Source organism: Streptomyces sp. PH10-H1, from assembly GCF_030063355.1.
Taxonomy (GTDB): Bacteria; Actinomycetota; Actinomycetes; order Streptomycetales; family Streptomycetaceae; genus Actinacidiphila.
Map to the genome: position 1 here is coordinate 63,699 of NZ_JASISZ010000012.1, position 56,685 is coordinate 120,383.

At 70.4% G+C, this 56,685-nt stretch carries 52 protein-coding genes and 2 pseudogenes (2 of these 54 running past the window's edge); 35 read left to right on the top strand and 19 right to left on the bottom strand.

Annotated features, from left to right (window positions below; all coding sequences use genetic code 11):
- A protein-coding gene (locus QMK24_RS10605; protein WP_283465177.1) for a type VII secretion EssC family protein crosses the window boundary here: on the bottom strand, positions 1-1,275 show its beginning. 3,135 nt of this gene lie to the left of the window's left edge; the window shows 1,275 of its 4,410 coding nt (coding positions 1-1,275); it begins with the start codon at positions 1,273-1,275; its stop codon lies beyond the left edge, outside the window.
- 247 nt (positions 1,276-1,522) lie between these two features.
- On the opposite strand from QMK24_RS10605, the gene QMK24_RS10610 reads away from it, so the two are divergent.
- The 4 genes from QMK24_RS10610 to QMK24_RS10625 all read left to right on the top strand — a co-directional run bounded on the left by QMK24_RS10610 (position 1,523) and on the right by QMK24_RS10625 (position 4,739).
- Complete coding sequence (locus tag QMK24_RS10610) at positions 1,523-1,798, top strand: hypothetical protein (RefSeq protein ID WP_283465178.1); 276 nt, start codon at positions 1,523-1,525, stop codon at positions 1,796-1,798.
- Positions 1,798-2,472: a hypothetical protein gene (locus QMK24_RS10615; protein WP_502962490.1), complete on the top strand. Its 675-nt coding sequence runs from the start codon at positions 1,798-1,800 to the stop codon at positions 2,470-2,472. The genes QMK24_RS10610 and QMK24_RS10615 overlap by 1 nt, the downstream gene beginning before the upstream one ends.
- Positions 2,473-2,558: 86 nt before the next feature.
- Positions 2,559-2,855: a WXG100 family type VII secretion target gene (locus tag QMK24_RS10620; RefSeq protein ID WP_283465179.1), complete on the top strand. Its 297-nt coding sequence runs from the start codon at positions 2,559-2,561 to the stop codon at positions 2,853-2,855.
- A 198-nt stretch (positions 2,856-3,053) separates the two neighbouring features.
- The gene (locus QMK24_RS10625; protein ID WP_283465182.1) at positions 3,054-4,739 is read left to right on the top strand and encodes a serine/threonine-protein kinase; all 1,686 of its coding nucleotides are present in this window, start codon (positions 3,054-3,056) and stop codon (positions 4,737-4,739) included.
- A 34-nt stretch (positions 4,740-4,773) separates the two neighbouring features.
- Here QMK24_RS10625 and QMK24_RS10630 read toward each other — a convergent pair whose 3' ends face one another.
- The 5 genes from QMK24_RS10630 to QMK24_RS10650 all read right to left on the bottom strand — a co-directional run bounded on the left by QMK24_RS10630 (position 4,774) and on the right by QMK24_RS10650 (position 13,093).
- A complete protein-coding gene (locus QMK24_RS10630; protein ID WP_283465184.1) occupies positions 4,774-6,300 on the bottom strand; it encodes a serine/threonine-protein kinase in 1,527 nt (508 codons plus the stop codon).
- A gap of 95 nt (positions 6,301-6,395) precedes the next feature.
- Positions 6,396-8,675: a transglutaminaseTgpA domain-containing protein gene (locus QMK24_RS10635; protein ID WP_283465185.1), complete on the bottom strand. Its 2,280-nt coding sequence runs from the start codon at positions 8,673-8,675 to the stop codon at positions 6,396-6,398.
- On the bottom strand, positions 8,672-9,874 hold the full coding sequence (locus QMK24_RS10640) for a DUF58 domain-containing protein (protein ID WP_283465187.1): 1,203 nt from the start codon (positions 9,872-9,874) through the stop codon (positions 8,672-8,674). The genes QMK24_RS10635 and QMK24_RS10640 overlap by 4 nt, the downstream gene beginning before the upstream one ends.
- Complete coding sequence (locus tag QMK24_RS10645) at positions 9,874-10,866, bottom strand: AAA family ATPase (protein ID WP_283465188.1); 993 nt, start codon at positions 10,864-10,866, stop codon at positions 9,874-9,876. The genes QMK24_RS10640 and QMK24_RS10645 overlap by 1 nt, the downstream gene beginning before the upstream one ends.
- Before the next feature lie 40 nt (positions 10,867-10,906).
- Positions 10,907-13,093: a fibronectin type III domain-containing protein gene (locus QMK24_RS10650; protein ID WP_283465190.1), complete on the bottom strand. Its 2,187-nt coding sequence runs from the start codon at positions 13,091-13,093 to the stop codon at positions 10,907-10,909.
- Positions 13,094-13,410: 317 nt separating this feature from the next.
- Between QMK24_RS10650 and mqnC the strand changes: the two genes are divergently transcribed.
- Together mqnC and QMK24_RS10660 are read left to right on the top strand one after the other, a co-directional pair.
- The gene (gene mqnC, locus QMK24_RS10655) at positions 13,411-14,598 is read left to right on the top strand and encodes a cyclic dehypoxanthinyl futalosine synthase (protein WP_283465192.1); all 1,188 of its coding nucleotides are present in this window, start codon (positions 13,411-13,413) and stop codon (positions 14,596-14,598) included.
- A complete protein-coding gene (locus tag QMK24_RS10660; RefSeq protein ID WP_283465193.1) occupies positions 14,599-15,018 on the top strand; it encodes an imidazolonepropionase-like domain-containing protein in 420 nt (139 codons plus the stop codon).
- Positions 15,019-15,107: 89 nt separating this feature from the next.
- On the opposite strand, the pseudogene QMK24_RS10665 reads toward QMK24_RS10660, so the two are convergent.
- Positions 15,108-15,323 (bottom strand): annotated as a pseudogene (locus tag QMK24_RS10665) (helix-turn-helix domain-containing protein); the annotation flags it as partial.
- A 55-nt stretch (positions 15,324-15,378) separates the two neighbouring features.
- Positions 15,379-16,407 carry a hypothetical protein gene (locus QMK24_RS10670; RefSeq protein ID WP_283465194.1) on the bottom strand — a complete coding sequence of 343 codons (1,029 nt, stop codon included), beginning with the start codon at positions 16,405-16,407 and terminating at the stop codon, positions 15,379-15,381.
- A gap of 186 nt (positions 16,408-16,593) precedes the next feature.
- On the opposite strand from QMK24_RS10670, the gene QMK24_RS10675 reads away from it, so the two are divergent.
- From QMK24_RS10675 to QMK24_RS10705, 7 genes are all read left to right on the top strand, one after another.
- A complete protein-coding gene (locus tag QMK24_RS10675; RefSeq protein ID WP_283465196.1) occupies positions 16,594-16,821 on the top strand; it encodes a hypothetical protein in 228 nt (75 codons plus the stop codon).
- Positions 16,814-17,803 (top strand): peptidoglycan-binding domain-containing protein, encoded by a 990-nt coding sequence (locus QMK24_RS10680; RefSeq protein WP_283465197.1) that lies wholly within the window; start codon positions 16,814-16,816, stop codon positions 17,801-17,803. Before QMK24_RS10675 ends, QMK24_RS10680 begins: the two co-directional genes overlap by 8 nt.
- Complete coding sequence (locus QMK24_RS10685) at positions 17,793-18,485, top strand: ABC transporter ATP-binding protein (RefSeq protein WP_283465199.1); 693 nt, start codon at positions 17,793-17,795, stop codon at positions 18,483-18,485. The genes QMK24_RS10680 and QMK24_RS10685 overlap by 11 nt, the downstream gene beginning before the upstream one ends.
- A gap of 134 nt (positions 18,486-18,619) precedes the next feature.
- The gene (locus tag QMK24_RS10690; protein ID WP_283465266.1) at positions 18,620-19,549 is read left to right on the top strand and encodes an ABC transporter permease; all 930 of its coding nucleotides are present in this window, start codon (positions 18,620-18,622) and stop codon (positions 19,547-19,549) included.
- 41 nt (positions 19,550-19,590) lie between these two features.
- On the top strand, positions 19,591-20,289 hold the full coding sequence (locus QMK24_RS10695) for a demethylmenaquinone methyltransferase (protein WP_283465201.1): 699 nt from the start codon (positions 19,591-19,593) through the stop codon (positions 20,287-20,289).
- A gap of 80 nt (positions 20,290-20,369) precedes the next feature.
- Positions 20,370-22,490: a zinc ribbon domain-containing protein gene (locus tag QMK24_RS10700; protein ID WP_283465203.1), complete on the top strand. Its 2,121-nt coding sequence runs from the start codon at positions 20,370-20,372 to the stop codon at positions 22,488-22,490.
- A gap of 90 nt (positions 22,491-22,580) precedes the next feature.
- Positions 22,581-23,867, top strand: a complete 1,287-nt coding sequence (locus QMK24_RS10705; protein ID WP_283465205.1) for a geranylgeranyl reductase family protein — start codon at positions 22,581-22,583, stop codon at positions 23,865-23,867.
- Between the two features lie 173 nt (positions 23,868-24,040).
- Here QMK24_RS10705 and QMK24_RS10710 read toward each other — a convergent pair whose 3' ends face one another.
- On the bottom strand, positions 24,041-24,862 hold the full coding sequence (locus QMK24_RS10710; protein ID WP_283465206.1) for a helix-turn-helix domain-containing protein: 822 nt from the start codon (positions 24,860-24,862) through the stop codon (positions 24,041-24,043).
- Positions 24,863-24,959: 97 nt separating this feature from the next.
- On the opposite strand from QMK24_RS10710, the gene QMK24_RS10715 reads away from it, so the two are divergent.
- On the top strand, positions 24,960-25,322 hold the full coding sequence (locus QMK24_RS10715; RefSeq protein WP_283465207.1) for a cupin domain-containing protein: 363 nt from the start codon (positions 24,960-24,962) through the stop codon (positions 25,320-25,322).
- A gap of 143 nt (positions 25,323-25,465) precedes the next feature.
- On the opposite strand, the gene QMK24_RS10720 is transcribed toward QMK24_RS10715, so the two are convergent.
- Both QMK24_RS10720 and QMK24_RS10725 read right to left on the bottom strand, forming a co-directional pair.
- Positions 25,466-25,969, bottom strand: coding sequence for a peptidylprolyl isomerase (locus QMK24_RS10720; protein ID WP_283465208.1), 504 nt, complete (start codon positions 25,967-25,969; stop codon positions 25,466-25,468).
- 49 nt (positions 25,970-26,018) lie between these two features.
- On the bottom strand, positions 26,019-26,420 hold the full coding sequence (locus QMK24_RS10725) for an ATP-binding protein (RefSeq protein WP_283465210.1): 402 nt from the start codon (positions 26,418-26,420) through the stop codon (positions 26,019-26,021).
- 99 nt (positions 26,421-26,519) lie between these two features.
- On the opposite strand from QMK24_RS10725, the pseudogene QMK24_RS10730 reads away from it, so the two are divergent.
- A pseudogene (locus QMK24_RS10730) lies at positions 26,520-26,942 on the top strand (DUF5753 domain-containing protein); the annotation flags it as partial.
- Between the two features lie 194 nt (positions 26,943-27,136).
- Here QMK24_RS10730 and QMK24_RS10735 read toward each other — a convergent pair.
- Positions 27,137-28,012 carry a C40 family peptidase gene (locus QMK24_RS10735; RefSeq protein ID WP_283465211.1) on the bottom strand — a complete coding sequence of 292 codons (876 nt, stop codon included), beginning with the start codon at positions 28,010-28,012 and terminating at the stop codon, positions 27,137-27,139.
- Positions 28,013-28,590: 578 nt separating this feature from the next.
- Here QMK24_RS10735 and QMK24_RS10740 point away from each other — a divergent pair.
- The 14 genes from QMK24_RS10740 to nuoN are packed head-to-tail and all read left to right on the top strand — an operon-like array spanning position 28,591 to position 44,587.
- A complete protein-coding gene (locus tag QMK24_RS10740; protein WP_164296559.1) occupies positions 28,591-28,950 on the top strand; it encodes an NADH-quinone oxidoreductase subunit A in 360 nt (119 codons plus the stop codon).
- An 18-nt stretch (positions 28,951-28,968) separates the two neighbouring features.
- A complete protein-coding gene (locus QMK24_RS10745; RefSeq protein ID WP_283465212.1) occupies positions 28,969-29,523 on the top strand; it encodes a NuoB/complex I 20 kDa subunit family protein in 555 nt (184 codons plus the stop codon).
- A complete protein-coding gene (locus QMK24_RS10750) occupies positions 29,520-30,254 on the top strand; it encodes an NADH-quinone oxidoreductase subunit C (protein WP_283465213.1) in 735 nt (244 codons plus the stop codon). Before QMK24_RS10745 ends, QMK24_RS10750 begins: the two co-directional genes overlap by 4 nt.
- The gene (locus QMK24_RS10755; protein ID WP_283465214.1) at positions 30,254-31,588 is read left to right on the top strand and encodes an NADH-quinone oxidoreductase subunit D; all 1,335 of its coding nucleotides are present in this window, start codon (positions 30,254-30,256) and stop codon (positions 31,586-31,588) included. Before QMK24_RS10750 ends, QMK24_RS10755 begins: the two co-directional genes overlap by 1 nt.
- 17 nt (positions 31,589-31,605) lie before the next feature.
- Complete coding sequence (gene nuoE, locus QMK24_RS10760) at positions 31,606-32,463, top strand: NADH-quinone oxidoreductase subunit NuoE (RefSeq protein WP_283465267.1); 858 nt, start codon at positions 31,606-31,608, stop codon at positions 32,461-32,463.
- Complete coding sequence (gene nuoF, locus QMK24_RS10765; RefSeq protein WP_283465215.1) at positions 32,463-33,803, top strand: NADH-quinone oxidoreductase subunit NuoF; 1,341 nt, start codon at positions 32,463-32,465, stop codon at positions 33,801-33,803. The genes nuoE and nuoF overlap by 1 nt, the downstream gene beginning before the upstream one ends.
- Positions 33,800-36,235 carry an NADH-quinone oxidoreductase subunit G gene (locus QMK24_RS10770; RefSeq protein WP_283465216.1) on the top strand — a complete coding sequence of 812 codons (2,436 nt, stop codon included), beginning with the start codon at positions 33,800-33,802 and terminating at the stop codon, positions 36,233-36,235. The genes nuoF and QMK24_RS10770 overlap by 4 nt, the downstream gene beginning before the upstream one ends.
- A 41-nt stretch (positions 36,236-36,276) precedes the next feature.
- Complete coding sequence (nuoH, locus tag QMK24_RS10775) at positions 36,277-37,605, top strand: NADH-quinone oxidoreductase subunit NuoH (protein ID WP_283465268.1); 1,329 nt, start codon at positions 36,277-36,279, stop codon at positions 37,603-37,605.
- Positions 37,598-38,230, top strand: a complete 633-nt coding sequence (gene nuoI / locus QMK24_RS10780) for an NADH-quinone oxidoreductase subunit NuoI (RefSeq protein ID WP_283465217.1) — start codon at positions 37,598-37,600, stop codon at positions 38,228-38,230. Before nuoH ends, nuoI begins: the two co-directional genes overlap by 8 nt.
- On the top strand, positions 38,230-39,084 hold the full coding sequence (locus tag QMK24_RS10785; protein WP_283465218.1) for an NADH-quinone oxidoreductase subunit J: 855 nt from the start codon (positions 38,230-38,232) through the stop codon (positions 39,082-39,084). Before nuoI ends, QMK24_RS10785 begins: the two co-directional genes overlap by 1 nt.
- Complete coding sequence (nuoK, locus tag QMK24_RS10790) at positions 39,081-39,380, top strand: NADH-quinone oxidoreductase subunit NuoK (RefSeq protein WP_283465220.1); 300 nt, start codon at positions 39,081-39,083, stop codon at positions 39,378-39,380. The genes QMK24_RS10785 and nuoK overlap by 4 nt, the downstream gene beginning before the upstream one ends.
- A gap of 12 nt (positions 39,381-39,392) precedes the next feature.
- Positions 39,393-41,288, top strand: a complete 1,896-nt coding sequence (gene nuoL / locus QMK24_RS10795) for an NADH-quinone oxidoreductase subunit L (RefSeq protein ID WP_283465221.1) — start codon at positions 39,393-39,395, stop codon at positions 41,286-41,288.
- Positions 41,289-41,294: 6 nt separating this feature from the next.
- Positions 41,295-42,944 (top strand): NADH-quinone oxidoreductase subunit M, encoded by a 1,650-nt coding sequence (locus QMK24_RS10800; RefSeq protein WP_283465222.1) that lies wholly within the window; start codon positions 41,295-41,297, stop codon positions 42,942-42,944.
- Positions 42,941-44,587, top strand: coding sequence for an NADH-quinone oxidoreductase subunit NuoN (gene nuoN, locus QMK24_RS10805; protein WP_283465224.1), 1,647 nt, complete (start codon positions 42,941-42,943; stop codon positions 44,585-44,587). Before QMK24_RS10800 ends, nuoN begins: the two co-directional genes overlap by 4 nt.
- Positions 44,588-44,672: 85 nt before the next feature.
- Here the strand turns inward: nuoN and QMK24_RS10810 are convergent, their stop codons facing one another.
- On the bottom strand, positions 44,673-46,673 hold the full coding sequence (locus QMK24_RS10810) for a CocE/NonD family hydrolase (protein ID WP_283465226.1): 2,001 nt from the start codon (positions 46,671-46,673) through the stop codon (positions 44,673-44,675).
- A gap of 205 nt (positions 46,674-46,878) precedes the next feature.
- Between QMK24_RS10810 and QMK24_RS10815 the strand changes: the two genes are divergently transcribed.
- On the top strand, positions 46,879-47,898 hold the full coding sequence (locus QMK24_RS10815) for a polyprenyl synthetase family protein (protein ID WP_283465227.1): 1,020 nt from the start codon (positions 46,879-46,881) through the stop codon (positions 47,896-47,898).
- Between the two features lie 55 nt (positions 47,899-47,953).
- On the opposite strand, the gene QMK24_RS10820 is transcribed toward QMK24_RS10815, so the two are convergent.
- From QMK24_RS10820 to QMK24_RS41450, 3 genes are all read right to left on the bottom strand, one after another.
- Positions 47,954-48,709: a zf-HC2 domain-containing protein gene (locus QMK24_RS10820; protein ID WP_283465229.1), complete on the bottom strand. Its 756-nt coding sequence runs from the start codon at positions 48,707-48,709 to the stop codon at positions 47,954-47,956.
- A complete protein-coding gene (locus tag QMK24_RS10825) occupies positions 48,706-49,197 on the bottom strand; it encodes a sigma-70 family RNA polymerase sigma factor (protein ID WP_502962494.1) in 492 nt (163 codons plus the stop codon). The genes QMK24_RS10820 and QMK24_RS10825 overlap by 4 nt, the downstream gene beginning before the upstream one ends.
- Before the next feature lie 98 nt (positions 49,198-49,295).
- Positions 49,296-49,886, bottom strand: a complete 591-nt coding sequence (locus QMK24_RS41450; protein ID WP_349307831.1) for a hypothetical protein — start codon at positions 49,884-49,886, stop codon at positions 49,296-49,298.
- Between the two features lie 311 nt (positions 49,887-50,197).
- Here QMK24_RS41450 and QMK24_RS10835 point away from each other — a divergent pair, with 311 nt between their 5' ends.
- The 5 genes from QMK24_RS10835 (at position 50,198) to QMK24_RS10855 (ending at position 54,765) form a co-directional block, all read left to right on the top strand.
- Entirely contained in the window at positions 50,198-50,863 is a 666-nt protein-coding gene (locus QMK24_RS10835) for a CHRD domain-containing protein (protein WP_283465232.1), read from the top strand.
- Between the two features lie 78 nt (positions 50,864-50,941).
- Positions 50,942-51,259 (top strand): DUF3455 domain-containing protein, encoded by a 318-nt coding sequence (locus tag QMK24_RS10840; protein WP_283465235.1) that lies wholly within the window; start codon positions 50,942-50,944, stop codon positions 51,257-51,259.
- A gap of 222 nt (positions 51,260-51,481) precedes the next feature.
- Positions 51,482-52,792 (top strand): LolA family protein, encoded by a 1,311-nt coding sequence (locus QMK24_RS10845; protein ID WP_283465236.1) that lies wholly within the window; start codon positions 51,482-51,484, stop codon positions 52,790-52,792.
- Between the two features lie 61 nt (positions 52,793-52,853).
- On the top strand, positions 52,854-53,873 hold the full coding sequence (locus QMK24_RS10850; RefSeq protein WP_283465237.1) for an ABC transporter ATP-binding protein: 1,020 nt from the start codon (positions 52,854-52,856) through the stop codon (positions 53,871-53,873).
- On the top strand, positions 53,860-54,765 hold the full coding sequence (locus tag QMK24_RS10855) for an ABC transporter permease (protein ID WP_283465239.1): 906 nt from the start codon (positions 53,860-53,862) through the stop codon (positions 54,763-54,765). The genes QMK24_RS10850 and QMK24_RS10855 overlap by 14 nt, the downstream gene beginning before the upstream one ends.
- On the opposite strand, the gene QMK24_RS10860 is transcribed toward QMK24_RS10855, so the two are convergent.
- The 3 genes from QMK24_RS10860 to rarD all read right to left on the bottom strand — a co-directional run.
- Positions 54,755-55,321: a flavodoxin family protein gene (locus tag QMK24_RS10860; protein ID WP_283465240.1), complete on the bottom strand. Its 567-nt coding sequence runs from the start codon at positions 55,319-55,321 to the stop codon at positions 54,755-54,757. The genes QMK24_RS10855 and QMK24_RS10860 overlap by 11 nt on opposite strands.
- Before the next feature lie 451 nt (positions 55,322-55,772).
- Positions 55,773-56,534, bottom strand: coding sequence for a class I SAM-dependent methyltransferase (locus QMK24_RS10865; RefSeq protein WP_283465242.1), 762 nt, complete (start codon positions 56,532-56,534; stop codon positions 55,773-55,775).
- Positions 56,535-56,682: 148 nt separating this feature from the next.
- Positions 56,683-56,685 carry the end of an EamA family transporter RarD gene (gene rarD, locus QMK24_RS10870; RefSeq protein WP_283465243.1) on the bottom strand. It continues 945 nt past the right edge of the window, so the window shows 3 of its 948 coding nt (coding positions 946-948); its start codon lies beyond the right edge, outside the window — the gene reads right to left on this strand; it ends in the stop codon at positions 56,683-56,685.

Genomic DNA, 56,685 nt, shown 5'->3' on the forward strand with positions numbered 1-56,685 from the left:
GGTGAGGACGCAGATCTGCAGATCGGCGGGGGAGTGCAGGGCGGCGGCCTGCGCCACCAGCCAGCGGCCGATGGCGCGCGGCAGTTCACCGCGCCCCGCGACACCCAGCACGCCGTGCTGCTGCATGGGGACGGCCACCGGAACGTCGGACAGCTTCCGGGCCTCGTTGCGCTTGTGCTCCTCCTGGGCGGGGTCGGAGACCTCGACCTCGGTGGGGAGGGTCCCGGTGCCGACGCGCAGCATCCCGTAATCGGGGTCGGAACGCCGCCGCTCCCACAGCCGCTGGCTGGGCCCGGTCGCGGCGACCAGCACCTCGGCCGGATCCGGTGCCTGGGTGCGGCGGGCGGCGGTGTCGGCGGCCATGGCCTTGCGGGCCTGCCGCTCGATGGATTCCCTGTGCGTCTCGTAGTCGGCGTTGGTCTGGCGGAACGACTTCTTGCCGTTCTTCTTGTCGTTCATGTAGTTGCCGACCATGGCGACCGGGCTGAGGACCGCCATGAAGAGGAAGCGCGGCTGGTGCATCATCATCGCCATCACGACCGCGCCGAACAGCGGCACGACCGCCATCAGCCAGGGCATGGGCCGGTTCTCGGACTGCTTGGGCTTGCTCGGCAGCTGGAACTTGGTCGGCCGGGGCGGCGGGGTGATGCGCGGCGGCCGGTTGTAGTCGAGACCGGTGCCGTCCTCCGACGGCTTGAGGGCGGTGTCGGGGAAGCTCGGCAGGCTCAGTTCCAGCAGGGTCTGTCCTGCGGCGACGACACTGCGCGGCCGCCAGGGGCTCGCGTCGGTGAGCGGATTCCCGTCGATGGTGGCGGAGCTGCCGAAGGACGGGTGAACGGTCACCGTCCCGTCGACCGCGACATCCACCTCGACCGCGGAGTGCGGCAGCGCCGGGTCGTTCAGCCGGATCCAGGCTTCCGGTCCGCTGCCGACGACGGCGACGCCGGGGCCGAGCCGGTGCACGCCGCCCGCATCGGGACCGCCCACGATCCGGACTTCCACGGTGCCCTGGGCGTCGGGCGCCGGGCAGGCGTCGGGCGCGGCGACGCTGACCACCGCGCCGTCGCGCACGGGCGAGGCGTCCAGACTCAGTTCGGGGTCGATCTGGAATCCGTTGATGTGCAGGCTGGGCGGACCCTGGCCGTCGTCCGGCCGTCCGAGCATCCGGCCGATCTCCGCCGCGAGCGCCCCGACGGGCGCTGCGGGGTCGGCATCGACCAGCATGTCCGCACGGTCGTCTCGGACCGGGTCGATCACGCTGAGCTGGAGTTCCACTGCCGTCCCCCTGCACCACTGAGCATCACTGGTATTTGCTGTTGACCATCATGCAACAGACATCCGACATCGCACCGGCGGCACTGGCCGGAACCGGGTCCGGGGCATCCGGTGTCCCTGACCATGAGCGGGTCAAGAGTGAGACAATTGCCGGGGACTTGACGCAGAGACCGGGCGCGCGAGCGGCTGGAGGACCGACGGGGGAAGAATGGGCAATCCTGACCGGTTGAAGGTGGATCTTGGCGGTTTGGAGGATTTCGCCTCCAACCTCGATGGCGTACGCACCACGATGAACGGCACCCGGAAGCTCTTCGAGTCGTACGAGGCGAAACTCGGCTCCGGGAAGGTCGCCGACGCGCTGAACAGCTTCGAGCACAACTGGAAGGACGGCCGGAAGGAGATCGACGGGCACCTGGAGGGGCTGGCCAAGATGGCCAACACCGCGGTGCGCGAGATCCGGAAGGCTGACAAACAACTCGCCGACGACCTGGCGAAGGCGGCGAAGGGCGAGGGCGGCAAGTAGTGAGTACGACAGTGCGGGTGATGCCGGTCGAGCGGGAGGGTTTCTCGATCACCGTGCCGATGACGTGGTGGGAGTTCGACCTGCACCCGGCCAGCCGTGACGAGAGCATCCGCCGGCTGATGGCCCAGCGCGTCCAGGAGAACCCGGCGATCGGCGAGCACCGCGATGTCCTGGCCAAGTTCCTGCGCAGGGCGGCCCGTGAGGCGTACGACAGCGGGGCGGTGTACGTCGGCTGCATGGCGCAGAACTTCGGCGGGATACCGCTGACCGCGTCCGTCACCGTGTCGCTGGTCGGGGCGCGGACGGCCGACGGCCAGCTGCTGGCCACGGATCCCGCGTCGATCGTGGCGGGGCTGCGGGAGAAGCCGGCCCGGCGCGAGGGCGACCCGTGGCGGAAGGTGACCGCGGTGGAGATCCCGGAGACCGGGACCGCCGCTCGGACGTACGGCGTTGAGGACATCGAGATACCCGGCGACACCAGAACGGTGCGCAGCGTGCTGATGCAGACCTTCATCCCGCTGCCGGGTGGCGGGGACCGGGTCGCGCTGGTCGCCGGCAGCAGTCCCATCGTCGATCTCGCGGACTCGTTCTTCGATGTATTCGACGCTGTGACCTCGACGTTCCGCTTCAGGGAACCGGGGGCTGCACCCGCATCGTCCTCCCCCGTAAGCTGAGGCGTCTGCAGACCGTCACATGAATCTGCAACCCACAGGCCACGGGGGTCGGCCCTGCGGCACGGCCAATGGAGAGGTATTCCTGAATGTCTAATGTGAACGTTACATACCAGGACATGCGTGACGCGGCCACCAAGCTCAAGACCGGCCAGCACGAGATCACCGAGAAGCTCAACGCCCTGCACAAGTTCGTTCAGGGTCTGGTGAACGGCGGCTATGTGACGGACCGCTCCTCGAAGCAGTTCGACCAGTCGTACACCGAGTTCAACACGGGTGCCACCAAGACGATCGAGGGTCTTGAGGGCATGGGCAAGTTCCTTGAGAGCGCCGCCCACGCGTTCCAGTCCGCGGACGAAGAGCTCGCCAAGGGTCTCGGTCACTGATCCGGAGCCGCGATACCGCGTGGTACGTGCCGCACGCACCGTACGCGCACTGGCAGTAACGGATGCGCCGCAGCGGACCACCGCTGCGGCGCATCGTGCGCTACCTCAAGGGTTGTTACGGGTGCGCGGTCGGCGCGCACGTGCGGTCGTGCGTCGCGGGCGGGGCCCGGGGGCACACTCCGCTCAGAGGAGGCGCAGATGCAGCCGTTGACTACGACAGATCCGTCGTCGATCGGCCCGTACCGTCTGCTCGGACGGCTCGGGGCCGGCGGGATGGGCCGGGTCTTCCTCGGCCGCAGCCCCGGCGGGCGCACGGTCGCGGTCAAAGTGGTGCGCTCAGAATTGGCCGAGGACACCGAGTTCCGCACCCGGTTCCGCCGCGAGGTCGACGCGGCCCGGCTGGTGGGCGCCGCCTGGAGCGCGCCCGTGCTCGATGCGGACACCGAATCGCCGGTCCCCTGGATCGCCACCGGATACATCGCGGGACCCACACTCGCCGACGCCGTCAGCGAGTTCGGGCCGCTGCCGGCGAGCAGCGTACGGACGCTGGGCGCCGGGCTCGCCGAGGCGCTCGACGCCGTGCACCGCCTCGGCCTCCTGCACCGTGACATCAAACCGTCCAACGTCATGCTGTCGCTCGACGGGCCGGTACTGATCGACTTCGGTGTCGCCCGCGCCATGGACGCCTCCGGCGCGTCCGTCACCGGCAGTGGCGTGGTCGTCGGCTCGCCCGGCTACATGTCGCCCGAGCAGGTGCTCGCCCGCCCGCTCGGCGCAGCCTCCGACGTCTTCGCGCTCGGCGCGGTGCTCGCCTTCGCGGCGACCGGACACGGCCCGTTCAGCGGCGACAGCGCCGCCTCGCTGCTCTACAAGGTCGCGCACGAGGAGCCGGAACTCGACGGCCTGCCGGAGGAGTTGCGCGATGTGGTCGAGTCCTGCCTCGCCAAGGCCCCGGCCGTCCGCCCCACTCCCGCCCGGCTCGCGGCCCGGCTCGCGCCCGACGGCGCCGCCGCGCTCGTCCGCCAGGGCTGGCTCTCGACGCCGCTGATGGCGCAGCTCGGCCGCCGGGTGGTCGAGCTGCTGGACCTGGAGGCGGGACCGTTGCCGGCGTTGCCGACGGGTTCCGCGTCCTATTCCGCGCCGGGCTCCGGTTCCGCGACCGGTTCCGCCTCCGGATACGTGGCGACGGCCGCGGGAGCGCTCTCCGGGAAGGCCCGTGGCCTGTTCGGTCCACCGCCCGCGCCGCTGGCGTCAGCCGGGGCGGAACGATCCGCCGGGCCGCACGACGCCGTACCGGAGTCGGGGCCCGGGTCCGCGCCGGGGTCCGCGCCGGAATCCGTGCCGGAGCCTCCCGTACGGCGCGGGCGCCGCCGGCTGCTGGCCGGCGTGGTCGTGCTGATCGCCGCCGTCGCCGCGACGCTCGTGGTGGTGCTGCAGCCGCACGACAAGCCGGACGGCACGACGGCCGGCAAAGCGACCGTGAGCCCGACCGGGAGTGCGACGGTGAGCCCGACCGGCCGGCCGACCGGCGCCGTTCCGGCGGCCTTCATCGGCACCTGGCAGGGCAACACCGTCTCCACGAACGGCGTCCCCAACGGCCTCCTGACGGTCATCATCAAGGCGGGCCGGGTCGGCGAGAACGTCGGCGAGAGCAATGTGAATCTGCTGGGCGTGCTCAACTGCGGCGGCACATGGAAGCTGGTGACCGCGACCACCGATGTGCTGGTCTTCGACTCGACGGCCGGTGACCCGGGCGCGACCAGCGGCTGCTCCAAGGGCGCCACGGCGGAACGGCTGACCCTCAAGGACGCCGCGACGGTGACGTACACCACCAACGACTCCGCGGCCGGCCGTCCCAGCGGCGACCTGAAGAAGATCAAGTAACGCGGCTACTGGAAGGTGCACGCCGGCCGACGGGTCAACCGGTGGTCTTGCACAGCTCCTTGGACGGCGCGAACTGGATCTTCCCGTTCACCGAGATCACCGAGTTGACGGTGTAGCACGTGTCGGCCGTCACTGAGCCGGCCGTGAACACCACTGCGGGCTCATTGCCGTTCGGGGTCTTCTGCAGCGGCTCGCCGCCGCCCGGGACCACGGCCCGTACGACATAACCGGCGACCGAAGACGCCTTGGTCGGCATCTTCCACGTGATCTGCACATTCCCGTTGGACTTCACCGCCTGCACGTCCTGCGGCATCAGCCCGGCCAGTTCGGACGCCGGCACCTGCTCGGGGGCGGCGCTCGACGTCGGCCCCGGGCCCGTGGACGCGGTCGGTGACGGCTTCGGCTTGGGCTTCGAGCCGTTGCCGCGCATGACGAGCGTGACCGTGGTCGCCGCCGCCGCGAACACCACCAGCGCGGTGGCCGCCGCGATGAGCCGCTTGCGCGACTGCCGCTTGGCCTCGTCCTGCGCCCGCTCGCCCGCCTGCTCGACGGCCGCCTGCTCCTCCGGCGTCAGATCGTCCGCCGGGTCCCAGCCCGGCAGCGGCGACTCCATCGCCGGTTCCGGCTCCAGCGAGGGCACCTTCGTCGCGGACGACGGGGACAGCAGCGCCCGCAGGGTGCGGTGCACCTCCGTCAGCGGAGGGCGCCCCTCCGGGTTCGCCGACATCATCCTGCGGACGAGGGTGAGGAGCGGATCCGGTATGTCGTGGCGGTGCGCCGGGTACGGCAGTTCACCGCGCAGCACCTCCGCGTACAGCGCCGACCAGGAGGTACGGCCGGCGTCCGCGTACGCGGGCTCGCCGTTCAGCAGCGCGTACAGCGTCGCGCCGAGGCTGTACACATCCGCCGCCGGGCCCGGCTTCTCCCAGCCGAACAGCTCGCGCGGCACGTACATCGGGTCGAAGACCGCGCCCAGTCGCGGCGCGGAGCGCTGCAGCACCCGCGCGAGGCCGTGGTCGGCGAGCAGCGCGTCGCCGTTCTCGTCGAAGAGGATGTTCGCCGGGCGGACGTCCAGGTGGAGGACCCCGCGGCGGTGCGCCGAGTGCAGCGCCAGCGCCAGGCGGGTGCCGATGACGATCGTCTCGTCGACCGGGAACGGGCCCGAGTTGGCCAGCTTCGCGTGCGCGTTCCCGCCGCGGCAGAACTGCTCCACCAGATACGGGCGGTGGTCGGCGGTGAAGCCGGCGTCCTCCACGGTCACCGAACACGGATGCCGGGCGGCCGCGCCGGCCGACAGCAGTTCGGAGTGCGCGGCCAGCCGCGTGCTCTCGTCGTCGACCGTGGGCGAGAGCAGCTTGACCGCCACTTCCGCGCCGGTCGCCTCCTCGGCGCACAGCAATACGGTGCTGTGGCGGCCGGTGCCGGCCTGCCGGAGCAGTTTGTAGCCCGGCGGGAGGAGATGCCCCTCCGGCGACGTCTGCTGGGGTACGGCGACAGAGCCCTCTTTGCTTTCCTGGCTCCCTGTCGCGCTTTGCCCGCGCCTTCCCGGCGTCCGGTCCACCGATGCCCTCCCGTGCCTCACGCGTCTCACGACAACCTACCGCCTCCGACCCCCCGTCGGGGTCGGCGCCCACGTCCTGCGGCCTGCGGGTGGGGTCAACCGCGCCGGAGGCGCAGCGCGCGGCGGATGCGGTCGCGCCGCGGGATGGTGCTCAGCACGACCCCTTCGATGGCGTCGCAGTGCGCCCAGGCGGCGTCGGCCGACGCGGGGTCGGGGGTGCGGCCGGCGTAGCCGACCTCGTTCACGAGCCGGGCGAGATCGGGAAGGTGCTCCCCGGCGGCGCCGCCGACGCGGGAGGCGCCGAAGGCGGCGACCTCTTCCGCGGTGTGCGCACCGGTGGCGGGCAGTCCGATCTCGGTCAGCCGGTCGACGATCTGCTGCCAGGCGCCCAGCACCCGCTGCCGTACGTCGGCGGCGCCGCGCCGCCGCGCGCGCCGCCGCCAGGGGAGCCAGGCGGCGTAGAGCAGATAGCCGAGGAGGAGGAAGAACACGCCGGCCGGGGCGTAGATCCACCATCGCGGCCCGGCGGCCGGGGCGGCGACGGTCCGCGGTGTGGCGGCCGCCTTCGGCGGGGCGGTCGGGCGCGGCTGGTCGGTGATCTGCTGGTCGACCGACTTGCGGTCCTTGGGCTGGCCGGCCGGGGCGACGGAGCTGCCGTCCTTCGACGTGGTGCCCGGCGTGGGATAGAAGGGGACCCAGCCGATGCCCTTGAACTCGACCTCGGGCCAGGCGAGCACGTCCTTGCCCGCCACCTGCCAGGTGTCGTCGCCGGTCTTCGTGCCGGGGCGGAAGCCGACCACGACCCGGGAGGGCAGCCCGAGAGTGCGGGCGAGTACGGCGAAGGAGGCGGCGAACTGCTCGGAGGTGCCGCGCTTGCCCTCGGTGAGGAAGAACTCCAGGCCGCGGTAGGTGTGCCCGGGGATGGCCCGGGGGTCGAACTCGTAGGAGCCGCGCAGCCAGTCGGCGAGCTTCACGGCCTGCTGGAAGGGGAAGGTACTGCCTTCCGTGGCCTTCGCGGCGATCTTCGTGAAGGAGGCGACGGACGGGATCGGCTGGTCGGCGGCGTCGGTGCGCGGCAGTTCGACGAGCGCCGGGTCATTGGCGGCGGGCGCGTACTGGAGCCGCTGGACGTCGTAGACCGGGAGCTGGGACTCGGCGGTGTAGCTGAAGCCGCTCGGCGCCGTCCGGTCGGTGGCGAGGACGCCGCTGGCCGGGTCCACCGAGAGAACGGTGTGGTCCGGGAGCGTCACGGCCGAGGGCCGGTCGGCGGCGGGCAGCCAGATGCCGGGCAGCGCCTGGACGGTGAAGCGCTGGGTGAGCGTCTGCCGCTTGCCCGGGTCGACGCCCGGTTCCGCGGGGACACGGCCACCGGTGCGGCTCAACTTGGCGGTGCTGGACCAGGTGGTGCCGTTGTACGTGTCCAGTACGGCCAGCCGGTAGTTGGTCTCGGCCGTGGAGTGGACGGTGAAGACCTTCGCGTCACCACTGCGCATCAGGGCCGCGACCTGGTCGAGCGGACTGATGGATTCCGGGTGGACGGTGGGCGGGGTGATCGCGTCACGGGGGTCGTACGAGGCGCCGATCCCGGGCAGGTTGGGCCCGGTCAGCGCGGCGACGAGGGTGAGGCCGAGGACGATCGGCAGTCCGAGCGCCAGGCCGCGCGGCGAGAGACGTACCCGCGAGCGGATCAGCGCCAGCAGCGCGGTGAGCGCGGCCAGCGCGGCGGCGGCGGCGTAGTTGGAGCCGGGGCCGTCCACCCCGAGTACCAGCGGGAAGCCGAAGGCGAGCACCGCGGGCAGTGCGGGGAGCAGCGGGGTGCGGGTGCGCAGGGCGAGTTCGGCGCTGGCGAAGGCGGCGAGCCACAGCACGGCGTGCGGCAGGACGAGCAGCCGGGCCTCGCCGGGGACGGGAAGGATCGTGGTCAGGATGGCGTGCGGGGCGTCGAGGAGTGCGGGCCAGATGGCGCGCGGACCGCCCGCCCGGAACATCGTCAGCCAGACCGTGCCCACCCAGGCGGCGGTGGTCAGGACGAGCGACGGCCAGAGCGGTGAGATACGGCCCTTGCGGGACAGCACACCCGACAGCGCGGCGGACAGCGCCACCGGCGCGAGGACGGAGACCGTGAGGACCGGCAGCAGGTCCCGGGTGGTGAACACCCGGTGGAAGCCGAACCCGGAGGCGGCGAGCAGCGCGGCCACGGGCAGCAGCGACCACAGCCGGCGGGCGCGGCCGAGGCCGTCGCCGCCGGACGCGGCCGGGGTCTTCGGGCGTTCCGCGCTCGGGCCGGTGGGCGCGGGCGCGGCCCAGTCCCAGTTCGGGCCGCCGCCCTGCGGTGGCAGCGGCGCGGTGCGCGCGGGGCGCGTGGTGGCACTCAACGGACGGCCTCCCAGCGCCAGCCGGCCAGCAGGGCGTCCAGGGACGCGATGTGCAGTTGAGGTACGTCGACGGTGGCGCTCGAAACACCCTGCGCGTCGGGCGCGGTCCTGTCCTCGCCGGCCCGGATCATCGTCACCCGGTCGAAGCGCCGCCGGACCCGGCCGAGCGCCGTCAGGCCGTCGGTGTCGCCGGTGCCGGTGATGACGACGAGCGATCCGCCGCCCCGGTGGTGCTCCAGGCCGTCGAAGGCCGGGGCCGCCGACTTCCGGTCGGAGCGGCCGATGAGGGCGAGCCGGTCGAGCAGCGCGTCGGCGTCGTTGCCCGAGCCGTCGGTGTGCAGGACCGGGCCCGCCTCGCTGACCACGTGCACCGGGAAGTTGGAGCGGGCGGCGGCGTACGCGATGGATGCCGCCGCGTCGACGGCCAGCTCGAAGTCGTCCTCCGAGGCGTACGCTCCGGGCCGGGTGTCTAGGACCAGCGTGGTGTGGGGCAGCGATACGTCGACCATCTGCCGGACCATGAGGGTGCCGGTACGGGCGGTGGAGCGCCAGTGCACCCGGCGCAGGTCGTCGCCCAGTACGTATTCGCGCAGCGCGTGGAAGGTCAGCGATCCGTCGTCGGCGGTGTCGGAGGTCGGGCCCTCGACATGGTGTGCCTTGCCGGACGGCAGCACCGGCAGCAGGCAGATGCGGGGGCGTACGACGAGGGTGTCGGCGGTTCCGTAGGAACGGATCCGGCGCGCGAGTCCGAGCGGGTCGGTACGTTCCAGCCGCAGCGGTCCGACCGTGATCCGGCCCCGCCGGGAGGTCGGCAGCGCGTAGTGCAATTCCTGTGCGTCACCCGCGCGCAGCACCGGCACGTCCATGGTGAGCGGCTCGTCGCCGCACATGTCCGTGGCGCGCAGGCCGCGCCGGGTGCGGGTGCCGGTGTTGGTGAGCGTGACGATGCCGTCGGCGGAGTCGCCCCGGCCGACCTTGCGCGGCGCGATCCGGCGTTCCGCGGCCAGTTGCGGCCTGGGCAGCGTCCAGACGACGGCCGCGACGACCGCGGCCAGGCACGTCAGCCCGAGCGCGGCTGCCTCTCCGTACCCGTACCCGTACCCGGCGGCCAGCAGGGCGGCGCCGGCCAGCAGCGTGCCCCAGCCGGTGGCGGACAGCGGGCCGGCGCTCGTCCGGCGGACGACAGCGGCCTCGCGCATCAGACGCGCGCCCCGCCGGCCGCCTGCGGAACCGGCACCGTCGCCAGGACCTCGGCGATGACGTCCGCGCCCGTCCGGCCGCTCAACTCGGCCTCCGGGGTGAGGATCAGCCGGTGCGCGAGCACGTGCACCGCGAGCGCCTTGACGTCCTCGGGCAGCGCGTAGCCGCGCGACAGCGAGGCGGCCCGCACCCGGATGGCGCGCAGCAGTGCCACGGATCCGCGCGGGGACGCGCCCAGCCGGACGTCGGGCAGCGAACGGGTCGCAGCGACGATCCGCACGATGTAGTCGTAGAGCTGCTCGGCGACCTGCACCTGCGTCGCCACCTGGATGAACTCGGCGATGTGGTGCGAGGAGGCGATCGTGGAGAGCGCGTCGGGCGTCGCGTTGGCGGCGGAGCCCGTGAGGACCGCGACCTCGGAGGCGTGGTCCGGGTAGCCGACCGTGACGCGCATCAGGAAGCGGTCGAGCTGTGCTTCCGGCAGCGCGTAGGTGCCGCCCATGTCCACCGAGTTCTGCGTGGCGAGCACCATGAAGGGGCGCGGCACCGGATGGGTCTTGCCGTCGGCGGTGACCCGGCGCTCCTCCATGACCTCCAGCATCGCCGACTGCGTCTTCGGCGAGGCACGGTTGATCTCGTCGCCGAGCACGATGTTCGCGAAGACCGGTCCCGGCAGGAAGTCGAAGGTGCCGGTGTTCTGCCGGTAGATCGTCACGCCGGTGATGTCGGACGGCAGCAGGTCGGGGGTGAACTGCACCCGCGCGAAGTTCGCCTCGATGGAAGCGGCCAGGCAGCGTGCCAGCGTCGTCTTACCGGTGCCGGGAACGTCCTCGATCAGCAGGTGCCCTTCGGCGAACAGGCAGGTCAGCGCCAGCTCGACGGTGCTGCGCTTGCCCTTGACGACGCGCTCGATGTTGTCCCCGAGGGCGTGGAAACACTGGGCGAAGAGCGCGACGGCGTCGTTCTGCTGGTACTGGGGAGGAACGCTCATGACTCGCTCGCACTTCGGTCGTTGGTGGTGGGGAGGGGGGTCACGAGCAATCCCAGACGTTGGAGTTGTTGCGCGAGTCCAGGTAGACGTCGGCTACGTAGCCGTTGCCGTAACTGGAGGAGATCTTGCCCCAGATGTTGCTGGTGACGCCGCTGACGTCGTGGCTCACCGATTCGCCCGCGATCTTGCAGTGGACGGTGACCGCGCTCTGGTAGTACGCCGGGAACAGGCCGGCCCTCCCGCCGGTGGAGGTGCTGGGATCCGTACGGATGGCGAGCTGGGACGCGCTGTTGTTGTTGTGGGTGATGTTCATCGTCTGGTTCGGCGGCGTCAGGTCGATCGTGCCGCTCGTCGAGGCGCCCGAGCCCGCCGCGTTCTTGGTGCTCACCGAGACGTTGTACTGCTGGCTGTTCTGCAGTCCGGTGACCGAGTGGCTGGTGCTCTGGGTGCTCGAACTGCCGCCCGGCCACGTCACCGTGTAGGTGACGCCGGACGAGCCCGAGGGCGCCGTCCAGCTGACTGTCGCGCCGTGCCCGCCGGTGTGGTTGCTGACGTCGAGGCTCTGCGGGGCGCCCGGGGCGACGCACGGGCGGACGGGCGCCGAGGCCTGGGACTCCTTGCTCGCCGCACCGGCCGCGTACTCCGCGACGACCGTGTAGCTGTACTGCGTGCCGCAGGAACCGCCGTTGACCTGGAAGGTGAACGGGCCGTTCGGGCCTGCCTCGGAGGGGGTCGCGGTCTGGCCGCCGGCCAGTCCCTTGAGGACGTACCGCTTGGGGGTGAGCCCGGAGGCCGGCTGGAAGGTCAGCGTGATGGTGCCGGCGCCGGACTGGGCCTGCGGGGTGCCGGGGGTCTGCGGTTCCGGGCAGCCCGCTTGCCAGTTGATGGCGCAGTTCTTGCCCGGGGAGGGCGGCGGCGCCTTCGTCGGAGTGGGGGTCGGCGTCGGAGTGGGTGTGTGGGTGGGTCCGTGGCTGTTGCCAGGATCTTGGCGGGCCGGCGGCCGCGACTGGCCGGTCGGGTGCGCCGAGGGCACGTTGTCCTCGACGGGCTTGTCGTTCTTCTTCCGGGCCGTCGGCACGTTGTCCGTGTACTTGCCGATGGTGTGGACGTCGCCGCCCGCGTTGATGACGGCGGCGGAGCGGTTGTTCTGGTCGTTGACCCACAGCAGGCCGTTGCGGACGAAGAGTTCGAGGTCGCCGGCCTTCTTCGTCACGCTCACCGAGTCCTGGAACGCCGAGGACTCGGTGTCGTAGACGAGCAGGCTGCCGGTGGTCCCGTCCGGGATGTACACCTTCTTGCCCAGCACCTGCGGTGCGCCCAGCGCGTGCCCCTGGATCGGCACCTTCGCGTTGATCGACTGGCCGCTCTTGACGTCGACGAGCGCGAGCGCGCCGCTGTCGGACGCGAGGACCGGCACCATGGGGCTGTCGGTCGCGGCGGGCACCAGGATCTTCACCGGGGCGGAGTCGTTGATCCCGCCCTGCAGGTTGAAGGTCTGCTGGGTGCCCGCGACGGAGAGCACCTTGGTGACGGCATCGGTGCGGTCGGTCACGACCGGCTGACCCTGCGCCAGGGTGAGGACGAGATCGTGGTCCGGGGCGGCGACCTTCACCTCGGCGCTCTTCGCCCCGTTCACGAACGGTACGACGGTGCCCTTGCCGGGCAGCGGCACCCACAGGGTGCCCTGGGCGTCGACGGCGGCGGCGCCCAGCCCCGGGCCGAGTTCGACCTTGTCGCCTGTGGGGGTCGTCAGCGCCGGGTCGATCCGCTGGACCGTGCCCTTCGCCGCGTCGACGATGTACGCGTACGTGCCGCCGGAGACGAGCTGCAGGCCACTGGTCCCGTAGCTCGTCGACTGCTCGGCGGTGAGCTGCGAGGGGTCGACCCTGACGACCTTGCCGGTCTTCTTGTCGAGGACGAGAACGGTCTTGCCGTCCTGCGCGATCGTCACCGCGTGGCCGTTCATGCCCGGCAGCTTGACCTTGCCGTCCACATCGCCCGTCAGGCCGTTGGCGTGGGTGGCCTCGCCCGTGCCGCTGCTGCCCAGCCAGGCACCGATGTCGGAGAGCTGCGGGATCGAGCCGGAGGCGCCGACGCCGACCGCGACCGAGGTGGCGATGAGGGCGCCGACCGCGCCGATCGCCAGATAGCCGGTGCTGCGGTTCCGCGTGGGGCGCATCGTCGCCCAGACCGCTGAGGCGGCGGTGCCCGCGCGCTGCTTCAGCACAGCCCCGCGAGCCGGTGCCGGCGCCGCGGCAGATGTCTCTTCGCTGAGCCTGCGCGGGCGCAGCCCCCTCGTCGATCCGGCCCCCGACATATCCAACCCCGTCCCGCAATACAAGCTGTCGTTCGAGCATTTCTCGTGAGACTGCAGATTATCGCTCGCGCAAGTGATGTGTCAGGGGCGCCGGGCACGCCGTGACAAGCATGTGACGCGACACACGGCGGCTGTTCATGTGCTGCCCAGGCCCGGCCGTGGCTTGTCGGGAGCCTGGCGTACGCTGAGCGGGTCCGTCTTGTACCCCTTCGGAAGGGACAGCCCCGGTGAGCGATTACGCAGCCGTCCTCGATCGCGCCGCCGCCGGCGGCCGTATCACCCCGGAGGAGGCGCTGGACCTGTATCGCTCTGCCCCGCTGCACGCCCTCGGGTCGGCCGCCGACACCGCGCGCCGCCGCCGGTACGCGGGTACCGAGCACATCGCGACGTACATCATCGAGCGGAACATCAACTACACGAACTCGTGCGTCACCGCGTGCAAGTTCTGTGCCTTCTACGCCGCGCCGCAGAGCGACAAGGTCTGGACCCGGGACATCGCGGACATCCTGCGCCGCTGCGCGGAGACCGTCGAGCTGGGCGGCACCCAGATCATGTTCCAGGGCGGCCACCACCCGGACTACGGCGTCGAGTACTACGAGGAGCACTTCGCCGCGATCAAGAAGGCGTACCCGCAGCTGGTCATCCACTCGCTGGGCGCCTCCGAGGTCGAGCACATGTCCCGGATCTCCGGGGTCTCGGCGGAGGAAGCGATCCGGCGGATCCACGCCGCGGGTCTCGACTCCTTCGCGGGCGCGGGCGCCGAGCTGCTGCCGGCCCGGCCGCGTACCGCCATCGCGCCGCTCAAGGAGTCGGGCGAGCGGTGGCTGGAGATCATGGAGATCGCGCACAACCTGGGCGTCGAATCCACCTCCACGATGCTGATGGGCACCGGCGAGACGAACGCCGAGCGCATCGAGCACCTGCGCATGATCCGTGATGTGCAGGACCGTACGGGCGGCTTCCGCGCCTTCATCCCGTACACCTACCAGCCGGAGAACAACAAGCTGAAGGGCCAGACGCAGGCCACCGTCTTCGAGTACCTGCGGCTGATCGCCGTCTCCCGGCTCTTCCTGGACAACGTCGCCCACATCCAGGGCTCCTGGCTCACCGTGGGCAAGGAGGCCGGCCAGCTCTCCCTGCACTACGGGGCGGACGACCTCGGGTCGATCATGCTGGAGGAGAACGTGGTCTCCATGGCCGGTGCCAAGCACCGTTCCAACCGTATGGAGATCATCCACCTGATCCGCTCGGCGGGCCGGGTGCCCGCGCAGCGCGCGACCACCTACGAGCACCTGCTCGTCCACGACGACCCGGCGAACGACCCGGTCAACGACCACGTCGTCTCGCACCTGTCGTCCACGGCGATCGAGGGCGGCACGGCGCACCCCGAGCTGAAGCTGCTCGCCTCCAGCTGAATGCTCACGATCCACGCCTCCGACAGCGGTGAGCGCGCCGTCGCCGTTTCCGGGGACCGGATCGTGGCGGTCGGCACGCTCGGTGAACTGCGCGCGGCACATCCGCTCGCGCGGGTGCGCGCTTGGCGCGGGACCGTGGGCCCCGGGCTGGTGCACGCGGCTCCGGTGCCGGACGCGCCGAGTCCGCGCGAGCGGATTCACGCTCTCTTGCGGTTCGGGGCGACGGCCGTGGTGGACGGGTATCTGACCGATCCCGGGCTGCGGGCCGCCGCGGCCCGGGGTGGTCTGGCCCGGGTGCCGGCCGGATCGGTGCCGCCCGCGCTCGTGCCGGGCGGCCGGGCGGATCTCGCGGTCTTCGACGCCGACGGCGTCTGTGTGGCCACCGTGCTCGGCGGACGGCTCGTGCACCGGCGCGCGTAACCGCCGCGGGCGTGGTGGACCAGCGCGATGAGGCTGAGCTGGAGCCGGGAGATACCGCCGAGCTTGAAGCGCAGGCTCGCCACGTGGAGCTTCACCGTGCGTTCCGTGATGCCGAGTTCGCCGGCGAGCTCGCGGTTGGAGGCGCCGTCCCTGAGGCTCAGCAGGACCTCACGCTCACGGCTCGTCAGATCACTGATGAGGCGCAGCCCGCCGCTGATGGGACCGAGCGGACCGAGCGGGCTTCCGTGCGGATCGTCCCGAAGTCCGGCACCGCAGACATGGCAGACCGGACAGAGCTGATGCACGGTTTCCCCCCGGAAGCCAGGACGTGAGCAAAACGGAAGGCTATAGCAGCCGGACTCAGCCGGACAGCGAATCGGCCAGCCGCATCCTGGCCTGCTGCTGATCCTTGAAGTTCTTCAGCGTCTCGGCGTTCTGCTCGATCAGCGCCTTCTGGTATGCGGATTCGACGGCGAACCAGATGCCGACGAGGTTCACCTTCTTCTTGCAGGCGACATCGGCGGTGGCGGTGGTGACCGCCCGCGGGCCCGTCAGGTCGGTGAGGCCCAGGGCCGCCGGCACCCCGAGCGGTGAGGACACCCGGTAGCCGTGTCCTGCCATGCAGCCGGCCCAGTCCCGGACGGCGCGCACCACACGGGAGTCCTGCCGCGACCGCTGATGGGCCTCGGCATTGAGGTTCTGCGGGAAGGCGATGTCCACGGCGGCGGCGTTCGGCGCGTAGAGCTTGAGGCCCGCCTCGCCCGAGCAGCCCGCGACGGGGACTTTGAGGCCGTTGACGACGCCGGTGTTCGTGTCGGATGTCCTGGCGCTCTCCGCTTCCTCCAGATTGGCGGGGAGGGATTTCGGATCCAGGCCGGGCGGGCCGTCGAGGACGAGCGATTCATTGGTCCCGCGGGCGGGGCGCGGAGCGCGGGCCGGGGACTCCTCCGGCGGGTCGCCGTAGCCGTACCGGGCGGCCAGCGCGGGGCTGGACAGGCCGTAGCGGCGGCCGTTCTCGCCGTAGACCCCCGCGGAGACACGGGAGTCGGGGGCGGTGTAACGGAATCCGTAGCGCCGCATGCACTGGTCGATGAGGACGTCCTGTGCGCTCTGCAACCGCTGCCGCTGCTCGGCGGTGACGAGGTAGTCGTCCATCGGGAACGTCAGCCCGTTGCTGTCGAGGAGCACGGGCGTCGCGACGGCCGGCTCCGCCCGGTCGTCGGACGCGCCGGAGCCGCCACCGGAAGCGGAGCCGGAACCGGAACCGGAGCCGGAACCGGAACCGGAGCCGGAACCGGAACCGGAATCGGAGCCGGCGCCACAGCCGGTGAGGAGGAGCACGAGGAGGGCGAGGCAGGCACCGGGGACGGCGGTGTGACGGCTGGGCATCGGCGGACTCCGTGGGACGGCTGGGGTGCGGGGTGTCGCGGGCTCCGCCGCTCCGCTCCGCTCCGTGGCGCGGCCGGAGCGGAGCGGCGGCGGGGGTGACCCCACGGATCAGCCGGGGTTCGCGGACGAGATCTTGTTCTTGAAGTTGGTGCTGGCGTTGCTCCAGGTGTACGCCGGGATCCAGCCATGAACTCCCTCGCGGTAGGCCCCGCGGACTTCCTGGAGGAGATGCGGGAGGAGACGAGGTGCATGCGCGAGCACGGGATCACGGACTATCCGGATCCCAGCCCGGCGACCGGCGAGTTCCAGTACCCCGACGATCTGGGGAAGCGGCTGAAGCAGGACCCGTCGACCGCCGCCATCTGGCACACCTGCCAGGCGAAGTCCGGCGGTGACGGGATCCAGGGTGGCTGACGCTCCGGTCCTGGCCAGGCGTCGCGTATGGGTGATCGCCGTCGCGTTGGGGGCGTTGGTGCTCTCGGGCGTGGGCGTCGGGGCGTCGCTGGTCATCAGGTCACCCGCCCAGGCCGCCGCGGAACGTACGGCACCGCCGCCCGACCTCCTGACCGCGCCGGTGGAGCGGCGGGTCCTCAAGGACTCGGTCATCCTGCGCGGCACGGTGCGGGCCGGGCAGTCGGTGGACGTCTCCCCCTCCGTCGCCGCGGGGGAGGGCTCCGGCACGCCGGTCGTGACGAAACTGCTGGTGGTGCCCCGGGGAACCGTCGCCGACGGCAAGGTGCTGCTGGAGGTGTCCGGGCGGCCGGTGTTCGCGCTGAAGGGCACGCTGCCGGTGTACCGGGACCTGAAGCCGGGCGCGACCGGCGACGACGTCGCCCAGCTGCAGCGGGCGCTCGGCGAACTGGGCCATGGATCCGGAGGCGACCCGTGCGGGACGTTCGGGTCCGGGACGAAGGAGGCGCTGCGGGGCTTCTACGCCGCGATCGGCTACGACCCGCTTCCGGCCCACGCGGACGGCGGGGCGGCGCTGAAGTCGGCGCAGGACGCCGTGACCTCGGCGGAACGCGCCCTCGAGGACGCGCAGGACGCTCAGGCCGCGGTGAGTACGACGGGCGCGACAGGTGCGACGGGCGCCCCGAACGCGTCCGCCACCGGGAAGCCCGGCATCAGCAGAGCGAGCAGGCGCGCCGTGGAGCGGGCCCGGGAGGATCTCGCCGCCGCGCGGACGGCCCTCACCGCGGCCCTCGCCACCGACGGCCCGATGCTGCCCGCAGGTGAAGTGGTCTATCTGGAGGGCTTTCCGGCCCGGGTGGACTCCATCCCCGCGCATGTGGGATCGAAGGTGTCCGGTGCGGCGGTCATGACCGTGTCGGCCGGTGCGCTGGTGGTGCGGGGCTCGCTGCAGGAGTACCAGAAGGGTCCCAGCAGTGACCGCTGACGTTCCCGCGGTCATCGAACTGCGGCAGGCGGGTCTCACCTACCCCGGCCCGCCGCCGGTCGCCGCCCTCGCCGGCTGCGAACTGACGGTCCGGCCGGGCGAGTTCGTCACGGTCGTCGGCCCCTCGGGATCCGGTAAGTCCACCTTCCTGAACATCGTGGGACTGCTGGACGTGCCCACCTCCGGCAGCTACCTGCTGGACGGCATCGACACGGGCTCGCTCAAGGACGCCGACCGCACCGCCCTGCGCGGCCGGCGCATCGGATTCGTCTTCCAGTCGTTCCACCTCCTCCCGTACCGCAGCGCGGAGGACAACGTCCGCGTCGCCCTGCTGTACGGCCGCGTGCCGCGTGCCGAGCGCCGCGAGCGGGCCCGCGAGGCCCTGGTCAGAGTGGGACTCGGGCACCGGATGGACTCGGTGCCCACCCGGCTGTCCGGCGGCGAGCGGCAGCGGGTGGCGATCCCCCGCGCCCTGGTCGCGGGGCCGTCGCTGCTGCTGTGCGACGAGCCGACCGGCAACCTCGACACCGCCACCGCCGGCCCGATCCTGGGCCTGCTCGACGAACTGCACGCGGACGGCATGACGGTCGTCGTCATCACCCACGATCCGCTGGTCGCCGAACGCGGCGCGCGCACCGTCTCGATCCGCGACGGCGTCCTGACCGAGCGGGCGCCGGTATGAGGCTGCGTATAAGGCCGCATATCAGGACCAGAGCCACGATCCGGGTAGAGAGGCAGAAGCAGAGGCAGAAGCAGCGCCTCGTCGAGCCCTCCGTCCTCCCGCTGCGCGACCTCCTCTCCGAGTCGCTCGCCGGGATGCTCCAGCGCCCCGCCCGCTCCGTGCTCACCGCGCTCGGCACCGTCCTCGGCGTCGGTACGTTCGTGGCGATCCTCGGGCTGACCGCCACAACGTCCTCGCGGATCGACTCCCGCTTCGACCTGCTCACCGCGACCGAAGTGACGGTCGAGGACATCAGCGTCCAGCAGAACGCCTTCGCGGGTCCCGCCTTCCCCGCCGACGCCGACGGGCGGATCGAACGGCTCGGCGGTGTCGAGAACGCCGGGGTGTACTGGACGGTGCACCCGGCCGGCGACGCCACCGTCCGCTCCTCCCCGGTGGGCGGCGCCTCCGGCGGCGAGGAGACCGGCATCGTCGCCGCGTCCCCCGGCGCCATCCTGGCCGCGGACCCGCACCTCGCGCAGGGCAGGCTGTACGACGGCTGGATGCTGATCTCCACCCGGATCGGCGCCGCCGGGCAGATCGCCCATGAGGCCCCGACCGCACTGCGCCCGGACCACCCCGAATATCTCAAGGCCGTCCCCCCGCCCGACCCCCGCACACTGCGCGGCTCGGTCACCGGGGACCTCAACCAGCTGTTCCTGCTCCTCGCGGCGATCTGCCTGGTCATCGGTGCGGTCGGGATCGCCAACACCACCCTGGTCGCCGTCCTGGAACGCACCGGGGAGATCGGTCTGCGCCGCGCCCTGGGCGCCAGGGGGCGGCACATCACCGCCCAGTTCCTGGCCGAGTCCGGGGCCCTGGGGGCGCTGGGCGGGCTGGTGGGCACCAGCCTCGGCAGCATCACCGTGGTGATCGTGGCCGTGATCAGGGACTGGACGCCGGTCCTCCACCCGGCCACGGTCGCCGCCGCCCCGGCGATCGGCCTGCTCACGGGGCTGCTCGCCGGCCTCTACCCGGCCCTGCGCGCCGCGCACATCCAGCCCGCCGAGGCACTCCGCCGCTGACCCCGGGCCGCGGCGGCGGGCGCGGGGTGGAGAATGGGCCCGTGACCCGAGCCTCCCTGGAAAAGCAGCCGCACGAAGTCGCCGCGATGTTCGACGACGTAGCCGCCAAGTACGACCTGACGAACGACGTGCTGTCACTCGGCCAGGCCCGGCTGTGGCGCAAGGCCGTCGCGCAGGCCCTCGACGTCCGGCCCGGCGAGCGGGTGCTCGACCTCGGTGCCGGTACCGGCACCTCCTCGCTGCCCTTCGTGGCGGCGGGCGCCCAGGTCGTGCCGTGCGACTTCTCGGTCGGGATGCTGCGCGAGGGCAAGAAGCGCCACCCGGCCCTGCCGCTCACGGCGGGCGACGCGACGAAGCTGCCGTTCGCCGATGGCGTCTTCGACGCGGTCACCATCTCCTTCGCGCTGCGCAATGTGCACGACACGGACGCCGCGCTGCGCGAGATGCTCCGCGTCACCAAGCCGGGCGGCCGCGTCGTGATCTGCGAATTCAGCAGCCCGACGTTCAAGCCGTTCCGCACCGTCTACACCGAGTACCTGATGCGGGCCCTGCCGCCGGTCGCGACCGCGGTGAGCAGCAACCCGGACGCGTACGTCTATCTCGCCGAGTCCATCCGCGCCTGGCCCGATCAGGCGGCGCTCGCCGGCCGGCTCCAGGGCGCAGGCTGGTCCAAGGTCGCCTGGCGGAACCTCACCGGCGGTGTCGTCGCGCTGCACAGAGGCGCCAAGATCGGCGAATAGCGGGGCAGTTGCGCGAACCATGCCATAAATTCCGGTGTCTGATGTGAGGACAGCCGTCCCCCCGACACGCGGAGTGACCCATGCCGTTCTGCCCCGCCTGTGGTAACGCGTCGTCGGACGAGGCGCGTTTCTGCATGAAATGCGGCCGCGAACTGGGGCAGCCTCCGATACCCGGCCAGGGCCAGCCACCGCCGGTCCCGGGGCAGCCACCCGCCCCGGGACAGCCGCCGCTCCCACCGGGCACGCCGCCCGCGTATCCGCCGCCCGCGTACCCACCGCCGCCGTACGCCCCCACCGCGTACGCCCCGACCGCTTACGTCGCGGTCCCGCAGCAGCCCTCGCCCGCGGGGCTGTTCATCCGCCGGACCGTCTCCGGCGACTGGACAGGGCCGCTGAAGGCGGGACTGTGGCCGACCGCCCTGCTGCTCGCCATCGCCGGACTTCTGGCGAGTGTGTCCACCACCTCGTTCGACGGGCTCGACGTCGGCTACGGGGACCGGCTGCGCTTCTTCCTCGCCATGATCCTCCAGGGGATCGGCGGCACCGTCGGCTACACCTTGGGCTCAGACAGCGGCCGTTCGACGTACGGCGACGGATCCGGCTACCCCGATCCGTACAGCCCCTCCCTGACGACATCGTCCCAAGCCGGCAGCACGCTCTCCGTCGTGCCGCTGGTGATCACCGTCCTGTGGGGGCTCGCCCTGGTGCTGGCGCTCCGCCATCTGCGCCGCACCCAGACCGGCGCCGAGGCGGCCGTGCGGGTCGCGGTGGTGTGCACGGCGGGCGCCGTCATCCTGGCGCTGATCGGGCAGCCGAGCGTCACGCAGTCGAACGGACGGAAGACCGACATCACGTCGGGTCCGCTCACGGTGCTCCTGTGGACCTTCGTGCTCAGCCTGGTGACAGCCCTCTTCGTGCTGTGCCGCGACCGGCTGGACGGCCCGCTCTCCACCAGTCCGGGACTGGCCTCCGCCGTCCGTGCGCTGCGGGCGGCGCTGCTGGCTCTCGGTATCGGCGTGGCCGTGTGTGCGGTCATCCTCCTGGTCGTCCTGGCCGACCACTCCGGGGAGATGAACAGCTCGGCCTGGTTCGCCTCGGTGCTCCTGCTGGGCAACGCGGGGGTCTCGGCCCTGGGGGTGGCCTGGGGGGTGCCGGTCGAGGCGAACCGGGTGGGATCGAGCTACACCGTCGAGTCGTTCGGGCTCTCCGACCTGTCGCAGTTCGGCGACGGGTGGGCGGTGCCCGGCGCCCTCGCCGCAGGCGTGGTGTGCGCGCTGGTGCTCGGCGTCGTGGCCGTCCGCCGCTTCGCCGAGCGGCGCGACCAGTGGCTCACGGCTGGCTTCTACGTCGCGCTCTTCGTCCTGCTGATCGCGATCGGCGGCGTGACGGCGGAGTTCTCGGGGTACTCGGGTGGCTCCAGGTATTCCAGCCCCATTGCCACGGGCACCGGAGTCTCCTCCAGCGTGCCGGAGGCGCTTCTCTTCGGGCTGCTGTGGGCTTTCGGCGGCGTCCTCGCTGTGACGTTCATCCGCATTGTGCGCGCGGGCGGCCAGGGCGGCGCGCCCGGCTACCCGCCGGGTTACGCGGCTCCGTACGTACCGCCGTACGGGGGTCCGTACGGACCGGCTTCCGGCCTGCCGGTCCAGCCCGTTCAGCCGGGTCAGCCCGTTCAGCCCCTTGAACAGGGCCGGCCAGGTCAACCTGCCGCTTTCTCCAGTGAGCCGATCGTGGGGGACACGACCGCGCAGGCCGTCCTGCCCGCCCCGCCGGCCTACGGCCCGACCGAGCCGGATCTCCTGCTGCACCTGCAGGCCGGGCCCGAGGATCCCGTCCCCGGCGGCCGCCGCAAGCGTCTGCTTCTCATCGGGCTGATCATGCTGGGCGCGTTCGCCATCGGGGGCGCGGCCACCGCCGCCGTCATCGTGGTCAAGCGCCACGACGACAAACCGGCGGAGCCCACCCCGTCCTCGTCGGCGTCCGTCACCCCCGGTGACGACACCGCGCCGTCCGGTGAGGCGAGCCCGTCGGACGCTCCGACCGATGACGTGACGCCGACCGGTGATGCGACCCCGACGGGCAATCCGGAACCGTCCGTCACCCCCGTGTCAGCGAGTACGGAGGTGAGCAAGGACGCGAGCCCGCGCCCGGCGAGCGGTCTTCCGACGCGCGGATACACCCACCGCGTCGTACTCCCGAGGTAGGGCGCAACCAGAGCCGCCGCTCGGAGCCGGGCGGCGGCCTCATAGACTCGGTCGCAGCCAAGACCCCTCGCCGAAACCGGAGAGCCCACCGTGACCGACACCGCCCTGTCCGAGAACAGCGCCGATGTGATCGTCGTCGGGGCCGGGCCAGCCGGTTCGACGACCGCGTACTACCTGGCCAAGGCAGGACTCGACGTCCTTCTCCTCGAGAAGACCGCCTTCCCGCGCGAGAAGGTCTGCGGCGACGGGCTCACCCCGCGCGCCACCAAGCAGCTCGTCGGGATGGGCATCGACATCTCCGAAGAGGCCGGCTGGCTCCGCAACAAGGGCCTGCGCATCATCGGCGGCGGTGTCCGCCTCCAGCTCGACTGGCCGGACCTCGCCACGTACCCGGACTACGGACTCGTCCGCAGGCGCGAGGACTTCGACGAGCTGCTCGCCCGCCAGGCCCAGAAGGCCGGCGCCCGGCTCCACGAGCGCTGCAACGTCGGCGCCCCGATCCGTGACGAGCGCACCGGCCACATCATCGGCGTCGAGGCCAAACTCGGCGAGGAGAAGACCCCGGTCACCTTCCACGCGCCCCTCGTGGTCGCGGCCGACGGCAACTCCACCCGGCTGTCGCTCGCCATGGGCCTGCACCGGCGCGAGGACCGCCCGATGGGCGTCGCCGTCCGTACGTACTTCACCTCGCCCCGCCATGACGACGACTACCTGGAGTCCTGGCTCGAACTCTGGGACAAGCGCGGCGCCGAGGACCGTCTTCTCCCCGGCTACGGCTGGATCTTCGGCATGGGCGACGGCACGAGCAACGTCGGCCTCGGCATCCTCAACTCGTCGAGCGCCTTCAAGGAGCTGGACTGGCGCGAGGTCCTCAAGGCGTGGTGCGCCTCCATGCCGGCCGACTGGGGCTACACCGAAGAGAACCAGATCGGCCCCATCCGCGGTGCCGCCCTCCCGATGGCCTTCAACCGCCAGCCGCACTACACCAAGGGACTGCTGCTCGTCGGCGACGCCGGCGGCCTCGTCAACCCGTTCAACGGCGAGGGCATCGCCTACGCGATGGAGTCCGGCCAGACCGCGGCCGACGTCATCGTCCAGGCCCACGCCCGCCAGACCCCCGCCCAGCGCGAACTGGCCCTCCTCAACTATCCGCGCATCCTCAAGGACACCTACGGCGGCTATTACACGCTGGGCCGCGCCTTCGTGAAGCTCATCGGCAACCCCAGGGTCATGAAGATCGCCACCCAGCGCGGCCTCACCCACCCCGTTCTGATGCGCTTCACACTCAAGATGCTCGCCAACCTCACCGACCCCACGGGCGGCGACGCGATGGACCGCATCATCAACGGCCTGAGCAAGGTCGCCCCCAACTCCTAGGGCGTGTTTCGAAAGTCCCGCCTGGCTCACGACGCCTGGCACGCACGCTCGCTGCGTTGTCGGGCTCGTCCAAGTACGTCCAGTACGAGGACGACCCTCCGCCTTGCGAGCGCACCCACCAGACGCCGTGGGCCCCGCCCTCCGGGCGGACGGCGCTACTTTCGAAACATGCCCTAGCCCCGTGGCGCGGTGGCGTACCTCGCGGGCGTGGTGCCGACATGCCGCCGGAAGTGCCGGTTCAGGTGCGCCTGGTCGTAGAACCCCACCTCCGTGGCGACGTCGGCCGGGCGCCCGCCCGCGAGCAGCAGCCGCCGCGCCCGGTCGATCCGCAGCCCGGTCAGATAGACGTGCGGCGGCAGCCCGTACGTCCGCTTGAAGCAGCGGATCAGATGGGTGGGGTGCGCCCGCAGCACCGTGCCCGCCTCCTGCAGCGTCATTCCGTCGGCGACCCGGGCATCCAGCAGCTCGCGCAGCGCCACGGCCAGCCGGCCGGCCTCCCGGCCCGGTTGGCGGGAGCGGGTCCCGGCCAGATGGAATTGCAGCCGTTCCCGTACGAACGCCAGCCGGGCTTCGCCCTCGAACGCGTCTCCCGCGTGGCCGAGAGCGTCGTGCAGTTGATGAACGCGGTGCCGCAGCAGCGCATCGGCGAGGATCGGGCTGTCGACGGCGGTTCCGGCCAACCGCTCGGGAAGCACGGACGTGTCCAGGTACAGCACCCGCTTGCGAAACCCGGCGGGCGTGGCCGTCCTGCCGTCATGGGTGACCCCGGGAGGCAGCAGAGCGACGATGCCCTTGCCGGTGGCCCCGTGGCGATGGCGGTCGAGGCCGAAGTCGACCGAACCGTCATCGACGATCATCAGCGTCCAGCTGTCATGGGTGTGGGCCGGGTAGGCGTGGTCGGTGAAGTGCGCGTGGAAGACCTCGGCGATGCCCGGAACCTTCGGCTGCCAGGCGGTAATCCGCGAATTCGCGGAGTTCGTACGATCTCCGGCCATGTGAAGAACGTACAAGACCGCCGGCCGCGGGCTGCGGCACCCTCAGGGGGACCAGCCACCCCACTCCCCGGAAGGCCTCCTCCTCATGACCTCTCCCATGCCCGCTCCCGTGAACATCGCTGCCGCGCTCGCCCAGTTCAGCGACCAGTGGGCACAGCGCAAGATCGCCGACGTCAACGACTACGAGGTCAAGATCGCCAAGTTGCAGGGCGAGTTCGTCTGGCACACCCACGAGGACACCGACGAACTCTTCCTCGTCATCAGCGGCCGGCTCACCATCCAGCTGAGGGATGGTGACGTCGTCCTCGAACCTGGCGAACTGTTCGTGGTCCCCCGCGGCGTGGAGCACTGCCCGCTGGCCGCCGAGGAGACGGCCATCCTGCTGATGGAACCGGCGGGAGTCCCCAACACCGGTGACGCGGGCGGCGCCCGGACGACGGCCGTCCGCGCCCTGAACTAGGCCGCGCCCGTGCCCGGCCCGCCGACGAGCCGGTCATCGACGCCATCCGGCACTCGCTGACCGACTCGCCGGCTGCGGGTTTCGCCGCTACCCGGTGCTACCCGGTGCTACCCAGTGCTACCCGGTGCTACCCGGTGGCTCCGTTAGCTGCCGACGACGCCACTGTCAGAGATGGTGATCTTGGCCGTGGGCTTCCCGCCGCGGGTGCCGTACCCCTCGATCTTCGTGACCAGGTCCAGGCTCGCCTGGTCGGCGACCTCGCCGAACACGACGTGCTTGCCGTCCAGGTGGGGCGTCGCCACGGTGGTGACGAAGAACTGGGAGCCGTTGGTGTTCGGCCCGGCGTTCGCCATCGACAGCAGGCCCGGCTTGGTGTGCTTGCGGGTGAAGTTCTCGTCGGGGAACTTCGCTCCGTAGATGCTCTTGCCGCCCGTGCCGTCGCCCCTGGTGAAGTCGCCACCCTGGAGCATGAACCCGGGAATGATCCGGTGGAAGGAGGACTCCTTGTACCCGAAGCCCAGCTCGCCGGTAGCCAGCGCGCGGAAGTTCTCCGCCGTCTTGGGGGTCACCTCGTCGTCGAGGTTGAAGGTGAGGCGCCCAGCGGGCGCGCCGTCGATGGCGATGTCGAAGAACACGTTGATCGTCATGGCTCCATCCTGACACTCCCAGCTGAGCCTCAAGCGCAGCCCCGGCCGGTCAGAGCTCGAACCACACGGCCTTCCCGGGCCCGGCGTCATGCGGCCGCACCCCCCAGTCCGTGGCACAGTCCCCGATGAGCGCCAGCCCCCGCCCCGACTCGTCGCCCCCCTCGGCGCCCCGTCCGGCGGGCAGCCCGGGCGCCGCGTCGTGCACCAGCACCCGCAGGGTCTCGCTCGCGTCGACGCCGGTCCACTCGGCCGACAGCGTGACCGGTATCGAACAGCCACTGCTGTGACACGCGTTGACCGCGTTGGTCACCGCCTCGGACGTCAACAGCAGCGCCGTATCAGTGAGATCGTCCCGCCGCGCACTCATCAACAGCGCACGCACGGCTTCACGGGCGGACCGCACCCAGACGGGGTGGGGCGGGAAGACTAAGGAGAAGTCGGGTCCTGGCATGACGTGATGCCTCCGGGTGTCCGGTTGCCTTCAATGTATTGACGCAGAGTCAATTCACCCTGGAGAAGCGGTACTTCCGTTTCGCAAGGGCCCGATGCCACTCCTGCCGAGCTGGAGCGGGGTGTCGAGTTCAGGCAGCGACGACAGAGCATCCTCGTGGGCGATGCGCCTCCGATCTACCACGCGGTGATCCACGAGGCCGCTCTGCACATGCAGTTTGTCGGCGCGGAGGTCATGCGTCGGCAGATCGAGCATCTCGTTGAGATGGCCCGACACCCACATGTCCGGATTCAGATCCTGCCTTTCGCGGCACCGGCGTATCCAGCCAGGTTCGGCACACCCTTCGTCTACTTCGAGTCGCCCGTCCCCGCACTGGGCACCGTCTACGTTGAACACCCGGTCTCGTCGCCGTTTCTGTCGGACCAGGAGCACCTGACCCGGTTCGCCGAGGCCCTCGACCGGCTGAGTACCGTGGCGCTACCCCCGCCGGCTGAGTACCGTGGCGCTGCCCCCAGCGCCTGAACGCCGGCCACGTACCGCCCGCACTTCACAGCGCCTGAACGCCGGCCACGTACCGCCCGCGCTGCGAAACGCCTGAACGCCAGCTACGAACCCACCCACCACCCCGAAGAACCGTCGTCCCGAGCGGGGGGACGGCGGCCCTTCGTGGGGTGGTGCTGGGACCGTTGCCGGAACGGTTTGTGCAGACGGACGGATCAGGCCACGCGCGTGGCGAAGTCCGGGGTGGACCAGCTCATGTCGTGGATGCCGATGCCCGTGCTGGGGTTCGCCGCGTCCAGGTACTGGTTGCCGCCTATGTAGACGCCGACGTGGTACGCGCCGCCCTGGCCGCCCCAGAAGACGAGGTCGCCGACCTGGAGGGAGCTGATGGACACCGGGGTGCCGGTGTTCGACTGCTCCTGGGAGGTGCGGGGGAGGTCCACGCCGATCGTCTTGAAGGCCGCCTGGGTCAGGCCCGAGCAGTCGTACGAGGACGGGCCGGAGCCGCCCATGACGTACGGCTTGCCGATCTGGGCCTTCAGGAAGCTGATGACGCTCGCGATGCTGCCGCTCGCCGTGGTGGGCGAGGAGGAGGACGCGGAGGACGTCGAGGAGGACGAGGAGCTCACGGAGAGCTTCGCCCGGTCCGAGGAGCGGGAGGCGGCCTGGGAGGCGGCCGCTCGCTCGTCTGCGGCCTTGGCGGCGGCGGCCTTCGCGTCGGCCGCCTTCTTCTGCTCGGCCTTCCTGGTCTCGGCGGCGGCCTTCTTGGCCACAGCGGTCGCGCGGTCCTCGGCGGCGTCGAGCTTCAGCTGAACGACCGTCTGGTCGAGAGCTGCGGCGGCCTGCGCGGCGGAGGCGCTAGTGCTGAGGGCGGGCGTCTGCTCGGCGGTCGTCGCGGTTTCGACCGGAGCGGGGGAGCCGGTCACGTGATCGGCCATGGCCGGAGCGGCAGCGCCACTGAGGGCGAGGGCACTGATGACGCCGCCGACGATTCCGGCACGGCGGGCCCAGTTCGGGTTACCAGGCGCGGCGTGCCGTCGGCGGCCTGTATGCGATTCGGACTTGGTCGTCCGGTTCAGGTTTGGGGACATGGGGTCCTGGCTATCAGGATGCTCTGGTTCCGTTCAACAAAGGTGGGATGCGACACAGTTGTCGTGGACACGGCCTAATGTCCTTATTTGGATCTTGCTGACGAGGACCTTATGTCTGGATCGTTCCGCGGCCGCCGTCGCCCGCTCGTGCGCCGGTTCACGTGCGTCAGCGGGACCTTCGTCCCGTTCACCCCTAGGGGGATGACCGGCGCTATCACGCCATTCGGGCCAGGGCGAATTTGCCTCTGCCGCGGGGCGCTTGATAATGCGCGCGCAGCTGTGACCAGGGGTAACGCGAGTGAATGTCACGTCAAGTGATTGTTTGTGCCGCATGCGGTGCAAGATCACCGCTCATCAGCCTTCATGATCATTCACCGGGTGGTGGAGATCACAAAGCTGTTGACCCACCCCGTGTCGCAGATCACAGACTCGCAGGCATAAGATGCAGGCGGCTTGGGCTTGTGAACTGCCTCACATAGACGTGATCTTCGTGAGCCGGACACGGTCCGAGCGCACGGTCCCTCCCCCCGCGGGGGGACCCCCACGCAGTCATCGACGACTGGAAGGAGCGGGGGACGGTGAACGCCTATGCGCCCATCCTCGTCTTGGGCGGCCTCGGGGCCGGCTTCGCGATCTTCTCCGTGATCACGGCCTCGATTGTCGGACCAAAACGGTATAATCGGGCTAAATTGGAAGCCTATGAGTGTGGCATCGAGCCCACTCCGCAGCCGATCGGCGGCGGGCGCTTCCCCATCAAGTACTACCTGACGGCGATGCTCTTCATCGTCTTCGACATCGAGATCGTCTTCCTCTATCCCTGGGCCGTCACCTTCGACTCCCTGGGGATTTTCGGGCTCGTGGAGATGCTCCTCTTCGTGCTCACCGTCTTCGTCGCCTACGCATACGTGTGGCGGCGCGGCGGCCTGGAATGGGACTAGGGGACAAGGGGCCAACGCATGGGTATCGAAGAAAAACTGCCGAGTGGATTTCTGCTGACCACGGTGGAGTCCGCCGCGGGCTGGGTGCGTAAGGCGTCGGTCTTCCCGGCCACCTTCGGCCTTGCCTGCTGTGCCATCGAGATGATGACGACCGGGGCCGGGCGCTACGACCTGGCCCGTTTCGGTATGGAGGTCTTCCGCGGTTCGCCGCGGCAGGCGGATCTGATGATCGTGGCCGGGCGGGTCAGCCAGAAGATGGCCCCGGTGCTGCGGCAGGTCTATGACCAGATGCCGAATCCCAAGTGGGTCATCTCCATGGGGGTTTGTGCTTCTTCGGGTGGAATGTTCAACAATTATGCCATTGTGCAGGGTGTTGATCATATTGTCCCCGTTGATATCTATTTGCCCGGCTGTCCGCCCCGGCCCGAGATGCTCATGGACGCGATCATCAAGCTCCACCACAAGATCCAGGGCGAGAAGCTCGGCGTGAACCGTGAGGAGGCGGCCCGCGAAGCGGAGACCGCCGCTCTCAACGCGCTCCCGCTGATCGAGATGAAGGGGCTGCTGCGGTGACAGACGCCAACGGCACCAACCCCGAGCGCGACCTGCAGGCCGACAACCTTCCCGGCCAGCGCGGCGCGGCCGGCGAGGTCATCGGTACCCGCAAGGGGATGTTCGGCGCTGACAGGAGCGGCGACACCTCCGGCTACGGCGGCCTGGTCAGGACCGTCCGGCTGCCCGGCGCGTCCCACCGCCCCTACGGCGGCTGGTTCGACGAAGTGGCCGACGAGCTGGAGGGCGCGCTGGAGGAGCAGGGACTCGCCCCCTCCACCGCGATCGACCGGACCGTCGTCGACCGGGACGAGCTGACGTTCCACATCGCCCGCGAGCACCTCGTGCGGGTCGTCACGGTCTGCCGCGACGATCCGGCGCTGCGCTTCGAGCTCTGTACGGGCGTCAGCGGGGTGCACTACCCCGAGGACACGGGCCGCGAGCTGCACGCCGTCTACCACCTGCGCTCGATCACCCACAACCGGCTGATCCGGCTGGAGGTGAGCGCCCCCGACAGTGATCCGCACATCCCGTCGATCGTCCCGGTGTACCCGACGAACGACTGGCACGAGCGCGAGGCGTACGACTTCTTCGGCATCGTCTTCGACGGCCACCCGGCCCTCACGCGGATCATGATGCCGGACGACTGGCCCGGCCACCCGCAGCGCAAGGACTATCCGCTCGGCGGCATCCCCGTCGAGTACAAGGGCGCCGAGATCCCGGCTCCCGACCAGCGGAGGTCGTACTCCTGATGAGCACTCACCACGCACCCGCTCAGGCGGAAGAACGCGAGACCACCGAAGGCCGGGTCTTCACCGTCACCGGGGGTGACTGGGACGAGCTGGTGGAGACCGTCGCCAAGGCCGACGACGAGCGCATCATCGTCAACATGGGCCCGCAGCACCCGTCCACCCACGGCGTGCTCCGGCTGATCCTGGAGATCGACGGCGAGACGGTCACCGAGGCCCGGTCGGGGATCGGCTACCTCCACACCGGCATCGAGAAGAACATGGAGTACCGGACGTGGACCCAGGGGTCCACCTTCGTGACCCGCATGGACTACCTCACGCCGTTCTTCAACGAGACGGCGTACTGCCTCGCGGTCGAGAAGCTGCTCGGTGTCACCGAGCAGATCCCGGACCGGGCGACCGTCATCCGGGTGCTGCTGATGGAGCTGAACCGGCTCTCCTCGCACCTGGTGTGCATCGCCACCGGCGGCATGGAACTCGGCGCCACCACGATCATGATCTACGGGTTCCGCGACCGTGAACTGATCCTGGACGTCTTCGAGCTGATCACCGGGCTGCGCATGAACCACGCGTACGTCCGGCCGGGCGGCCTCGCCCAGGATCTGCCGCCGGGCGCGGTGGACCAGATCCGCGAGCTCGTGAAGAAGATGCGCAAGAACCTTCCCGAGTACGACAAGCTCGCCACCGGCAACCCGATCTTCAAGGCCCGGATGGAAGAGGTCGGCTACCTGGACCTGGCCGGCTGCATGGCGCTGGGCGCCACCGGACCGATCCTGCGCGCCGCCGGCCTGCCGCACGATCTGCGCAAGGCGCAGCCGTACTGCGGCTACGAGAACTACGACTTCGAGATCCCGACCGCCGACACCTGCGATTCGTACGGCCGGTTCCTTGTGCGGCTGGAAGAGATGCGGCAGTCGCTGCGGATCGTCGAGCAGTGCCTGGACAAGCTGGCTCCCGGGCCGGTGATGGTCGAGGACAAGAAGATCGCCTGGCCCGCGCAGCTCGCGCTCGGTCCTGACGGACTGGGCAACTCCCTCGACCACATCAAGAAGATCATGGGCACCTCGATGGAGTCCCTGATCCACCACTTCAAGCTGGTGACCGAGGGCTTCCGGGTGCCGGCGGGCCAGGCGTACACCGCCGTGGAGTCCCCCAAGGGCGAGCTGGGTGTCCATGTCGTCAGCGACGGCGGCACCCGCCCCTTCCGGGTCCACTTCCGCGACCCGTCCTTCACCAACCTGCAGTCCATGGCGGCGATGTGCGAGGGCGGCCAGGTCGCCGACGTCATCGTGGCCGTGGCGTCCATCGACCCCGTGATGGGAGGCGTCGACCGATGACAGACATCAGTTTGGGGATGCCGCAGCTCCCCGCTGCCGACTATCCGGCCGATGTGCGCGCCAGGCTGGACGCGGACGCGAAGGAGATCATCGCCCGCTACCCCGACAGCCGCAGCGCGCTCCTCCCGCTGCTGCACCTCACGCAGGCCGAGGAGGGGTACGTCACCCGCACCGGCGTGCGGTTCTGCGCGGAGCAGCTCGGCCTCACCACCGCGGAGGTCACCGCGGTCTCGACCTTCTACTCCATGTACCGGCGCAAGCCGAGCGGCGACTACCAGGTCGGGGTCTGCACCAACACGCTGTGCGCGGTGATGGGCGGCGACGCCATCTTCGACGAGCTGAAGCAGCACCTCGGGGTCGGCAACAACGAGACCACCGACGACGGCAAGGTCACGCTGGAGCACATCGAGTGCAACGCGGCCTGCGACTTCGCGCCCGTGGTGATGGTGAACTGGGAGTTCTTCGACAACCAGACGCCGGACTCCGCCAAGCAGCTGGTGGACGACCTCATCGAGGGCCGCGAAGTGCGGCCGACGCGCGGCGCGCCCCTGTGCACCTACAAGGAGACCGCCCGCATCCTCGCCGGCTTCCCCGACGAGCGCCCGGGCGCCGTCGAGGCGACCGGCGGAGCCGGACCCGCCTCGCTGGCGGGACTGCGGCTGTCGCGCGGCGAGGCGCTGCCCGCCGCCGGCGCGAGCCGGGCCGCCCGCCGTCTTTCCGTACCGCCGCAGGGCGAGACACCGACCGGGCAGTCGGGCCCCACCACCGGGCAACCCGGCCCCGCCGAGCCCGCCGGCTCGCACGACGCACCGCAGGAGACCGACGTGCCGGACGCAGCCAAATCGGCAGGACCTGAGAGCGAGGAGGGCAAGTGATGACCGTGGAATCGCCCGAGAAGCTGCTCACACCCGTCCTGTCGGCCTTCTGGGACGACCCCCAGTCGTGGACGCTCGACACCTACCGCCGTCACGAGGGCTACGAGGGGCTGCGCAAGGCCCTCGCGATGCCGCCGGACGACGTCATCGCGTATGTGAAGGACTCGGGGCTGCGCGGCCGCGGCGGCGCCGGCTTCCCGACCGGCATGAAGTGGCAGTTCATCCCGCAGGGTGACGGCAAGCCGCACTACCTGGTCGTCAACGCGGACGAGTCCGAGCCGGGCACCTGCAAGGACATCCCGCTGCTGTTCGCGAACCCGCACTCGCTCATCGAGGGCATGGTGATCGCCTGCCACGCGATCCGCTCCCGCCACGCCTTCATCTATCTGCGCGGCGAGGTCGTCCCTGTACTGCGGCGGCTGCACGAGGCCGTGCGCGAGGCGTACGCGGCCGGATACCTCGGCACCAACATCATGGGCAGCGGCTTCGACCTGGAACTGACCGTCCACGCCGGGGCGGGCGCGTACATCTGCGGCGAGGAGACCGCGCTGCTGGACTCGCTCGAGGGGCGCCGCGGCCAGCCCCGGCTGCGCCCGCCGTTCCCGGCGGTCGAGGGCCTCTACGCCTGCCCGACCGTCGTCAACAACGTCGAGTCCATCGCCTCGGTGCCCGCGATCATGCAGCGCGGCAAGGACTGGTTCAAGTCGATGGGCACCGAGAAGTCCCCGGGCTTCACGCTCTACTCGCTGTCCGGGCATGTGGTCAGCCCCGGCCAGTACGAGGCCCCGCTCGGCGTCACGCTGCGCCAGCTGCTCGACATGAGCGGCGGCATCCGGCCGGGACACCGCCTCAAGTTCTGGACCCCGGGCGGCTCGTCGACCCCGATGTTCACCGACGAGCACCTGGACGTACCGCTCGACTACGAGGGCGTCGGCGCCGCCGGCTCCATGCTCGGCACCAAGGCGCTGCAGTGCTTCGACGAGACGACGTGCGTGGTGCGGGCGGTGACCCGCTGGACGGAGTTCTACGCCCACGAGTCCTGCGGCAAGTGCACACCGTGCCGTGAGGGCACGTACTGGCTGGTCCAGTTGCTGCGCGATATCGAGGCGGGCAAGGGCAAGCTCTCCGACCTCGACAAGCTCAACGACATCGCCGACAACATCAACGGCAAGTCCTTCTGCGCGCTCGGCGACGGCGCCGCCAGCCCGATCTTCTCCTCTCTCAAGTACTTCCGCGCGGAGTACGAGGACCACATCGAGCGCAAGGGCTGCCCCTTCGACCCGGCCGCCTCGACCGTATGGGCCGACGCCGGCACGTCTCACCTGGAGGTGAACGCATGACAGTCACCACGTCTGCCCCCTCCGGAGGGGGAGAGGCGGCGGTTCCGCCGGAGGATCTCGTCGCCGTCACGATCGACGGCATCGCGCTCTCGGTCCCCAAGGGGACCCTGGTGATCCGTGCCGCGGAGCTGCTGGGCATCGAGATCCCGCGGTTCTGCGACCACCCGCTCCTCGACCCGGCCGGCGCCTGCCGGCAGTGCATCGTCGAGATCGAGGGCCAGCGCAAGCCGATGGCGTCGTGCACGATCACCTGCACCGACGGCATGGTCGTCAAGACCCACCTCACCTCGCCGGCCGCCGAGAAGGCGCAGCGCGGTGTGATGGAACTGCTGCTCATCAACCACCCGCTGGACTGCCCGGTCTGCGACAAGGGCGGCGAGTGCCCGCTGCAGAACCAGGCGATGAGCACCGGCCAGGCCGACACCCGCTTCGAAGGCAGGAAGCGCACGTACGAGAAGCCGGTGCCGATCTCCACACAGGTGCTGCTGGACCGGGAGCGGTGCGTGCTGTGCGCGCGCTGTACCCGCTTCTCGGAGCAGATCGCGGGCGACCCGTTCATCGAGATGGTCGAGCGCGGCGCCCTCCAGCAGATCGGCATCGGGGAGGGCGACCCGTTCGCCTCGTACTTCTCCGGCAACACGATCCAGATCTGCCCGGTGGGCGCGCTGACATCCGCGGCGTACCGCTTCCGGTCCCGGCCGTTCGACCTGGTGTCGTCGCCGTCCGTCTGCGAGCACTGCGCGGGCGGCTGCGCGACGCGCACCGATCACCGGCGCGGCAAGGTCATGCGGCGGCTGGCGGCGGACGACCCCGAGGTCAATGAGGAGTGGGTGTGCGACAAGGGGCGCTTCGGCTTCCGTTACGCACAGCGCCCCGACCGACTCAAGCACCCGCTGCTCCGTAACAAGGAGAGCGGCGAGCTCGAGACCGCGAGCTGGCCCGAGGCGCTGGCGGCCGCGGCCGCCGGGATCGCGGCGGCCGGCGGACGCACCGCGGTGCTGGCCGGTGGCCGGCTGACCGTCGAGGACGCCTACGCCTACGCCAAGTTCGCGCGGGTCGCCCTCTCCACCAACGACGTCGACTTCCGGGCCCGGACGCACAGCGCCGAGGAGGCCGACTTCCTGGCCTCGCAGGTGGCGGGACGCGGCCGGGACCTGGACGGCGAAGGCATCACGTACACATCGCTGGAGAAGGCGCCGGCCGTGCTGCTCGTCGGACTCGAGGCCGAGGAGGAGGCTCCGGGCATTTTCCTCCGGCTTCGCAAAGCGAACCAGAAGCGGCGCCAGCGGACCTACGCACTGGCGCCGTTCGCGAGCCGTGGCCTGACGAAGGCGGGCGGCACCCTGCTGCCGGCCGCGCCCGGCACCGAGCCCGAGTGGCTGGACGCGCTCGCCGGCGGTGTCGGACTGGACGAGGCGGGCGAGAAGGCCGCCGAGGCGCTGCGCGCCGAGGGTTCGGTGATCCTGGTCGGCGAACGGCTGGCCGCCGTACCGGGCGCGCTGACCGCCGCGATCCGCTTCGCCGCGGCGAGCGGCGCGCGGCTCGCCTGGATCCCGCGCCGGGCGGGCGAACGCGGAGCGGTCGAGGCGGGCGCGCTGCCCGGTCTGCTGCCCGGTGGCCGTCCGGTCACCGATCCGCGGGCCCGCGACGAGGTCGCCCGGGTCTGGGGCCTGGCCGAACTCCCGCACCGCTTCGGCCGCGACACCGGCCAGATCGTCGAGGCCGCCGCGAGCGGTGAGCTGGCGGCACTGGTCGTCGGCGGCGTCGAGGTCGCGGACCTGCCCGACCCGGCACGCGCCCGGCTCGCGCTGGACGCGGTCGGCTTCGTGGTCAGCCTGGAACTGCGGCCGTCCGAGGTCACCGACCGGGCCGATGTCGTCCTGCCGGTGGCCGCGGTCGCCGAGAAGGCCGGCACCTTCCTCAACTGGGAGGGCAGGGCCCGGCTCTTCGACGCGGCCATCAAGCCGGACCAGGTCGTCAACCGGCACCAGCTGCCCGACGCCCGGGTGCTGACGATGCTCGCCGACGCGCTCGGCGTGAGCCTCGGACTGGGCGACGTACGCGCCGCCCGCGCCGAGCTGGACCGGCTCTCCCCCTGGGACGGGCCGCATGCCTCGCAACCGCTGGAGACGTCCAAGCCGCTGCCCCAGCCCGCTGCGGGCGAGGCGGTGCTCGCCGGCCACCGGCTGCTGCTCGACCAGGGCAAGCTCCAGGAGGGCGACGATGCGCTGGCCGGGATCGCCGACGGCGCGCTCGCCGAGGTCTCCGGCCCCGCCGGACCGGTACGGCTGCCGCTGCGCATCACGCCGATGCCCGACCGGGTGGTGTGGCTGCCGCTGAACTCCACGGGCGGGGGCGTCGCCAGTGATACCGGCGCACTCCCCGGCCAGGTCGTCAAGGTCGGCGCCGCTGCCACGGAGGTGGCCCTGTGAACAACCTCTCCGCCGTGACCCTGGCCGCCGAGGATCTGTCGATGTTCGGCACCGATCCCTGGTGGCTGGTCCTCCTCAAGGCGGTCTTCTGCTTCGCGTTCGTGATGCTGACCGTGCTGTTCTCGATCGTCTGGGAACGCAAGGTCGTCGCATGGATGCAGCTGCGCATCGGCCCCAACCGGCACGGCCCGTGGGGCATGCTCCAGTCGCTGGCCGACGGCATCAAACTGATGCTGAAGGAAGACATCATCGTCAAGCGCGCGGACAAGGTGGTCTACGTCCTCGCGCCGATCGTCGCGGCGGTCCCCGCCTTCATGTCCATCGCGGTGATCCCGTTCGGCCCGGCGGACAACGAAGTCTCGATCTTCGGTACCCGTACCGCGCTGCAACTCACCGATCTCCCGATCGGCGCCCTGTACCTCCTGGCGACCGCATCCGTCGGCATCTACGGCATCGTGCTCGCGGGCTGGTCCTCCGGCTCGACGTATCCGCTGCTCGGCGGCTTGCGGGCGTCCGCACAGATGATCAGCTACGAGATCGCGATGGGCGTGGCCTTCGCGTCGGTCTTCCTCTACTCGGGGTCGATGTCCACCTCGGCGATCGTCGATGCGCAGCACGACCGCTGGTTCGCGATCCTGCTGCCCGTCTCGCTGCTGGTCTACATCGCGACGATGGTCGGCGAGACGAACCGCGCCCCGTTCGACATGCCGGAGTCCGAGGGCGACCTCGTCGGCGGCTTCAACACCGAGTACTCGTCGATCAAGTTCGCACTCTTCATGCTCGCCGAGTACGTGAACATGGTGACCGTCTCGGCGGTGGCGACCACCCTCTTCCTGGGCGGCTGGCGGGCCCCGTGGCCGATCAGTTCCTTCTGGGTGGGCGCGAACCACGGCTGGTGGCCGATGCTCTGGTTCACGATCAAGGTCCAGCTGCTGCTGTTCTTCTTCATCTGGCTGCGCGGCACGCTCCCGCGGGTGCGCTACGACCAGCTCATGAAGCTCGGCTGGAAGGTCCTCATCCCGGTCTCGGTGGTCTGGCTGATGCTGGTCGCGACCGTCCGGGCGATGCGGAACGAGAACTACGGCCTGCGCGACATCGTGCTGTACGTCGGCGGGGCGGTCATCTCGCTGCTGCTCATCTCGCTCGTGGTCGATGTGTTCCGTGACCGCGAACGGAAGAAGGAGGAGGCGGCGGCACAGCTCGCGCCGCCGGAACCGTTCGATCCGATGGCGGGCGGCTTCCCCGTACCGCCGTTGCCGGGGCAGACCCTGCCACCGGTGCCGCGCCGTCGCAGCCGCAGCGGCGGCGAGCCCCAGCTCGTCGGCGCCCCGGACGCCCCGGTCAATGACAAGGAGGCCGACGATGCCTGAGTTCCTGGGCCCGGTCGCGGGCTTCGGCGTGACCTTCAAGGCCATGTTCAAGAAGCGGCTGACCGAGCAGTACCCCGAGTACAAGAAGCCGACCGCGCCGCGCTTCCACGGCCGGCACCAGCTCAACCGGCATCCGGACGGGCTGGAGAAGTGCATCGGCTGTGAGCTGTGCGCGTGGGCCTGCCCGGCCGACGCGATCTATGTGGAGGGCGCGGAGAACACCGAGGAGGAGCGCTACTCCCCGGGTGAGCGCTACGGCCGCGTCTACCAGATCAACTACGCCCGCTGCATCCTGTGCGGCCTGTGCATCGAGGCGTGCCCCACCCGGGCGCTGACGATGACGAACGAGTACGAACTCGCCGACAGCAGCCGCGAATCGCTGATCTTCACCAAGGAGCAGCTCCTCGCCGGTCTGGAGGAGGGCATGGTCGAGGCGCCGCACTCCATTTTCCCCGGAATGGATGAAGGGGATTACTACCGTGGCGTGGTGACGGAGGCTGCGCCTGGCACGGAGCGCCAGGTGGCGGTCTCCAAGGGCGAGAAGCCGGCGGAAGCGGCGGGGTTGTCGGCGCCCGTGCCCGCCCCCGGCGGCGGCACGCCCGCGGGAACGGGGGCGGAGGCATGATGTCCACTTTCGCAGCGGCCACGGTGGGCGGCACTTCCACAGGGGAAGCCGTCCAGTTCTGGGTGCTCGCGGTCGTCGCCGTCCTGGGGGCGCTGGGCACGGTACTGAGCAAGAAGACGGTGCACAGCGCGCTGTGTCTGGCCGGGACGATGATCGTCCTGGCGATCTTCTACATGGCGCAGGGCGCGTACTTCCTCGGCGTCGTGCAGATCGTCGTCTACACCGGCGCGATCATGATGCTCTTCCTCTTCGTCGTCATGCTGGTCGGCATCACCGCCGCCGACTCGCTCAAGGAGACGCTGAAGGGCCAGCGCTGGCTGGCCGCGGGGTGCGGCCTCGGCTTCGGGATCCTGCTGATCGCGGGCATCGGCAACGCCTCGCTCGACACTTTCGCCGGCCTCGGCCAGGCGAACGCGGGCGGCAATGTCCAGGGCCTCGCGCGCCTCATCTTCACCAAGTACGTGTGGGCGTTCGAGATCACCGGCGCGCTGCTGATCACGGCGGCCGTCGGCGCGATGGTCCTCACTCACCGCGAGCGGACCGAGGAGCGCAGCACCCAGCGAGAGCTGTCGGTGGCGCGGGTCCGCGCGGGCACCCAGGTTCCGCCGCTGCCCGCGCCCGGCGTGTACGCCCGGCACAACGCGGTGGACGTCCCCGGCCTGCTGCCGGACGGCACCACCTCGGACCTGTCGGTCAGCGCCACGCTGCGCGAGCGCGGCCAGATCCGTGATGTATCGAACGAGGCCCTGGCCGATCTCGCCGAGCTGGACCAGCGCTCGGAGACCTGGCTGGAACGGTCGGCGCCACAGGTCGCGGCGCCCCAGAGCCCGGCGCCAGAGGAGGCGAGCAAGTGAATCCGGTCAACTACCTGTACCTGGCCGCGCTGCTGTTCACCATCGGCGCCGCCGGGGTGCTGATCCGGCGGAACGCGATCATCGTCTTCATGTGCATCGAGCTGATGCTGAACGCCTGCAACCTGGCGTTCGTCACCTTCTCCCGGATGCACGGCAACCTCGACGGCCAGATCATCGCCTTCTTCACGATGGTGGTCGCCGCCGCCGAGGTCGTGGTCGGGCTCGCGATCATCGTGACGATGTTCCGCTCCCGGCACTCGGCCTCGGTCGACGACGCCAGCCTGATGAAGCTGTAAGGGGTAGCGACAGTGGAGAACCTCATCGGACTGCTCGTACTGGCGCCACTGCTGGGCGCGGGCATCCTGCTGACCGGCGGCCGCCGGCTGGACCGTACCGGCCACTGGCTCGGCACGCTCCTCTCGGCGGTGTCCTTCGTCATCGGCGCCGTGCTCTTCTTCGACATGCTCGGCAAGAGCGGCGAGCACCGCACCATGTACTCGCACCTGTTCAGCTGGGTGCCGGTCGGCGGCTTCCAGGCCGACATCGGCTTCCAGCTCGACCAGTTGTCGATGACCTTCGTGCTGCTGATCAGCGGTGTGGGCACCTTGATCCACGTCTACTCGATCGGCTACATGGAGCACGACGAGCGGCGCCGCCGCTTCTTCGGCTATCTGAACCTGTTCGTGGCGGCGATGCTGCTGCTGGTCATCGCCGACAACTACTTCCTGCTGTACGTCGGCTGGGAGGGCGTCGGCCTCGCCTCGTATCTGCTGATCGGCTTCTGGCAGCACAAGCCGAGCGCGGCCACGGCGGCGAAGAAGGCGTTCCTCGTCAACCGCGTCGGTGACATGGGTCTGTCCATCGCGATCATGCTGATGTTCACGACCTTCGGGACGTTCACCTTCCAGCCGGTGCTGGCGCACGCGGGCGACGCGGGGGAGGGCAAGCTGACGGCCATCGGCCTGATGCTGCTGCTCGCCGCGTGCGGCAAGTCCGCCCAGGTGCCGCTGCAGTCCTGGCTCGGTGACGCGATGGAGGGCCCGACCCCGGTCTCGGCCCTCATCCACGCGGCGACGATGGTGACGGCGGGTGTGTATCTGATCACCCGGTCCGGCGCGATCTTCAACGGCGCCCCGGACGCGCAGGTCGCGGTGGTCACGGTCGGCGCGGTCACGCTGCTGTTCGGTGCGATCGTCGGTTGCGCGAAGGACGACATCAAGAAGGCCCTGGCGGGCTCGACGATGTCGCAGATCGGCTACATGATCATGGCCGCCGGGCTCGGCCCGATCGGCTATGTCTTCGCGATCATGCACCTGGTCACCCACGGCTTCTTCAAGGCCGGGCTCTTCCTCGGCGCAGGTTCCGTCATGCACGGCATGAACGACGAGGTCGACATGCGGAAGTACGGGGGCCTGCGCAAGTACATGCCGGTCACGTTCATCACGTTCGGCCTCGGCTATCTGGCGATCATCGGCTTCCCCGGCCTGTCCGGCTTCTTCTCCAAGGACAAGATCATCGAGGCGGCCTTCGCGAAGGGCGGCACCGAGGGCTGGATCCTCGGCGGCGCGGCCCTGCTGGGCGCGGCCATCACGGCGTTCTACATGACGCGCGTGATGCTGATGACGTTCTTCGGCGAGAAGCGCTGGGTCCCGGACGCGGACGGCCACGAGCCGCACCCGCACGAGTCGCCCAAGTCGATGACCATCCCGATGGTCGTCCTCGCCTTCGGATCGGTCTTCGCGGGCGGGCTGTTCAGCCTGAACAGCTCCTTCCTGAAGTGGCTGGAACCGGTCACCGGTCATGCGGAGGGGAACTCGCCCATCAGCGCCACGACCGTGACGGGCGGCACGATGGTCGTCCTCCTCCTCGGCGTCGGCCTGGCCTGGCTGGTCTACGGGCGCAGGCCCGTGCCGGCCACCGCCCCGCGCGGCTCGCTGCTGACCCGCGCCGCCCGGCGCGACCTGCTGCAGGACGACCTCAACCACGTGGTGCTGGTCCGCGGTGGCGAGCACCTCACGCGCAGCCTGGTCTATCTGGACCACTCCCTGGTGGACGGCGCGGTCAACGGCACCGCCGCCGCCGTGGGCGGCCTCTCCGGCCGGATGCGCAAGCTGCAGAACGGCTACGTCCGCTCGTACGCGGTCTCGATGTTGGGTGGCACGGCGGTCCTGGTCGCCGCGACTCTCCTGATGAGGGCGGTCTGATAACTCATGTCCTTTCCCCTCCTTACCGTGACGGCCGCCCTCCCGGCGGTCGGCGCGATCGCCACCGCCGCCGTACCGGCCGCCAAGCGCACCGCCGCCAAGTGGTCGGCGCTGGGCTTCTCGGCCGCGACGCTCGTGCTGGCCGCGATCGTCCTCGTCCGGTTCGAACCGGGCGGTGACCGCTACCAGCTCACCGAATCCCGGCCGTGGATCAAGAGCTTCGGGGTCCGCTTCGAACTCGGCGTGGACGGCATCGGCGTCTCGCTGATCGCACTGACCGCGCTCCTGATCCCGTTCGTCATCCTCGCGGGCTGGCACGACGCCGACCCTCCCTCCTCGCCCCCCCTCGGGGAGGAGGGGCCCGATCAGGTTGAGTCCAATTCACGTTGGCGGCCGACCCAGGGCTTCTTCGCGCTGATCCTGATGGTCGAGGCGATGGTGCTGGTCTCCTTCGAGGCCACCGACGTCTTCCTCTTCTATATCTTCTTCGAAGCCATGCTCATCCCGATGTACTTCCTCATCGGCGGCTTCGGGGACCGGGCCCATGCTGCGCAGTACAGCGACTCCGTCGCGGGCGGCGAGGACGAGGCGGCCAAGCAGCGCTCGTACGCGGCCGTGAAGTTCCTGCTCTACAACCTGGTCGGCGGGCTCGTCATGCTGGCCGCCGTCATCGGGCTGTACGCGGCCACCGCCCACCAGCTCGGTCACGGCACGTTCTCCCTCCAGGAGATCCTGCAGGCCCGCGCGGACGGCAAGTTCGAGCTGGGCACCTCCACCGAGCGGTGGATCTTCCTCGGCTTCTTCTTCGCCTTCGCGGTGAAGGCGCCGCTGTGGCCGCTGCACACCTGGCTGCCGAACGCGATGGGCGAGTCGACCGCGCCGGTCGCGGTGCTCATCACCGCGGTCGTCGACAAGGTCGGCACCTTCGCGATGCTGCGCTACTGCCTCCAGCTCTTCCCGGAGGCCAGCAAGTGGGCGACGCCGGTGATCCTGGTGCTCGCGGTGATCGGCATCATCTACGGCGCCCTGCTCGCCGTCGGCCAGCGCGACATCAAGCGGCTGATCGCCTACGCGTCCATCTCGCACTTCGGCTTCATCATCCTGGGCATCTTCGCGATGACCACCCAGGGGCAGAGCGGCGCCGCGCTCTACATGGTCAACCACGGGATCTCGACCGCCGCGCTGATGCTGGTGGCCGGCTTCCTGATCAGCCGGCGCGGCTCGCGGCTCATCGCCGACTTCGGCGGTGTGCAGAAGGTGGCGCCGGTGCTCGCCGGCACCTTCCTGATCGGCGGACTGGCGACGCTGTCGCTGCCGGGGCTGGCCCCGTTCGTCTCCGAATTCCTGGTGCTCGTCGGCACGTTCAGCCGCTATCCGGCGCTCGGCATCATCGCGACCGCCGGCATCGTGCTCGCCGCGCTCTACGTCCTCGTCCTCTACCAGCGGACGATGACCGGGCCGGTCAAGGCGGGCATCGAGGGGATGGCGGACCTCAAGGTCCGCGAGATCGCCGTGGTGGCCCCGCTGATCGCGCTGCTCCTCTTCCTCGGCGTGTACCCGAAGCCGCTCACGGACATCGTCAATCCGGCGGTCGGTCAGACGCTCTCCGACGTGCACAAGACCGACCCCAAGCCCGCGCTGGAGGCGACCAAGTGAGCGGAACAGCCGTCCACAGCCTGTGGACAATGGCGGCGCCCGCCGCAGACAAGATCCCCGCCCCGAAGATCGAGTACACCCAGCTGTCGCCCGTCCTGATCGTCTTCGGGGCAGCGGTCATCGGGATCCTCGTCGAGGCGTTCCTGCCCCGCAGGTCCCGCTACCTGGGCCAGATCGCGGTGAGCGTCGTCGGCCTCGCCGCCGCCTTCGCCGCGGTCGTGGCCCTGGCGGCCAAGGGCTACGGCACCACCAAGGCGCATGTCGCCGCCATGGGGGCGGTGGCCATTGACGGCCCCGCACTCTTCCTGCAGGGCACGATCCTGCTGGTCGGGCTGGTCGCGGTGTTCACCTTCGCCGAACGCCGACTCGACCCCAAGGCGCACGGCCGGCACGTCGATTCCTTCGCCGCTCAGGGATCCGCGATCCCCGGCGGCGACGCCGAGAAAGCCGCTGTCAAGGCCGGATTCACCACCACCGAGGTCTTCCCGCTGCTGCTCTTCGCGGTCGGCGGCATGCTGATCTTCCCGGCCGCGTCCGACCTGCTGACGCTCTTCGTGGCGCTGGAGGTCTTCTCGCTGCCGCTGTACCTGCTGTGCGCGCTGGCCCGCCGCCGCCGCGCCATGTCGCAGGAAGCCGCGATGAAGTACTTCCTGCTGGGGGCCTTCTCCTCGGCGTTCCTGCTGTTCGGCATCGCGCTGCTCTACGGTTACGCGGGCACCGTCTCGTACTCCGGGATCGCCGCCGTCGTCGACGGCACCGCCAAGATGACCCCGGCGCTCGCCGCCACCACCGGCAATGACGCGCTGCTGCTCATCGGCACGGCGATGGTCGCGATGGGGCTGCTGTTCAAGGTCGGCGCCGTGCCGTTCCACATGTGGACCCCGGACGTCTACCAGGGCGCCCCGACCCCCGTGACCGGCTTCATGGCCGCCGCCACCAAGGTCGCCGCCTTCGGCGCGCTGCTGCGGCTGCTGTACGTGGTCCTGCCGGGCATGCGCTGGGACTGGCGCCCGGTCATGTGGGGCGTCGCCATCCTGACGATGCTGGTCGGCGCGATCGTCGCCGTCACCCAGACCGATGTGAAGCGGCTGCTGGCGTATTCGTCCATCGCGCACGCCGGGTTCATCCTCGCGGGTGTCATCGCCACCACGCCCGACGGCGTCTCGTCCGTGCTCTTCTACCTCGCGGCGTACTCCTTCGTGACGCTCGGCGCCTTCGCCGTCGTCACCCTGGTCCGCGACGCGGGCGGCGAGGCCACCCACCTCTCGCACTGGGCCGGCCTCGGACGGCGCTCGCCGCTCGTCGCGGCGGTCTTCGCGGTCTTCCTGCTGGCGTTCGCGGGCATCCCGCTGACGTCCGGCTTCGCGGGGAAGTTCGCGGTCTTCAAGGCGGCGGCCCAGGGCGGCGCGATGCCGCTGGTCATCGTGGGTGTGCTCTCCTCGGCCATCGCCGCGTTCTTCTACATCCGGGTCATCGTGCTGATGTTCTTCAGCGAGCCGAAGCCGGACGGCCCCACGGTCGCCGTCCCGAGCGCGCTGACGTCCACGGCCATCGGGATCGGCGTGGCGGTGACGCTCGTACTGGGTGTCATGCCGCAGTACTTCCTTGATCTCGCCGACAAGGCGGGCGTCTTCGTCCGCTGACCGCACCGAAAACGAGAACGGCCGTCGACGCGCGAGCGCACGACGGCCGTTCTCGTTTCTCGTTCCCGTTTCCCGTTCTTTCCGTTCAACCGGCGGTGCGGGGGATGCGGCGGGTCCAGGTCTGGTGGAAGACGGGCTCAGCGCCGGAGTGGCAGGTCACCTCGTTGAAGGTGATGAAGTGCGTCGCGTCGGCCTGGATCTCCGACCTGGTCTCGATGCGGACGTCCCAGCCGAGGTCGGGGCGGCGCAGCCGGACGTGCCATTGGGAGCGGGTGGCGGCGGAGAGCGGGTCGGCCGACTCGATGCGGTACGTCTCCTGGGCGTCCTCGGTGAATTCGAGGCCGTCGGGATAGATGCGGGTGCCGCCGTAGCGGGGGTCGACGTCCAGCTGCCAGGCGTTCATGGCGACATCGCGGGTGACGACGCGTTCGGGGCGCGGCGCGGCGGCGCCGGGGAAGACGACGGGGAGCGGAGCGGACTGTTCCGCTTCCTCGAAGCGGAGGGGGATCGCGGAGGGAGAGAGGGCGCGGACCGGCAGGTCCAGGGCGCTTTCCGCGGCGTCGATGATGAAACCGGAGGCGTTCTCGGGCTGTGGATGGGGCCAGATCCAGGGCCAGTAGGCGGACGACAGGGCGAGCCGGATCCGGTGACCGTGGGGGAAGGCGTGGCCGATGCCGTTGAGGTCGAAGGTGATGTCCTCGGTGGCGCCGGGGATCCACTCCACGGCCCGGTCGCGGCCGTGCCGGGCCAGGAGGTTGAGGACGCCCCGGGTGATGAGGGTGGAGGAGCCGTCCGGGGCCACGTCGCAGACGCGGGCGACGACCTGGCCGCGCGGCGCGTCGCAGCGCAGCCGCAGCCGGACCCGGGGGCGGCCGAGGATCTCCACCCGGTCGTCGAGCGGCGCGGAGTCGAAACAGACCGAGCGGCCGTCCTCCTCGCGCTGGTCCGGCGGCAGGTCGGCGTCGTTGCCGAAGGGGAAGAAACGGCCGGCGTCGACCCCGGTGTGCTGCGGGGAGTCGACCCGTACGGGGCCGCCGGGCAGCGCGTACGGCGTGTAGGTGACGGCGGGCGACGGCCAGGTGTCCTCGGCGACCCAGCGGCCCGGCAGCTCGGCGTAGACCGTGGCCGGCGGGTGCGACTCGCTGATCCAGCTGCGCAGCAGGGGGTCGTCCATGACCCCGGTCGGCTTGTCCTTGAGCCAGTGGTCCCACCAGCGCAGCGTCTCCTGGAGGAAGCCGATGGCCGGGCCGGGCGGCAGGCCCCGGTCGGGGTACTGGTGGGACCAGGGGCCGATCAACCCCCGGACGGGGGCGTCGAGATGCTCGATGAGGCGCAGCACCGTGTCGCGGTACGGGTCGTGCCAGCCGCCGACCGTGAGGACGGCGGCCTTGATGGCGGAGTAGTCCTCGCACACGCTGCCGTGCCGCCAGTACGCGTCACGCGTCTGGTGGCTGAGCCAGGTGTGGATGAAGGGATCGACGGCTGCGAGCCGTTCGAGCCACATCTCCTTCCACCGGTCGCCCACCGCCGTGGGATCCGGCGGCCGGCAGACGAAGGCGAGCAGGGTGGCGGCCCAGGCGTGCATGTCGACGGCGAGCACCGAACCGCCCATGTAGTGGACGTCGTTGTCGTAGCGGTCGTCGGTGGAGCAGACGGTGACGACGGCCTTGAGGGCGTCCGGCGCGAGCGCCGCGATCTGCAGGCTGTTGAAGCCGCCCCAGGAGATGCCGAACATCCCGACCCGGCCGGTGCACCACGGCCGCGCGGCGAGCCATTCGACGACCGTGACGCCGTCCGCCAGCTCGGTGGCGTCGTACTCGTCGCCGGGCAGCCCCTCGGAGTTGCCGTGGCCGCGTACGTCCACCCGCACCGAGGCGTAGCCGTGGCCCGCGTACCAGGGGTGCCGCTGGGAGTCGCGCGGCGCCGTCCAGTCGTACAGCCGGTACGGGAGGTACTCCAGGAGCGCGGGTACCGGCTCGTCGGCGTAGGGCCGCCAGATACGGGCGTAGAGCCGGGTGCCGTCCGGCAGCGGGATGCGGACGTCCTCGACGAAGGTCGTGTACGGGAATTCGGTACGAATGCGCATCGGCGGAGCGCCTCCCTCCCGGTCGTCGGAATAAATAGCATCAATACGGATCATATGAGACAAGATCGCGAACGGCTCGGCGTACCTGACCTGTCGCGGCCATATAGGGGCGATGCCCCGGCAAAGATCGAGAGGGGACCGGCTACGCTGCCCGTGTAAGCAGTGCCACCCCTCAGACGCCATCTCAGCGAATGGAGTACCCCTCGTGAACGTCGTCGGGCCGTTCGGGTTGAGCGTGAGGGACGAGGCCCTGGAGGCCGACGTCCGGGCCGGGCTGTTTGCCGTGGAAGAGGGCCTCCTGGAGGCCACCAAGAGCGATGTCCCCTTCATCACCGGCGCCGCCCGCCATCTGGCGCGGGCCGGCGGCAAGCGGTTCCGGCCGCTGCTGGTCATGCTGGGCGCCCAGTTCGGCGACCCGCACGCGCCCGGCATCGTCCCGTCCGCCGTGGTCGTGGAGCTGACGCATCTCGCCACGCTCTACCACGACGACGTCATGGACGAGGCCGACGTACGCCGCGGCGTGCCCAGCGCCAACGCCCGCTGGGACAACTCGGTAGCCGTCCTCACCGGCGACTTCCTCTTCGCCCGCGCCTCGCACATACTGGCCGACCTGGGCCCCGAGGCCGTCCGCGTCCAGGCCGAGGCCTTCGAGCGGCTGGTCACCGGCCAGATCCTGGAGACCGCGGGCCCCGCCGACGGCCGTGACCCCATCGACCACTACCTCGACGTCATCGGCGGCAAGACCGGCTCGCTCATCGCCGTCTCCGGCCGCTTCGGGGCCATGATGTCCGGCGCCGACGAATCCGTCGTCGACATCCTCACCCAGTACGGCGAGCGCATCGGCACCGCCTTCCAGCTCGCCGACGACGTCCTCGACATCGCCAGCGACAGCCACGAGTCGGGCAAGACCCCCGGCACCGATCTGCGCGAAGGCATCGCCACGCTCCCGGTGCTCCACCTGCGCACCCGGGTCGCGCAGGCCAACGGGTCCGCCTCGGCGGCCGACCGTCACCTCAACGACCTGCTCGCGGGCGACCTCACCGACGACCACCGCCACGCCGAGGCGCTGCGCTTGCTGCGCGCCCACCCCGCGCTGGAACAAGCCCGCCGCGACACCGTCCGCTACGCGGACGAAGCGCGCGCCACGCTGGCTCCGCTCCCCGACTGCGCCGCGAAGCAGGCCCTTGAGGGCCTGTGCGACGCGGTGGTCCACCGCGCGGGCTGATTCCGCTTCAAGCGCCGGCGGGACTGTTCGCCTCGAACGCCGGCGGGGCTGAGAGTTACGCCTTCACGGCAACGAGTGGCTTGCCGTCCAGCGTCCGTACCTCGTAGTGGTCCACTTCCCCCGGCTGCATCGCCGCACCCCCGTGCATATAGAGCGGCGCACGAGCCGAGTCGTGAGGGCTGTCCGCGATTCCGTAGCCCCAGGCCGGCACCGCCCACGTGGTGACGGTCTGTTCCTCGCCATTCCTGCCGACGGCAATGAGGCGGCAGCGCAGCGGGCCCTTCACATTGCCCAACTGGAGCACCACATGGCTGCCCCAGTCCTTCTTCTCCACGCCGATGGTCGCGGTGACCTTGGTCGTCGGGTCGGTCGCGGAGACCTTGTCGGCGGCCGGTATCAGGTGAAAGGCCGCCTCGGCGGGGCCGCCGTGGACGTGCTCGGCGACCGCCGGGGTGCTGTCGTGGCCCGAGGTGGCCTGGAGGGTGATGAGCGGTCCGCCGATGATGAGGACGGCGGCCGCGGCTATCAGGGAGAAGCGGCGGCGCCGGGTCCTGGCCCGGGCGTCGGCGATGTCGTCGAGCAGCCGGTCGAGGAGGTCCTCGCCGGGGCCCTCGTCGAGCAGGACCGAGGGATCGGGGGTGGCTGCCGCGAATTCGGCGAGCAGCGGCTCCAGGCCCGCGAGAGCGTCGAACTCGGTGGCGCAGAGCTCGCAGTCGGCGAGATGCGTCTCGAACCGGGTGGCGTCGGCGTCGTCGAGGAGGCCGAGGACGTAGGCCCCGACGTCGGCGTGCTGCTCCTTCGGCGACGTCATGATGTCGTCACTCCTCGTTCCTCGAGTGCGAGCTTCAGCGAGCGGAGCGCGTAGAAGATCCGCGACCGCACGGTTCCGGCGGGTATGCCGAGCACGGCGGCGGCGTCCTCGACCGTACGTCCGCGCAGATAGGTCTCCGCGAGCACCTGCCGGTGGGCGGCGGTCAGATCGGTCATCGCGTCGGAGATGGTCATGAGCCGGAGCACCTTGTCCAGCTCGTCGTCGGCGGGCAGCAGCTCCAGGGGCGCCGGATCGACTTCCTTGGGGCGGGCCTGCCGACTGCGGTGCCCGTCGATGACCAGCCGGCGCGCCACCGTCACCAGCCAGGGGCGGACGGATCCGGTGGCGCGCTCCAACTGGTCGCTGCTGCGCCAGGCGCGCAGCAGCGTTTCCTGCACGATGTCCTCGGCCCGGTGCCGGTCGCCCGCGACCAGCCGGAGCACGTACGCGAGCAGTGGTCCCGCATGCTCCTTGTACAGAGTGCGCATCAACTCATCGCTCGGTTCCGTGGCCACGGCCGAATCCTTCCGCACTCCAACCCTCCAGGTCGAGACCGTCTGTCTGTCGGACAGATCGCAGGACTGGATCAGTAGCCGGAGCCCGCGCCGGAGCCGGAGTAGTTTCCGACGCTGTTCGGGTCCGCCGAGGCCGCCTTCTCCTGCGCCTTCCTGCCCTGCGGGCTGCTCACGAACCAGGTGCCGCCGACGCCCTGGCCCTTGGTGTCGCCGGGCTTGGTGTCCTTGGCGAACCGGTAGAGCGGCCAGCCGGCCAGGGTCAGCTGCTTGCTGCCGTCGGCGCGGGTGATGGTGGAGACCAGGCTCTTGTCGATGCCGCGCAGCGAGACGCTGTCCCCGGCGGTTGCCGCAGGCCACTTGACGGCGCAATCGCCCGCGCAGTTCGACACGGAGGGGTGCGCGGTGTCCTTGTCGAAGCGGTAGAGGGTGCGGCCCTGGCCGTCGGTGACGTACGCGTCGAAGGACGGGGACTTGGCGGCGACCAGGGCGCTCCCGGACGCCGGCTGCGACGACTGCTGCGCCGCGGGCTGCTGCGAGGACGGCTGTGACGACGGCGTGTTGTCCTGCGCGTCGGTGCCGGTCGGGCCGCAGGCCGTAACGGCGAATGCGAAGGCGGCAATTCCGGATGCGGCGAGTACCCGGGTGCGAATGGACTTGGGCATGGTTGTTCCCCCCATGGGATGTACGTGGATTGTGCGACGTTCGCATCCATACATACGGAGGTCGTCCCGCGGCACGCTCAACCCGATTCGAAGAATCTTGAGAAATTCCCCGACGCACCGTCGATGCACCGCCAACGAACCATCCTGACCTGGCGCTTGTCCGCGCGATACGGAAAGGGGAAGCATTCGACTCAATGCCGGAGCCGTGATTCTCGCCGCAATTCCGCGTTGAGTGGCGGCCCGAGATCATTGCGTATGAATCCCCGACAGCCGGCGCAGTGGGGTACCGGCCACAGGGGAGGAATCTCGTCATGAACCGCATCAGGAACCGTCGCAACGTGATCGCGCTCGCCGTCACCGCCGCCGCCGTCGCGGGCGGAGTGACGCTGGCTGTGCTGCCCGCTTCCGCGGACGGAAACCGCGCCGGCAGCGCGACCATGGGGCACGACATGAGCAGCATGACGTCGACGAAGGACGCACCCGGGGCGGCCGGCATCGAGGCCGACGACAGCGTCGGCACGCAGAGCGGCGGTGGAAACGACGGACGCGGCAAGGCCGTCTACTTCGTGGCCGGTCTCAAGGGCGCCAACGAGGTGCCGGTGGCGAACGGTCCCGCGGTCGGCGACAAGGACGGCAAGGCCGTGGAGTTCCTCAAGATCCAGGGCAACCAGGTCTCGTTCGCCATGAAGTGGAAGGGCATCGCCCCGCCCACGGCCGCACACATCCACCAGGGCGCGAGCGGCAGCAACGGCGGCGTGAAGATCCCGTTCTTCGCCGAGAAGCTGCCCGACAGCGTGTACTCCGTCACCGGCTCGGTCACCGTCAACGACGCCAAGCTCCTCGACGACCTGCGCGCCAACCCGGCCGGCTTCTACGCCAACCTGCACACCGCCGAATTCCCCGGTGGCGCGGTCCGCGGCCAGCTGCACCAGCTCAGCTCTCCGATCGACTTCACCAAGGCGCTCTCCGATCGGTAGGCGTCCGTCATCCAGGGCAAGCAGATCTACGCGTGCACGAAGCAGCCGGGCGGCGGCTACGCGTTCACCCAGGACAATGTGCGGGCCCGGCTCGGCTCCGGTATCGACCACTCCTTCGTGCGGCCCGCGGCGGGCCCGCCGCAGTGGGTCGCCCCCGACGGCAGCGCCGTCACCGGCACGGTGCTCACCAAGACGCCGAACGGCCAGGGCAACATCCCCGAGCTGGACCTGCGCGCCACCCAGTCGGGCCGGCACGACGGGCTGCTGTCGGATACCCAGGAGATCCTGCGGCTGAACACCGTCGGCGGTGTGGCCGCGGCCGGCAGCTGCGACCCGTACAAGACCCCCAAGGCCGGCGTGGACTACCGGGCGGACTATCTCTTCATCAACCGGTGACGTAACAGGGGGGCGTCGCAGGTGTCACCGACCCGTGCACGTCCTCAGGGTTCGTCATCCCCGGGGTGTACACAGGGTTGCACCCGGCGGCTGATGTGCGGAGCCCTCCGGTTTGGTGGGATTGGTATCACCACCTCAGAGGCGGATCGGGTGACAATGGACCCGAGAGGTGGACGAGTGCACGGCATCGTGGCCGCCGCTGACGACGGAGGTAGGAACGCAATGGCACGGATCCAACCGACGCAGGTCCCGGAAGCGGGAGACACCGGAGACACCGGGGGAGAGGGACGCGGGCCCGGTCGCCGCAAGGCGATGCGGTACGCCGTCCCCGTCGCGGTGGCGGGGGTGGCGGCGGCGACCATCAGCCTCGTCCCAGCGCTCGCCGACTCCGGCAATCCCAATCTGCCGAAGATCACGGCAGAGCAGTTGCTGACGAAGATAGCCGCATCCGATACCCAGACGCTCTCGGGCTCGGTGAAGATCACTACCGACCTCGGACTGCCGTCCTTCCTCGGTGGCGTCACCGGTGGTGGGAGCCCCTTCGCCGGAGGCGGCGGGGGCGACAGCGGCAAGGGGCAGAAGGGCGGCGGTTCGGCCGCCGACCCCAAGGCGCAACTCACCCAGCTGCTGGCCGGTTCCCACACGCTGCATGTCGCCGCCGACGGGCCGGACAAGCAGCGCGTCTCGATCGTCGAGAAGGCCGCCGAGTACAGCCTGATCCACAACGCGGACCAGGTCTGGGCCTACGACAGCCAGTCCAACCAGGCGTACCACTCCACTGTGCCGAAGTCCGACGGCACGGACCACGCCAAGCAGCTGCCCAAGGGTTTCCCGGCCACCCCGCAGGCAGCGGCGCAGCAGGCGCTCAAGGCGATGGGCACCAGCACCAACGTCTCCGTCGACGGCACGGCGAAGGTCGCCGGACGCGATGCCTATCAGCTTCTCGTGCAGCCCAAGGGCGGTGATTCCACGGTCGGCGCGATCCGCGTCGCAGTGGACTCGTCCACCGGTGTGCCGCTGAAGTTCACGCTGACGCCCAAGAGCGGCGGCAAGGCCGCGATCGACATCGGCTTCACGAAGGTGGACTTCGGAAAGCCCTCGGCCGGAACCTTCGAGTTCACCCCGCCCAAGGGCGCCAAGGTGACGGAGGACACGGCAGCCGGCAAGGCGGGTGACAAGGCCGGTGCCAAGGCCGCGCCGGGGGACAAGGCAGCGGGTCATGACGGGCTGAACAGCCTCGAAGGCCTGAACGTCCTCGGCACGGACTGGAATTCGGTCGCCGAGATCAAGGCGCCCAAGGGTGCCCTGCCCGGTTCCGGGTCCGGTTCGCAGTCCGAGCCGGGTGGCCGGATGAACAAGAACGTCCAGGGCCTGATCGACAGTTTCGGCCACAAGGTCACCGGCAAGTTCGGTTCCGGCACTGTCTTCTCCACCCGCCTCGTCAACGCCCTGGTCACCGACAACGGCACCGTGTACGTCGGCGCCGTCAACCAGGACGCCCTCATCAAGGCCGCCAACGCGGCTGCCAAGTAGGCCTCCGGCCCGCCCGGCCGTTCACCGGCCGGGCGGGCTCGTTCCTTTCAGAGGGAGTGCGATGGAAGAGCCGCCCGCCGCGGCTGAGGCCACGGCCCGGGTCGGAACCCAGGCCGGGATCGAGGCCGTGATCGAGACCCATGGTCTGGCGAAGCAGTACCGGGGAACGCTCGCCGTGGACGACCTGGACCTCAGGGTGGAGCGCGGCAGCGTATTCGGCTTTCTCGGGCCCAAGGGCTCGGGCAAGACCACCACGATCCGCATGCTGATGGGCCTGATCGAGCCGACCGCCGGGACAGCCCGGGTGCTGGGCCGCCCGATGCCGCGGTCGGCGCGTATGGTGCTGCCGAAGGTGGGCGCGCTGATCGAAGGACCGGCGCTCTACGGGTTTCTGTCCGGCCGGGACAATCTGGTGCGCTACGACTCCGCCGATCCGACGGCGGATCCCCGAACCCGCGCCGCCCGCGTCGGGGAGGCGCTCGACCGGGTCGGCCTGGCCGCGGCCGCGGGCAAGAAGGCGCGGGCGTACTCGCTGGGGATGAAGCAGCGGCTCGGCCTCGCGTCCGCGCTGCTCCAGCCGCGTGAGCTGCTGGTGCTGGACGAGCCGACGAATGGCCTCGACCCGCAGGGCATGCGCGAGATCCGCTCCCTGATCAGGGAGTTGGCGGCCGACGGCACGACCGTATTCCTCTCGTCGCACCTGCTCGACGAGATCGAGCAGGTGTGCACGCATGTCGCCGTGATGGCGCGCGGCCGGCTCATCACCCAGGGGACCGTCGCGGAAATGGCGGCGGGCGCGCGCGGCCGGATCGCCGTGACGACCCCCGATCCGGCGGACGCCGTACGGATTCTCAAGGAGCACGGCGTGACGGATCTGATCACCCTCGACGACAAGGTCACCGGCGAACTGCCGGCCGACCCCGCGGATCCGGCCGACTCCGCGAGCCCCGTCGACCTCGCCGATCTCAACGCGGCGCTGGTGACGGCCGGGGTCCGGGTGCGCGGCTTCGGCGTCGAACGGGCCTCGCTGGAGGACGCGTTCGTGGCACTGACCGGGGAGGGCTTCGATGTCGCGGGCTGAAGCCGAAGTCGAATCGGTCTCCGTGGTGCCTCTCCGGAGCGTCAGTCCCCTCTGGTCGCTGGGGCTGTTCCGCAGCGAGCTGACGATCGTGTTCCGCCGCTTGCGGACCGTGGCGCTGCTGGCAGTGCTCGCCGCCGTGCCCGTCCTCGTCGGTATCGCGGTCAGGATCGAGACGCGGGGCGGCGGTTCGGCCGGCGGCGGTCCCGGCGGAGACGGCGGGGGCCCGGCCTTCATGTCGCAGATCAGCAACAACGGCCTGTTCCTGACCTTCGCCGCGCTCGCCGTGACCCTCCCGGTCTTCCTCCCCCTGGCCGTCGGTGTGATCGCCGGAGACTCGGTCGCGGGCGAGGCGAGCTCCGGCACACTGCGCTATCTGCTGGTGGCTCCGGCCGGAAGGACCCGGCTGCTGCTCGCCAAGTTCACCGCCGTGGCTGTCTTCTGCGCGGTGGCGACCCTCGTCGTGGCGGCTTCGGCGCTGGCGGTGGGCGCGGCGCTCTTCCCGCTGGGGGACGTGACCCTGCTGTCGGGCACCACGATCTCGCTCTCCGACGGCCTGGTGCGCGCCCTGTTGATCGCCGGTCTGGTCGCGCTCTCGCTGATGAGTGTGGCCGCGATCGGGCTGTTCGTCTCGACGCTCACCAACAGCGGTATCGGCGCTATGGCGGCGACCGTGGGCCTGGTCATCACCGTGCAGATCGTGGACACGATCCCCCAGTTGCACGCCATCCAGCCGTATCTCTTCCCGCACCACTGGCTGAGCTTCGCGGACATCCTGCGCGCCCCCGTCTACTGGGACGACATCACGAAGAATCTCGGCCTGCAGGCCCTGTACGTGGCCGTGTTCGGCTCCGCCGCCTGGGCGCGCTTCACGTCCCGGGACATCAGCGCGTGAAGAACTCCTTCGCGCGGACCAGCGCGGCGGAGTCGTTCAGTACGTCGCCGGGGCGGGTGCCGTTGCCCAGCAACACGCCGCCCCACTCCATCCGCAGGTAGTCCGCCGTCTTGTGCAGCGTGCCCGCCAGCGCGTCGGCGTCGGCGGGGTTGCGGCCCGACAGGGCGGTGACGCCCCAGAGCCTGCGCCCGGCCATCCGGGGCTTGAAGTCGGTGCCCGGTACGCGCATCCAGCCGGACCAGTGGTCGAGATACCGCTTGGTGGCGGTCGAGACGCTGTACCAGTAGAGCGGTGAGGCGATGACGAGGTCGGTCGCGTCGAGCGTGGCGTCCAGCAGCAGCTTGGCGTGGCCGGTGACGGCGGGATAGCTGCCGTCACCCTCGTGGCGCAGATCCTCGAAGTCCGGGAGCGGCAGGTCCGTCAGTCGCAGCCACTGCTGCTCGGTGCCGGCGGGCAGCTGTTCGGCGGCCTGGCGCGCCAGGATCTCGGTGTTGCCGCCGGTGCGGGCGCTTCCGAGCAGGAAGAGGAACTTCCGTTCAGTGCGTTGGGTGTGCATACGCATTTATTGCACGTGCATGCATTTTCCGTCAAGGCCGGACGGGAAACGTCAGGGGTCCACCGGTGCGAGCACTGGTGGACCCCTGTGGCGAAGGCGCGGCCGGGGAACTGAACGTGACCTTGCCGCTGATCGCGGTGGTCTTCGTGGGACCCACGCCTGCTAGTGGGGGACGCCGGTCCGTGCCTGGACCGGTGTGTCGCGCGAGCTGCCGTACTCGGCACCGAACGGCGTGCTCACGTCCAGGTAGGCGGAGTTACCGGAATGGCTGCGGTTGCCGGTCCGCGGACCGGCCAGGTTCTGATCAATCGCACGAGAAGCGCATCCATTCCTTCGCATGCTAGTGGGATGTACCAGACATAAGTAATCAATCGCCGTGTCCTTGGCGACGGTATTCGATGGGGGACCACCCGGCTGGCTCAGCACGCCGGGGTTTCGGCCGCGGCTTCCGTCAGCGGGCCTTGCGCGCTTCGATCAGGAAGCGGGCCGTGTGGGCGACGAAGGGGCCGTCCGCCCGGATCCGGTCGTGGAGGGCCTTCAGTTCGGTGCGGTACTGGTCGACGGTGAAGCCGGGGACCATCCAGATCACCTTCCGCAGGAAATAGATCACCGCGCCGATGTCGTGGAACTCGGTGCGAAGCCGCTCCGACCGCAGGTCGACGATCTCCAGGCCGGCTGCCTCGGCCGCCGCGCGCGCGTCGTCGGAGTGGCGGCCGCGCCGTACTTCGGGCGGCTGGGGGCCGAGGAAGTACTCGACGAGCTCGAAGACGCTCGCGGGGCCGACCTGTTGCGAGAAGTACGTCCCACCGGGCCGCAGCACGCGCGCGATCTCGTCCCACCAGGTGGTCACCGGGTGGCGGCTGACCACCAGGTCGAAGGCCGCGTCGGCGAACGGCAGCGGCGGCTCGTCCTCGTCGGCGACGACGGCCGCCCCGAGCGGGTGCAGCAGCGCGGTGGCCTTGGCGATGTTCGGAGGCCAGGACTCGGTGGCGACCGTCAGAACCGGAAGCCTCGGCACCCCGGCGAGTACTTCCCCGCCGCCGGTCTGGATGTCCAGGGCGGCGGAGGCGTGCGCCATCCGTTCGCCCATGGCCCGGGCATAGCCCCACGAGGGCCGTTCCTCACTGGCCCGGCCGTCCAGCCAGGAGAAGTCCCAGCCGTCCACGGAGACGGACTCGGCCTCGGCCACCAGTTCCTCGTATGTGCGCGTCATGCTGCGACCCTGGCACCGCACCCATACCCGGGCCGGCGAATATCCCCACACCGGCGCGCCGGTCGGTGGCCTCAGCTGTCGCTGTACAAGCGGCGTGCGTCGACGAGAATCACTTCGCCATGGCACAACCGTCTCCGCACCGGCTCGTTTA

What these genes read in the sequence shown, in the direction of transcription:
- QMK24_RS10675 (WP_283465196.1), top strand. Translation starts at nt 16,594, where the DNA reads ATGAACTCCCTCGCGGTAGGCCCCGCGGACTTCCTGGAGGAGATGCGG.
- QMK24_RS10810 (WP_283465226.1), bottom strand. Translation starts at nt 46,673, where the DNA reads ATGCGCATTCGTACCGAATTCCCGTACACGACCTTCGTCGAGGACGTC.
- nuoI (WP_283465217.1), top strand. Translation starts at nt 37,598, where the DNA reads ATGCCTGAGTTCCTGGGCCCGGTCGCGGGCTTCGGCGTGACCTTCAAG.
- QMK24_RS10850 (WP_283465237.1), top strand. Translation starts at nt 52,854, where the DNA reads ATGGAAGAGCCGCCCGCCGCGGCTGAGGCCACGGCCCGGGTCGGAACC.
- QMK24_RS10845 (WP_283465236.1), top strand. Translation starts at nt 51,482, where the DNA reads ATGGCACGGATCCAACCGACGCAGGTCCCGGAAGCGGGAGACACCGGA.
- QMK24_RS10715 (WP_283465207.1), top strand. Translation starts at nt 24,960, where the DNA reads ATGCCCGCTCCCGTGAACATCGCTGCCGCGCTCGCCCAGTTCAGCGAC.
- QMK24_RS10690 (WP_283465266.1), top strand. Translation starts at nt 18,620, where the DNA reads ATGCTCCAGCGCCCCGCCCGCTCCGTGCTCACCGCGCTCGGCACCGTC.
- QMK24_RS10735 (WP_283465211.1), bottom strand. Translation starts at nt 28,012, where the DNA reads ATGTCCCCAAACCTGAACCGGACGACCAAGTCCGAATCGCATACAGGC.
- QMK24_RS10755 (WP_283465214.1), top strand. Translation starts at nt 30,254, where the DNA reads ATGAGCACTCACCACGCACCCGCTCAGGCGGAAGAACGCGAGACCACC.
- QMK24_RS10645 (WP_283465188.1), bottom strand. Translation starts at nt 10,866, where the DNA reads ATGAGCGTTCCTCCCCAGTACCAGCAGAACGACGCCGTCGCGCTCTTC.
- nuoF (WP_283465215.1), top strand. Translation starts at nt 32,463, where the DNA reads ATGACCGTGGAATCGCCCGAGAAGCTGCTCACACCCGTCCTGTCGGCC.
- QMK24_RS10820 (WP_283465229.1), bottom strand. Translation starts at nt 48,709, where the DNA reads ATGACGTCGCCGAAGGAGCAGCACGCCGACGTCGGGGCCTACGTCCTC.
- QMK24_RS10865 (WP_283465242.1), bottom strand. Translation starts at nt 56,534, where the DNA reads ATGACGCGCACATACGAGGAACTGGTGGCCGAGGCCGAGTCCGTCTCC.
- QMK24_RS10825 (WP_502962494.1), bottom strand. Translation starts at nt 49,197, where the DNA reads ATGCGCACTCTGTACAAGGAGCATGCGGGACCACTGCTCGCGTACGTG.
- QMK24_RS10725 (WP_283465210.1), bottom strand. Translation starts at nt 26,420, where the DNA reads ATGCCAGGACCCGACTTCTCCTTAGTCTTCCCGCCCCACCCCGTCTGG.
- QMK24_RS10770 (WP_283465216.1), top strand. Translation starts at nt 33,800, where the DNA reads ATGACAGTCACCACGTCTGCCCCCTCCGGAGGGGGAGAGGCGGCGGTT.
- QMK24_RS10700 (WP_283465203.1), top strand. Translation starts at nt 20,370, where the DNA reads ATGCCGTTCTGCCCCGCCTGTGGTAACGCGTCGTCGGACGAGGCGCGT.
- QMK24_RS10620 (WP_283465179.1), top strand. Translation starts at nt 2,559, where the DNA reads ATGTCTAATGTGAACGTTACATACCAGGACATGCGTGACGCGGCCACC.
- QMK24_RS10625 (WP_283465182.1), top strand. Translation starts at nt 3,054, where the DNA reads ATGCAGCCGTTGACTACGACAGATCCGTCGTCGATCGGCCCGTACCGT.
- QMK24_RS10710 (WP_283465206.1), bottom strand. Translation starts at nt 24,862, where the DNA reads ATGGCCGGAGATCGTACGAACTCCGCGAATTCGCGGATTACCGCCTGG.
- QMK24_RS10670 (WP_283465194.1), bottom strand. Translation starts at nt 16,407, where the DNA reads ATGCCCAGCCGTCACACCGCCGTCCCCGGTGCCTGCCTCGCCCTCCTC.
- QMK24_RS10720 (WP_283465208.1), bottom strand. Translation starts at nt 25,969, where the DNA reads ATGACGATCAACGTGTTCTTCGACATCGCCATCGACGGCGCGCCCGCT.
- QMK24_RS10660 (WP_283465193.1), top strand. Translation starts at nt 14,599, where the DNA reads ATGCTCACGATCCACGCCTCCGACAGCGGTGAGCGCGCCGTCGCCGTT.
- QMK24_RS10855 (WP_283465239.1), top strand. Translation starts at nt 53,860, where the DNA reads ATGTCGCGGGCTGAAGCCGAAGTCGAATCGGTCTCCGTGGTGCCTCTC.
- QMK24_RS10835 (WP_283465232.1), top strand. Translation starts at nt 50,198, where the DNA reads ATGAACCGCATCAGGAACCGTCGCAACGTGATCGCGCTCGCCGTCACC.
- nuoH (WP_283465268.1), top strand. Translation starts at nt 36,277, where the DNA reads ATGTTCGGCACCGATCCCTGGTGGCTGGTCCTCCTCAAGGCGGTCTTC.
- QMK24_RS10745 (WP_283465212.1), top strand. Translation starts at nt 28,969, where the DNA reads ATGGGTATCGAAGAAAAACTGCCGAGTGGATTTCTGCTGACCACGGTG.
- QMK24_RS41450 (WP_349307831.1), bottom strand. Translation starts at nt 49,886, where the DNA reads ATGCCCAAGTCCATTCGCACCCGGGTACTCGCCGCATCCGGAATTGCC.
- QMK24_RS10800 (WP_283465222.1), top strand. Translation starts at nt 41,295, where the DNA reads ATGTCCTTTCCCCTCCTTACCGTGACGGCCGCCCTCCCGGCGGTCGGC.
- QMK24_RS10860 (WP_283465240.1), bottom strand. Translation starts at nt 55,321, where the DNA reads ATGCACACCCAACGCACTGAACGGAAGTTCCTCTTCCTGCTCGGAAGC.
- nuoE (WP_283465267.1), top strand. Translation starts at nt 31,606, where the DNA reads ATGCCGCAGCTCCCCGCTGCCGACTATCCGGCCGATGTGCGCGCCAGG.
- QMK24_RS10785 (WP_283465218.1), top strand. Translation starts at nt 38,230, where the DNA reads ATGTCCACTTTCGCAGCGGCCACGGTGGGCGGCACTTCCACAGGGGAA.
- QMK24_RS10640 (WP_283465187.1), bottom strand. Translation starts at nt 9,874, where the DNA reads ATGCGCGAGGCCGCTGTCGTCCGCCGGACGAGCGCCGGCCCGCTGTCC.